General features: G+C 58.7%; 31 protein-coding genes and 1 tRNA gene. 28 read left to right on the forward strand and 4 right to left on the reverse strand.

The annotated features are described in order from the left end of the window. From AB5758_RS04340 to AB5758_RS04355, 4 genes are all read right to left on the reverse strand, one after another. Positions 1–1,009, reverse strand: a 1,009-nt coding sequence (locus tag AB5758_RS04340) for an NAD(P)/FAD-dependent oxidoreductase (protein ID WP_368155405.1), incomplete at its 3' end; no start/stop codon positions are given. Further along, positions 939–2,210, reverse strand: a complete 1,272-nt coding sequence (locus AB5758_RS04345; RefSeq protein WP_368141748.1) for an NAD(P)/FAD-dependent oxidoreductase — start codon at positions 2,208–2,210, stop codon at positions 939–941. The genes AB5758_RS04340 and AB5758_RS04345, both read right to left, overlap by 71 nt. Further along, a complete protein-coding gene (locus tag AB5758_RS04350; RefSeq protein ID WP_195622269.1) occupies positions 2,211–3,041 on the reverse strand; it encodes an Mrp/NBP35 family ATP-binding protein in 831 nt (276 codons plus the stop codon). 145 nt (positions 3,042–3,186) lie between these two features. Then, positions 3,187–5,340: an LTA synthase family protein gene (locus AB5758_RS04355; protein WP_055310501.1), complete on the reverse strand. Its 2,154-nt coding sequence runs from the start codon at positions 5,338–5,340 to the stop codon at positions 3,187–3,189. A gap of 193 nt (positions 5,341–5,533) precedes the next feature. On the opposite strand from AB5758_RS04355, the gene uvrA reads away from it, so the two are divergent. The 28 genes from uvrA to AB5758_RS04495 all read left to right on the forward strand — a co-directional run bounded on the left by uvrA (position 5,534) and on the right by AB5758_RS04495 (position 40,868). Continuing rightward, the gene (gene uvrA, locus AB5758_RS04360) at positions 5,534–8,413 is read left to right on the forward strand and encodes an excinuclease ABC subunit UvrA (protein WP_368152468.1); all 2,880 of its coding nucleotides are present in this window, start codon (positions 5,534–5,536) and stop codon (positions 8,411–8,413) included. 132 nt (positions 8,414–8,545) lie between these two features. Further along, a complete protein-coding gene (ybaK, locus tag AB5758_RS04365; RefSeq protein ID WP_195246823.1) occupies positions 8,546–9,046 on the forward strand; it encodes a Cys-tRNA(Pro) deacylase in 501 nt (166 codons plus the stop codon). Between the two features lie 105 nt (positions 9,047–9,151). Further along, a complete protein-coding gene (gene murJ / locus AB5758_RS04370) occupies positions 9,152–10,732 on the forward strand; it encodes a murein biosynthesis integral membrane protein MurJ (RefSeq protein WP_117794699.1) in 1,581 nt (526 codons plus the stop codon). 6 nt (positions 10,733–10,738) lie between these two features. Further along, complete coding sequence (uvrC, locus tag AB5758_RS04375; RefSeq protein WP_308196330.1) at positions 10,739–12,679, forward strand: excinuclease ABC subunit UvrC; 1,941 nt, start codon at positions 10,739–10,741, stop codon at positions 12,677–12,679. A gap of 365 nt (positions 12,680–13,044) precedes the next feature. Next, the gene (locus tag AB5758_RS04380; protein WP_161144836.1) at positions 13,045–14,658 is read left to right on the forward strand and encodes an ABC transporter substrate-binding protein; all 1,614 of its coding nucleotides are present in this window, start codon (positions 13,045–13,047) and stop codon (positions 14,656–14,658) included. A gap of 157 nt (positions 14,659–14,815) precedes the next feature. Next, the gene (locus AB5758_RS04385) at positions 14,816–15,772 is read left to right on the forward strand and encodes an ABC transporter permease (protein WP_035138896.1); all 957 of its coding nucleotides are present in this window, start codon (positions 14,816–14,818) and stop codon (positions 15,770–15,772) included. A 3-nt stretch (positions 15,773–15,775) separates the two neighbouring features. Beyond that, positions 15,776–17,791, forward strand: a complete 2,016-nt coding sequence (locus AB5758_RS04390; protein ID WP_035138893.1) for a dipeptide/oligopeptide/nickel ABC transporter permease/ATP-binding protein — start codon at positions 15,776–15,778, stop codon at positions 17,789–17,791. Continuing rightward, positions 17,792–18,619, forward strand: coding sequence for an ABC transporter ATP-binding protein (locus AB5758_RS04395; protein ID WP_138112022.1), 828 nt, complete (start codon positions 17,792–17,794; stop codon positions 18,617–18,619). A gap of 80 nt (positions 18,620–18,699) precedes the next feature. Then, entirely contained in the window at positions 18,700–19,677 is a 978-nt protein-coding gene (locus AB5758_RS04400) for an acetylxylan esterase (protein ID WP_368141460.1), read from the forward strand. After that, entirely contained in the window at positions 19,670–20,521 is an 852-nt protein-coding gene (locus AB5758_RS04405; RefSeq protein ID WP_195232148.1) for an acetylxylan esterase, read from the forward strand. The genes AB5758_RS04400 and AB5758_RS04405 overlap by 8 nt, the downstream gene beginning before the upstream one ends. A 68-nt stretch (positions 20,522–20,589) precedes the next feature. After that, on the forward strand, positions 20,590–21,510 hold the full coding sequence (locus tag AB5758_RS04410; protein WP_035138887.1) for a dihydrodipicolinate synthase family protein: 921 nt from the start codon (positions 20,590–20,592) through the stop codon (positions 21,508–21,510). Positions 21,511–21,680: 170 nt separating this feature from the next. Further along, entirely contained in the window at positions 21,681–22,646 is a 966-nt protein-coding gene (locus AB5758_RS04415) for an ROK family protein (protein WP_195246821.1), read from the forward strand. Between the two features lie 140 nt (positions 22,647–22,786). Then, positions 22,787–23,473: an N-acetylmannosamine-6-phosphate 2-epimerase gene (locus AB5758_RS04420; protein ID WP_022094877.1), complete on the forward strand. Its 687-nt coding sequence runs from the start codon at positions 22,787–22,789 to the stop codon at positions 23,471–23,473. 101 nt (positions 23,474–23,574) lie between these two features. Next, positions 23,575–24,495 (forward strand): RNase adapter RapZ, encoded by a 921-nt coding sequence (gene rapZ / locus AB5758_RS04425; RefSeq protein ID WP_022094878.1) that lies wholly within the window; start codon positions 23,575–23,577, stop codon positions 24,493–24,495. 6 nt (positions 24,496–24,501) lie between these two features. Beyond that, positions 24,502–25,431 (forward strand): DNA-binding protein WhiA, encoded by a 930-nt coding sequence (gene whiA, locus AB5758_RS04430; RefSeq protein WP_195246818.1) that lies wholly within the window; start codon positions 24,502–24,504, stop codon positions 25,429–25,431. A 193-nt stretch (positions 25,432–25,624) separates the two neighbouring features. After that, on the forward strand, positions 25,625–26,650 hold the full coding sequence (gene gap, locus AB5758_RS04435) for a type I glyceraldehyde-3-phosphate dehydrogenase (RefSeq protein WP_022094880.1): 1,026 nt from the start codon (positions 25,625–25,627) through the stop codon (positions 26,648–26,650). 140 nt (positions 26,651–26,790) lie between these two features. Continuing rightward, positions 26,791–27,981 (forward strand): phosphoglycerate kinase, encoded by a 1,191-nt coding sequence (locus AB5758_RS04440; protein ID WP_006236149.1) that lies wholly within the window; start codon positions 26,791–26,793, stop codon positions 27,979–27,981. Further along, positions 27,974–28,741: a triose-phosphate isomerase gene (gene tpiA, locus AB5758_RS04445; RefSeq protein WP_089572945.1), complete on the forward strand. Its 768-nt coding sequence runs from the start codon at positions 27,974–27,976 to the stop codon at positions 28,739–28,741. Before AB5758_RS04440 ends, tpiA begins: the two co-directional genes overlap by 8 nt. 5 nt (positions 28,742–28,746) lie before the next feature. Then, positions 28,747–30,300, forward strand: coding sequence for a 2,3-bisphosphoglycerate-independent phosphoglycerate mutase (gene gpmI / locus AB5758_RS04450; protein ID WP_368141461.1), 1,554 nt, complete (start codon positions 28,747–28,749; stop codon positions 30,298–30,300). Positions 30,301–30,464: 164 nt separating this feature from the next. Further along, positions 30,465–30,719, forward strand: a complete 255-nt coding sequence (gene secG / locus AB5758_RS04455) for a preprotein translocase subunit SecG (RefSeq protein WP_006236144.1) — start codon at positions 30,465–30,467, stop codon at positions 30,717–30,719. Between the two features lie 293 nt (positions 30,720–31,012). After that, positions 31,013–32,689 (forward strand): peptide ABC transporter substrate-binding protein, encoded by a 1,677-nt coding sequence (locus tag AB5758_RS04460; protein WP_368141462.1) that lies wholly within the window; start codon positions 31,013–31,015, stop codon positions 32,687–32,689. Positions 32,690–32,845: 156 nt separating this feature from the next. Beyond that, a complete protein-coding gene (locus AB5758_RS04465; protein WP_368141463.1) occupies positions 32,846–33,883 on the forward strand; it encodes an ABC transporter permease in 1,038 nt (345 codons plus the stop codon). A gap of 14 nt (positions 33,884–33,897) precedes the next feature. Continuing rightward, positions 33,898–34,833: an ABC transporter permease gene (locus AB5758_RS04470; RefSeq protein WP_368141464.1), complete on the forward strand. Its 936-nt coding sequence runs from the start codon at positions 33,898–33,900 to the stop codon at positions 34,831–34,833. A gap of 2 nt (positions 34,834–34,835) precedes the next feature. Further along, positions 34,836–35,927 carry an ABC transporter ATP-binding protein gene (locus AB5758_RS04475; protein ID WP_368141465.1) on the forward strand — a complete coding sequence of 364 codons (1,092 nt, stop codon included), beginning with the start codon at positions 34,836–34,838 and terminating at the stop codon, positions 35,925–35,927. After that, positions 35,927–36,955 carry an ABC transporter ATP-binding protein gene (locus AB5758_RS04480; RefSeq protein WP_022094888.1) on the forward strand — a complete coding sequence of 343 codons (1,029 nt, stop codon included), beginning with the start codon at positions 35,927–35,929 and terminating at the stop codon, positions 36,953–36,955. Before AB5758_RS04475 ends, AB5758_RS04480 begins: the two co-directional genes overlap by 1 nt. A 593-nt stretch (positions 36,956–37,548) precedes the next feature. Next, positions 37,549–37,638, forward strand: a tRNA-Leu gene (locus tag AB5758_RS04485). Between the two features lie 59 nt (positions 37,639–37,697). Further along, a complete protein-coding gene (locus tag AB5758_RS04490) occupies positions 37,698–40,043 on the forward strand; it encodes a SpoIIE family protein phosphatase (protein ID WP_368141466.1) in 2,346 nt (781 codons plus the stop codon). Positions 40,044–40,121: 78 nt separating this feature from the next. After that, positions 40,122–40,868 carry an anti-sigma factor antagonist gene (locus tag AB5758_RS04495; protein WP_368141467.1) on the forward strand — a complete coding sequence of 249 codons (747 nt, stop codon included), beginning with the start codon at positions 40,122–40,124 and terminating at the stop codon, positions 40,866–40,868. Positions 40,869–40,975 lie beyond the last annotated feature (107 nt).

Below are 40,975 nucleotides of genomic sequence, written 5' to 3' on the forward strand. Positions count from 1 at the left end.
GCTCGAATACGTCGCGGGCGGAATGGCCGCAGGCGAGAATGAGGTGCTTTGTGGCGATTGTCTCGCTTGTGGTTTCTTGGGGCGGTTGGACATCGACGCCGGTGATGGCGCCAGATCCATCGGTTCGAATATTGACGAGCTTTGTTCGATAGCGGACGGTTCCACCGAGCTGCTCGATGCGTTGAGAAATGTTGGTGACGACGGTGGGGAGGATGTCAGAGCCAATGTGCGGCTTGGCGTCCCACAGGATGTCGCGAGGTGAGCCAGCTTCGACGAAGGTCTCAAGAATCAGTCGATGGGCAGGATTCTTGGTTCCCGTGTTGAGCTTGCCGTCCGAGAAGGTCCCTGCGCCGCCCAGGCCAAATTGGATATTGCTTTCGGGGTCGAGGATACGCTCCTTAAGAAAGAGATCAATCGCTTCAGAGCGGCGAAGTGCGGGGTCGCCGCGCTCGATGAGCAGGGGTTTAAGGCCCGCTTCGGCAAGGGTCAGGGCGGCGAAGAGACCGGCGCAACCGGCGCCGACAACGACGGGACGCTCCTTGGGTGCATTCGGGACAGGGTTGGGGAATGAAGGCGCCTCGCCGTCTACCATGCGGATGCGCGAGCGGTCGCGCTCGGCGACGCGGTCGACCACCTCCTGCTCGAGTCGGGAGCTTGTCAGTTCAACTCGAAAGCTCAAAATAAAATGGACATCTCGCTTTTTACGGGCGTCGATTGACTTGCGATGGAGCTCAATGGCTTTAATCTGGGAATCCTCGCATCGCAGGGCTCGTTTGACGGCGCGTCTACCAATAACAAGACAGGCGGTTTCGTCGCCGGCCTCATCGAGTGACGCGTGGACTTGGGTGATTTCGATCATCGAGGTCTCCTTAGATGCAAGAAAGAGGCCGCCCGGTGTTCCAGACGGCCCGAATGCGTTTTGATTATAGACTGCGCGGCTATAGGCTGCTTGCAGCGCGAATACCCGAGATCCAAGCCCACGCAAGGTTGAAACCGCCGCAATCAGCATCGATGTCGAGTGCCTCGCCACAGATGTAAAGTGGGGCGCCTGCCGCGTTGCTCACGCAGAGGTCGGGAGCTGAGACGCTCTCGATGGGCACGCCACCACGCGTGATCTGCGCCGAGCGCTCCTCGGCTGTTCCCTCGACGAGCAACTTAAAGTGCTTGAGGATCGAGACCAGGTGGATGACATCGTTGGAGCCTGGATGGCACTGCTCGAACGCCGTGCAGACGACGCGGGAGAGTTGCGGGGCGAGCATGCCGTCGAGCCAACGAGGATCGCGGGGCGAAAAGCCACCGAGCAGCTCAACGCGCCGGTTGAGCATATCGAGCATCTCGTCTTTGGAGAGGTCGGGGAAAACGTCGAGCAGGATCGTATCGCCGTGCTGGATACGACGGGAGAGGTTGAAGACAGCGACGCCCGAGATACCGAAGGCTCGAAACAGGACTTCACCGTCTTCGTGCCAGAGCTCATTATGATTGCGGGCGAGCGTCAAGTGGGCGCGGACGCGCAGGCCATCCAACGTCTTGAGTGCCGCCCGATCGCCGACGACCGTTGCCGATACGGGGCAGAGGATGGGGCGCAGCGAAGTGAGGGGGAGGCGAAACGTATCGGCGATACCGGTGGGGTTGCCGCCCGTGGCGATAATTACGGCATGTGCCTGCAGGGCCTCGTTCTTGCGAGGGACATCGGCGAGCGCTTTCCGAAGCGAGCGGAGCTCCGATTTTCGGTCGTCGTGCTTTTTTGCCTTGAGCGCCCGCGCTGGACGGTCTATTTGGAGTGCCCAGCCTTCGGAAGCTTTGTGTGCCGAGGCAACGTTGGCTCCGCAGATTAAGGTGATACCCAGGCGGTTGCAAACATTGAGAAGTGCGTCGCGCACCGATTCGGCGCGAAGGGAGCGCGGGTACAGCCGGCCTTCCTCGGAGGTTGTCATGATGCCCAGCGAGGAGAAGAAACCCATAAGCTCTTGTTCGGGCTGGGGGCCCATGACGGATTCGACGAATGCGGGGTGGTTATACCGCTGAGGATCAATCGATTCGTTGGAGAGGTTGCAGCGGCCGTTGCCGGTCGCAAGGAGCTTAAGGCCGCAGGCGACATCGCGCTCAACGATGCAGACGCTTTTGCCAGCGCGTGCGGCCGTAATGGCGGCGGCGAGGCCTGAAGCCCCGCCGCCGATTACCAGGACGTCATAGAAGGCGCTCGTGTTCACTTAGGCCTCGTCGGTCTCGTGCGGGGTAATGGCCTCGACGGCAGAGACTGCCTTGGGCAACATGCCATCGGGCAGCGCGGTCTCGACCTCGCCCTTATCGCAGGCCTCGGCGAGTGCCGGATTAATGGGAAGCTGGCCCAAGATGTCGAGGTTATAGCGATCTGCGACCTCGGGGAGCTTGCTTTTGCCAAAGACCTCGATCTTCTTGCCGCAGTCGGGGCACTCGATATAGCTCATGTTCTCGACAATGCCCAGAATGGGGACGTTCATCTTCTCGGCCATGTTGACCGCCTTGGCGACGATCATCGAGACCAGATCCTGCGGGCTCGTGACGATGACGATGCCGTCGACGGGCAGCGACTGGAAGACGGTGAGCGCGACATCGCCTGTTCCCGGAGGCATGTCGACCAGCAGGTAGTCGATGGGGCCCCACGAGGTCTCGCTCCAGAACTGCCTAATGGCGCCCGCGATGACCGGACCGCGCCAAAGGACGGGGTCGGTCTCGTTTTGGAGCAGAAGGTTGGAGCTCATGACCTTGACGCCGTGCTCGGAGATTTCGGGCAGCATAAGGTTGCCAAGGGCATGGACGTGGCGTCCGCTCATACCGAACATCTTGGGGATAGAGGGACCGGTGATGTCGGCATCGAGGACGCCGACCTTGTGGCCGTGACGGGCAAGCTCGGTGGCGATGGCACCGGTGACAAACGACTTGCCGACACCGCCCTTGCCGGAAAGCACGGCGATGACGCGTTTGACCTCGGACAGCGTGTTCTCCTCAAATTGCGACGGCGACGTTTGTCCGCCGGCGGCCTGTGCGTGCTCGCAACCCATGTATGACTCCTTTGTATATGTTGGGGCCGGAGCCCCGTGATGTGACACGAGCGTCATTGTACCCTCGTTTGCGAGCGGGAGTCATTTGCGATGCATTTGGGCCGAGCGTGCTTGCAATACGATGGGTCCAAGCGAATGGGCGGGCTTACTGAACTTTGCTGGCGAACTCGAGGTATTGCATGCGCTGCAGCTTGTCGATCGTCGAGGCGTATGGGCTGTCTTCAGATTCCAAGTCGTAGCGCAGCCCGTCGGCACCAAGGTAGCCGGCGACATTGATGGTGGGCACATCTGACCTTGTTGCAAGCAGAGCCTTTTGATAGTCGGTGAGCGGGGCGCCGATCTTATTAAGGGTAATGGCTGCAATCTCGTTTGCCCCGACGGTGTCGTAGACGTTGAGCTCGGTATTGCCGGCGATTTCATAGTTAGCCCAGACAAAATATGTCGACTGATAGATACGGAAAGCGTGGCTTGCCGTATCTTCCTGGGGGTACAGCTCGTCGTTGAGAGTCGTTGCGGCGCTCGGCTGATGGTCGCCAAAAAAGACAAGGACAACCGGTCTGCCGATATTGCGGAGCTCGTTGATAAAGTACTCGAGGTCCCGGTCGGATGCGTTGATGCAGGTAAGATAGGTGTTGAGCGCGCTATTGGCACCCTCGCTGGCTCCCTCAACCCAATAGTTTGTCAGCTCCTCGGCGGGAACGGTGCCATAGTCGTAGCCGCCGTGATTTTGCATCGTGACGTCAAAGATGAACTGCGGGGCTTCGTCGGTTCTAAGCAGGTCGAGTATCTTGTCGTAGGTGACGTAGTCGCATACGCCGGCATGGTAATAGGACGCACCTTCGAAATCGCCGATTGAAAGAAAGTCTCCAAAGCCCAGCTGCTGATAGATTTTATCTCGATGGTAGTTGACGGGGTTTTGCGGGTGCATAGCCGTAGCGGTATACCCAAGCTCTTTAAGGTCCTTTGCCAGGCTGTTGACGCCATTCATCTGATACAGCTGATAGGGGATTTTGCCCAATCCAACAAAGGCCGTTGTCGCTCCGGTCAAAAATTCGAATTCGGAGTTCGCCGTTCCGCCACCGGCGACCGAAGCGAGCATGGTGCCGCGAACAAGTGTGTCGGGAAGCGAGTTGTAGAATGCGGGGCCGGTGTACCCGGCCGCCTGGAGCTGCTCAAAGCACGAAAGGTCGCTAAAACTCTCATTCATGACGGCAACAATCGTCGGCTTGATTTCATTGAACTGGGCAACGGCCGCCGCGCGCTGCTCGCTCGAGCCATACGTGCTGTCGTAGGTGGCGGCGAGCTCCTGCTCGATGCTCTGCGCCTCATCGGGCGTATAGTCTTCGGGCTTCTCAATGGGCAACTCGTTGACCATTTCGGTGAACGAAGTGATAAAACCCTGAGACGCATACGTGGTGATGGGCTGCCAACGGTCAAATCCAAAATTCAGCGCCTGCTCCAAGTCGATGCTGGAAAAGCCCGAGAGCCCCACAACGGTCACTAGCAGAAAAGCGCAGAGGTTAGCGGCGATTGCGGGGAAGACATGGGTGGGCGTACGGAGCTTTCTCGGTCGGATAAGCGAAAGAAGCCCCAGGGAAATCTCCAGCAGGGCTAGAGAGGTTACGATTCCGGCGGTAAAGGTAAACTCGTATCCCTCGCTCACTTCCATTGCGGTGCCAAGGGCCAAGATATCGCTTGGCAGGATGGCCTCGCCTTTAAACGTTATGACGAAGTGCTCGGCAATGCCAAGGATGCAACAGGCGACGGGCACGAGGGCCATGACGCCTCCATGACGCTGTCCCAGCAAATAAAGGGAGAGCAGAACCGTCGCGAGCAGCCCGACGGAAAACCCGAATGAGTTGGCGGGAATGCGATAGAACGTTTCGTTACAGGCAATTTCGAGTGAAACGAACGAGAGCGCTGAAACAGCGGCGATGACAAGGATGTCACGGCAAATACAGGCAACCGTTCCCGTCGCAAGATCGGTTTGGTCGATAAGTCCCGAAACCAAGGGCTCGACAAGAAGTATGACGGCGGTAGCACCGAGCGCCGAATAAGAAAGGACCCATAGGGAATTGTCCTCATTTACGAGCAATTGATTCGTAATCCATGCAGCTACCATGCCGAGCGGGATGAGGAGCGTCGCGCACCAAAAGACGCGGGCAATGGGCGGCTTTTCATTGTGTTTGATTGAAAAATACACGCGCACGACGACGGTGGCCACGATAAGGACGGCGATGAATATGGGCAGATTGGCCATGTCGCTCGAAGTGATTTCAAGGGGGATATCTTCGGTCATGGACGTTCCTCTGTTACAGCAAATTAAGTTCAGTAGTAGATTACTGTAACCTTTCCACGACATTTCGAGAAACAAAGCACCCGATACGCAAAGCTAAAGGTCTGCGAATCTTGTATTACGAACATCTGTGCGCGTCGAGTGCGCTAAACTCATCGACAGTATGATTCGATGCAATAGGAGGCAAGGAGCTTCCATGTCTGATTCTTCTATCGTTATTCGCGGCGCTCGTGAGCACAACCTCCGTGATATCGATGTTTCCATTCCGCGTGACCAACTCGTGGTCATTACCGGTCTTTCTGGCTCGGGCAAGAGTTCGCTGGCATTTGACACTATCTATGCCGAGGGCCAGCGTCGATACGTCGAGAGTCTTTCGAGCTATGCGCGCCAGTTCTTGGGCCAGATGGACAAACCCGACTTGGATTCAATCGACGGCCTTTCGCCGGCGGTGTCGATCGACCAAAAGACGACGTCTAAAAACCCTCGCTCGACGGTTGGCACCGTAACCGAGATTTATGACTATCTGCGCCTGCTGTTCGCCCGTGTGGGCACCCCGCACTGTCCCGAATGCGGCCGCGTCATTGAGCGCCAGACGACCGACCAGGTTGCCGACAAAGTCTTGGCGGCGGGGGAGGGTCGCCGCGCGTTTGTGCTGGCACCGGTGGTGCGCGGGCGAAAAGGCGAGTACACCAAACTGTTTGAGGACCTTCGCGCCGAGGGCTTTAGCCGCGTGCGTGTCGACGGCGAAGTGCGCTCGCTCGATGATCCGATCGATCTGGACAAGAAGTTCAAACACGATATCGAGGTCGTAGTCGACCGCATCGTGATCCGTGAGAATTCTCTGGGCCGTATCGCCGAGTCTGTTGAACAGGCGACTGCCTTGGCGCACGGTAATGTGAACGTATACATGCTGCCCGATCACGACGCTCCCGAGGGGACCGAGGGCGAGCTACTGGAGTATTCGTTGGCTCTGGCATGCCCGGAGCACGGGCACTCCATCGACGACCTACAACCCCGCGACTTTTCGTTCAACGCTCCCTATGGCGCATGTCCTGAGTGCGACGGCCTGGGCTTTAAGAAAACCGTTGATGCCGAGGCGCTGATTGAGGATCCCTCGAAGTCCATTGCCGACGGAGTCTTTGGTAGCCTGTTTGGCAATTCGAACTACTATCCGCAGATTTTTGCTGCGGTCTGCAAACACTTTAAGGTGAGCGCCGATACGCCGTGGGGGGACTTGCCCCCTCGCGTGCGTCGTGCGTTTTTGGATGGCATGGGCGACACGAAGATTTCGGTCGACTATCAAAAGCTCGATGGGCGTCGCAGCCAGTGGGATACCAAGTTTTCGGGCGTTCGCAACATCCTGTACGAACGCTATACCGAGACGACGAACGAGAACACCAAGGCGCGCCTGGAGAAGTACATTCGCGAGGAGCCGTGCTCGACCTGCCACGGCGCTCGTTTGCGCTCCGAGATGCTTGCCGTCACCGTGGGCGGCAAGTCCATTTACGAGGTTTGTTGCCTGTCGTGCCGTGAATCGCTCGAGTTTTTTGAGGGCCTGGAACTCACCGAGCGCCAACAGTTTATCGGCGGCCGTATCGTCAAGGAAATCCTGGAGCGCTTGCGTTTTCTGGTCGATGTTGGACTCGACTATCTGACGCTCGATCGTGCCTCGGCGACGCTTTCCGGTGGCGAGGCGCAGCGTATTCGACTGGCAACGCAGATCGGCGCGGGTCTCATGGGCGTGCTCTATATTCTGGACGAGCCCTCGATCGGTCTTCATCAGCGTGACAACGAGCGCCTGATTAAGACGCTCGAGCGCCTGCGCGATATCGGCAATACCGTTATCGTTGTCGAACACGACGAGGATACAATCCGTGCCGCCGACTACGTGATCGACATGGGGCCCGGCGCCGGTGTCAACGGCGGGCACGTAGTCGCGGCGGGAACGCCTGCTGATATCATGGCGTGTCCTGAGTCGATGACGGGCGCTTACCTGACCGGCAAACGAATGATTCGGGTGCCTGATGAACGGCGCAAGCCCGGTCGCGGCTGCCTTAAAATTACGGGCGCTCGAGCCAACAACCTCAAAAACGTTACTGCCAAAATCGAGTTTGGTACGCTTACGGTTGTTACCGGCGTGTCGGGATCGGGCAAGAGCTCCCTGGTTACCGATACCATTGCGCCTGCCCTTACGAATGCCATTCACCGTTCGACGCGCCCTGTGGGTCCATATAAGAAAATCGAGGGCATCGAGTGTATCGATAAGGTTATCGATATCGACCAGTCGCCGATTGGCCGCACGCCGCGTTCCAACCCTGCTACCTATATCGGCCTGTGGGATGATCTTCGCGCGCTGTTTGCGAGTACGCCGGAGTCGAAGGCGCGCGGCTACTCGCCGGGTCGTTTCTCCTTTAATGTGAGTGGCGGGCGCTGTGAGGCGTGCAAGGGCGACGGGCAGATCAAGATCGAGATGCACTTCCTTCCTGATATCTACGTTCCCTGCGAAGTTTGCGGCGGTAAACGCTACAACCGCGAGACACTCGAGGTCACCTACCGTGGCAAGACCATCTCGGACGTGCTCGACATGAGCGTCACCGAGGCGCTGGCCTTCTTTGGGAATATCCCGCAGATTAAGCGCAAGCTCCAGACGCTGTACGATGTAGGCTTGGGCTACGTGAGCCTGGGCCAGCCCGCCACGACGCTTTCGGGCGGCGAGGCGCAGCGTGTGAAACTCGCCAAGGAGCTTCATCGACGCCAGACGGGCAAGACGTTCTATATTTTGGACGAGCCGACGACCGGCCTTCATTTTGAGGACGTCCGCCAGCTGCTCGATGTGCTGCAGCGCTTGGTCGATGCGGGCAACACGGTGCTGGTGATTGAACACAACCTTGATGTCATCAAGGTTGCCGACCGCCTGATCGATATGGGTCCCGAGGGCGGTAACGGCGGCGGAACCGTCGTGGTTTCGGGCACACCGGAGCAGGTTGCGGACTGTCCGCAGAGTTATACGGGCAAGTTTTTGGCGCCGTTGCTCAGGCGTGACCGGGAGCGTCAGGCTCAACTTGATGCTCAATAAATAGGCGATTCAGTTTATGGGCGCCATCGACTCCTTGTGATTCGATGGCGCTTGCTGTGCCGAAGTGACGTATGCAGCCGAATTGGACATATACTTAATCCTTGCGTCCGAATGCGAGGGAAAGGATATGTCATGGCAAAGGCTGTAAAGACGCCAAAAACCAATGCGATGCGCGAGCTGGAAAGCGCCGGCATTTCCTATGTTCTACATACGTACGAAGACGATGGTGATGAGTCGGTGGGCCTGGGTGTCGCGATTTCGGAGCAGCTTGGCGAGGAGCCCGGTCAAGGATTTAAGACTTTGGTCTGCGTGACACCGTCCAACGACTATGTCGTGTGCTGTATCCCTGTTGCCGACGAGCTCGATCTAAAGTCCGCCGCGCGTGCCGCGGGGGAGAAGTCCTTGGCCTTGATGCATGTGAAGGATTTGCTTGCGGCGACTGGCTACGTTCGCGGCGGCTGCAGCCCGGTCGGTATGAAAAAACGCTACCGGACGCTCATTGATGAGACATGTGTCCTTTGGGATACCATTTTTATTTCGGGAGGCAAGCGTGGTTATCAGCTCGAGCTTGCACCCGATGATTTAATTGCATTTTGCGGGGCGACGGTTGCCGCGATTACGAGAGAGGACTGAGCGATGGCGCAGGAAGAATTGAAGCGCGGAGCTCATTTTGCAAAAGAATCTGCGCCTCAGACACCCTCATCCGAAGCTTCTTCGTCGCGAGATGACACTGACGACATGGGCTCGTCGGACTACTCCACGGTTGGTCGTTCCGCCGGGCTTATGACCATCCTGACCATTGTGTCTCGCGTCACCGGTTTTATCCGCACGTGGGCAATGGCGGCCGCTATCGGCATGTCGCTACTTTCGTCCTCCTATCAGGTCGCCAACAACCTGCCCAATATGCTCTACGAACTCGTGATGGGCGGCATGCTCGTGACGGCGTTTTTGCCCGTGTACATGGGCGTGAGGCGTGAGCAGGGTCGCGAGGCCTCGAACGAGTACGTGGGCAACCTGCTCGGCATTCTGCTTTTGGTGCTGGGTGGCATTTCGTTGCTGGGGACCGTGTTCGCCCCGGGCTTTATCTGGACGCAATCGTTCCTTTCGGGTGACGGCGGCAGCATGGATACCGCTGCGTTCATGTTCCGTTTCTTTGCCATCCAGATTCTGTTTTATGGTTTGGGCTCGGTGTTCTCGGGCGTTCTCAACGCACACCGCGACTACTTCTGGTCGACGTTTGCCCCGGTCCTCAACAATGTGATCGTCATTGCGAGCTTTATGGGTTTTGCGCCCGTGTCCGCACAGTTTGGCGAACGTGCCGGCATCATCTTGATTGCGGCCGGTACGACCCTCGGTGTCTTTGTTCAGATGGCATGTCAGATTCCCGCGCTTAGCAAGCACGGCGTGCATCCCCATATCCATATCGACTTTAAGGACCCCGCGCTGCGCCAGACGATTGCGCTCGGTATCCCGACGCTGCTCGCCACGGTGTGCATGTTTGTCTCGACTTCTATCACCAACGCTGCCGCGCTGGTGGTCCAGCCCGAGACTGGTCCTTCCGTCATCGCCTATGCGCGCCTGTGGTACACGCTGCCCTACGCGCTGATTGCCGCCTCGCTTTCGACGGCGCTCTATACCGAGCTCTCTCACGACGCACAGGAGAAGGATTACGACAGCGTACGCACGGGCATTTCGCGTGGCGTCGCCCAGATGCTGTTCTTCCTGATTCCGTTCGCACTGTACCTGATTGTCTTCGCACGTCCGCTCAACATGATCTACTGTGCTGGCAAGTTCGATGAATCCGGAGTGGCGCTGGTGTCCGAGTACCTTGTCTACCTAGCGCTCTCGCTGCCGCTCTACGGCGTGGTCGTGTTGATGCAGAAGAGCTTCTCTGCCTTGCTCGACATGAAGCCCTATAGCCGCTATTGCCTGTATTCTGCCATCGGCCAGGCCGGCTCGGTTCTGCTGTTTGGCGTTGTGCTGGGCTTCGGTATGCCGGCAATCGCGCTTTCGTATGTTGTCGACTACGTGATCTTGGTCGGCTGTTCGCTGTGGTGGCTGCGTCGTCGCCTGCGTGGCCTTCAGGTCAAATCTATCCTGCATGGCGGTTTCTTTGGCCTTTTGCTCGGTGGTCTAGGTGCTGCCGCAGGCGCCGGCGTCATGTGGGTGCTTGAACACTTTGTCGGGGCACTTGGCGGCTCGATTCTGATTACTCTTGGCTACGTTTGCGTTGCGGGTGTCGTCTCGCTTGCTGTTACCTTTGGCCTTGCCGTCGTCCTTAAGATGCCTGAGGTCTCGGCGCTGCTTCGTCGCAAGTAGGTGCGTGTGGCCGGTCACGACAACATTCCAACGCTTGCCGAGCAGGTTTCGCGCGTTCCCACACAGCCCGGATGCTACCTTTGGAAGGATGCCAAGGGCGATGTCATCTACGTGGGCAAGGCAAAAAACTTGCGTTCCCGTATGCGCCAGTACGTGACACTGCAGGATGAGCGTCAAAAGATCCCGCTGATGATGCAGCTGGTGGCGAGCTTTGACTATATCGTGGTGGAGACCGAGCACGAGGCGTTGGTGCTCGAGCGCAATTTGATTGGTCAGTACCATCCGTACTTTAACGTCGACCTCAAGGATGACAAGAGCTACCCCTTTATCGCCATTACAAAGGGCGACCTGTATCCCGCTATCAAATATACGCGCGAGCGTCATAAGCCGGGAACGCGTTATTTTGGTCCCTATACCGATAGCCGTGCGGCACGTGAGACGATAGATACGCTGCGCAAGGTTATCCCCATCTGCTCCGCATCCTGTGCGGAGTGGCGTCGTTGTCGTCGTATCGTCGAGTCCCACAGGGGCGAGGAAGACATCGTCAATATGATTTGCGCGCAAAACGGGCGTCCCTGCTTTGACTACCATGTCGGGCGCGGCCCGGGTGCGTGTGTCGGCGCGATTTCTCCTACGGACTATGCCAAGAACGTCAAACGTGTCGAACGTTTTTTGTCGGGCCATCGCAAGGATGTCGTCGATGAGCTGACCTCCGAGATGACGGATGCCGCCGAGGCGCTCGACTTTGAGCGCGCGGCACGCGTCAAACGTCGTTTGGAGGTCATCAGGGGTCTGGACGACCGTCAGCAAGTCGTTTTTCCCTCCAGTGTCGATATCGATGTCATCGGTTTCTATCGCGAGGAGACCATCTCCGCCGCTTGCGTCTTTGTCGTGCGTGAGGGTCGAACGGTTCGAACCTGCGAGTTCATTCTTGACAAGGGTCTTGATGTTGACGAGGAAGAGCTCCAGTCGGGCTTTCTTAAGCGCTATTACGACGAGACGGCCGATATTCCAGCTGAGATAAACCTCTCTGTCGAGCTTGAGGATGCGGAGGCGCTGGGGGAGTGGCTTGCAGGCAAGCGCGAGCGTTCCTGCCATCTCCATAGGCCGCAGCGTGGCGAAAAGCACCGTTTGCTCGATATGGCATCCAAAAATGCGCGCCATGCCCTCATGCGCTACATGATGCGAACGGGGTACGCTGACGACCGCACCAATCAAGCGCTCCTGGAGCTCGAAAGCGCGCTGGCGCTGCCGGCGCCGCCGATGCGTATCGAGTGCTTCGATATCTCGACGCTGCATGGAACCTTTACCGTCGCCTCGATGGTGGTGTTTACCAACGGACGCGCCGACAAGAGCCAGTACCGTCGTTTTAAAATTCAGGCCGAATTGGACGAGGCAAACGACTTCGTGTCGATGTCCGAGGTTTTGGGACGACGCTATGCTCCCGAGCGCATGGCCGACGAGCGCTTTGGCTCGCGCCCCGATTTGCTCGTTGTCGATGGCGGTAAGCCGCAATTGACCGCTGCGATCAAGCAACTTGAGGCTCTTGGGCTCGATATACCAGTTTGTGGCTTGGCAAAGGCCGATGAGGAAGTTTTTGTGCCTTGGGACGAGACTCCCGTCGTGCTGCCGACCGGGTCTGCTTCGCTCTATCTAATTAAACAGGTGCGCGATGAATCGCACCGTTTTGCAATCACATTCCATCGTGAGTTGCGCGATAAAGCCATGACAGTTTCGGTACTCGATGACGTTCCAGGCGTGGGACCCACCAGAAAACGTGCCCTTATGCGCCATTTTGGTTCGATGAAGCGTTTGCGCGCGGCGAGCGAGCAAGAGATCGCGGAAGTTCGCGGCATACCTGCCGATGTTGCCAAGGCGGTCCACGAGGCGCTCGTTGCGTGGAATGCCGAGCGCGCCGAGGCGGCGGCTGGCCATTCCGATAGCTAAACACGAGCCTAAACTACTGATATACATGATTGCGTGATTTTCAACCATTTATTTCGCCATGATTGCATGCTGGTTTCGGGTTTTATTAACGCTAAAACGTTTGACTAGTCATGGTGAACAACCCTGCTATCCTGCGGGTTGACGAAGACTGATATCTCACCTCGTCGATACATACTGTCTGGCGAATCATTTGTCAATGAATTCGGTGAACGGTAGTAAATACCGTTCAAGCGTATGTATGTATCGGTCGCCGAGCGCGGCACCTCAGTTGGGTTCGTCGGTAGGTAAGGTATATATCGTCCGCAAGTTGCGCGGGGGCAAGTCTAGGTGCTCCCGAGTAAGATTCTCTATTGATAGGAGAAGACATGGCCATCATCAACAAGGGTATGTCCAGGCGTTCGTTCCTCGGCCTCACCGGCAGCGTCGCTGCTGTCGCCGGCCTTGGTCTCACTGGCTGCGGTGGCAGCTCTAGCGACGAGGGTTCCGCTTCCGGCTCCACCGATTCCGCCAACCGTGGCGGCGGCGTGATCACCGCTGGTTCCGCTTACGCTCCGTCCAGCTTCGATCCCGCCAGCACCGGCTCCGCTGTGGGCCTGGGTGCTAACTGGCACGTCGTCGAGGGCCTCTACGGCATCGATTACCACGACTACAGCACCTTCAACGAGCTCGCCACCGACGATCCCAAGTCTGTGGACGACACCACTTTCGAGGTCACCATCCGCAAGGGCGCCAAGTTCTCCGATGGCACCGAGGTCACCGCTGACGATGTCGTTGCCTCCTACACCGCTTGCGCCGCTTCCGCTACCTATGCTCCGTTCTTCCAGCCCTTCGAGTCCATCGAGGCCAAGGACGCCAGCACCGTGACGGTCAAGACCAAGGTCCCCAACTTCTCCCTGCTCAAGGATCGTCTGGCCATCGTCCGCGTTACCCCGGCCACCCAGACCGAGGAGGATCGCGCCAAGCAGCCGATCGGCTCCGGCCCCTGGATGTACGACTCTATCTCCGATACCGAGATCACCCTGGTTCCCAACCCCGAGTACAACGGTGAGTATGCTGCCGAGGATAAGAAGATCCAGTACAGCATCCTGACCGACCCCACTGCTCGCGTTACCGCTCAGCAGGAGGGCTCCACGCTCGTTATGGAGCTCGTTACCGCTGACGCCGTCGACCAGCTCGAGAGCGCCGGCTGCAAGATTGACAACGTTCAGGGTTTCGGCACCCGCTTCATCATGTTCAACGTCGCCAAGGAGCCTTGGAACAACGTCAAGGTCCGTCAGGCTGTCATGTATGCGCTCGACACCGAGAAGATGGTCAGCAACACCTTCGCCGGCCTTGCCACCGCTGCCAGCTGCTACCTGCCCAAGAGCTTCACCAACTATCATGAGGCTTCCACGGTGTACAAGACCGACACCAAGAAGGCTAAGAAGCTCATCGAGGAGTCTGGCATCACCCCGGGTGCCATCACCCTGCGCACCACCGACAACGAGCAGATTAAGGGCATGGCCGCCCAGGTCAAGAACGACCTCGACGCTCTCGGCTTCGATGTGACCATCCAGACCGATACCTCGCCGGCCACCTACGCCGCCATCGACGGCGGCGAGGCCTACGATATCCTCCTTGCCCCTGGCGATCCTTCCTGCTTCGGCGCCGACCCCGACCTGCTGCTCAACTGGTGGTACGGCGACAACGTCTGGATGCAGACCCGTTGCCCGTGGAAGGAGTCCGCTGAGTGGCAGAAGCTCCACGGTCTCATGGACGAGGCTCTTGCCGCCGAGGGCGACGAGCAGCAGAAGAAGTGGAACGAGTGTTTCGACATCATTGCCGACAACGCCGTTCTGTACCCCGTTGTCCACGTCAAGACCGTCTCCGCTTCTTGGGACGATCCGTCCACTGCGCCCAATGGCGAGGCCCTCGATGGTTTCAAGGGCATCGGCACGACGAGCATGTCCTTCAGGGGCGTTGCGACCGTCAAGGCGTAAGACTCGCTTGAGTCTATATGCAGGATGTCGGTCGTTGGGACCGTATCCTCATAGTTGAAACAAAGACCCGGGCGGCAACGATGTCGCTCGGGTCTTGTAATGAGTATCCGTACTCATATACCAGTTGGTCCTACCGACAAAAGAAAGGGGAGAGAACGTGAACAACTTGCTACGTTTGATTGGAAGGCGTCTTGTGGCGCTGCCGATCATGGCATTGGGCGTCACCGTCCTGGTGTTCTTCCTTATGTCGTTCTCCAAGACCGACCCCGCCTACACGGCGTTGGGTGACGGTGCCTCGCCCGAGGCGGTTGCCGAGTACCATGAGAAGTATGGTCTGGACGACCCCTGGCCCGTGCGCTACGTGCGCTATATGGGCGATTTGATCCATGGCGACATGGGCACCTATGGTGCTGCCCGCAACTCCGTTGCCAAGCGCATCTCCACGGCCCTGCCCGTCACGATGCAGCTGACCTTCATCGGTCTTGCCATCGGTGCGGTCGTTTCGTTTTTGCTCGGCGTCATCGCGGCACTGTATCGCGACAAATGGCCGGACCAAGTAATCCGTGTCTTTTCCATCGCCGGCTTGGCAACCCCGTCGTTCTGGCTTGCCGTTCTGTTGATCCTGCTGTTCTCTTCCTACCTTAAGGTGCTCCCGGCATCGGGCGCTCTGCCTCACTTCACCACGAATCCGGTTGGCTATCTGGGGCGTATGATCATGCCCGCTATCGCCTTGGCATTTCCGCTGACGGGCCAGATGACTCGTATCGTGCGTACCGCCATGGTCGAGGAGCTCGACAAGGATTATGTCCGTATGGCTCGCGGCGCCGGCGTTCCCGAGAAGGTCGTCGTCGGCATCAACGTTCTTCGCAATGCGCTGATCACCCCGGTCACCACCCTCGGTCTTAAGATCGGTTACCTCATGGGCGGCGCCGTCGTCATCGAGGTTATCTTCAACCTCCCCGGCATGGGCACCGCGATTCTGCAGGGCGTTCAGGGCAACGAGGCGAACCTGGTTCAGGGCGTCGTCATCGTCGTTGCTCTTGCCTTCATCATCATCAACATCGTGGTTGACATGCTCTACCTGCTCATCAACCCGCGCATCAGGACGGTGTAGATTATGGTAAAGATTCGAGAGAAGCAAACCGAGCAGCTCGAGAAGGCTGCCTCCAAGGGGCTCAAGCTCGGTGGCTGGAAGAAGATGACGCTGTCTTCTAAGATTGCCGCCGTCGTGCTGGTGCTGGTCGCCCTGACTGCGATTCTGGCGCCCCTTCTTGCCCCCTATAGCCCGGTCGAGATCTTTACGGCTCGCCAGGCTCCCGGCAACGGATTTATCTTCGGTACCGACGATAAGGGTCGCGACATTCTGTCGCGTATGCTCTACGGTGGTCGTTACTCGCTGATTATCGGCTTTGGCGCCACCGCCATGGCTCTGGTCTGCGGCTCGGTCGTGGGCGCCCTTGCAGCGGTTTCGCGCAAGGCCGTCTCCGAGACGATCATGCGTATCTTGGACATCATCATGTCCATCCCGGGCATCGCCCTCGCGGCCGTCTTCGTCTCCATCCTGGGCAACTCCGTGCCGTCGATCATCTTCGCCATCGGCTTTATGTACACTCCGCAGATTGCCCGTATCGTACGCGCCAATATCGTGTCCGAGTACGGCGAGGACTATGTCCGCGCGGTCATCGTTTCCGGCGCCAAGGCTCCGTGGATTTTGATTAAGCATGTTCTGCGTAACTGCATCGCCCCGATCATGGTCTTCACCGTTACCCTGGTCGCCGACGCCATCATCTTCGAGGCCTCGCTGACCTTCATCGGCGCTGGTATCCAGGAGCCCACCGCTACCTGGGGCAACATCCTCGCCGACGCCCGCGGCGGCGTGCTCGCCGGTCGTTGGTGGCAGGCGCTGTTCCCGGGCCTAGCCATCATGATCACCTGCCTGGCGCTCAACATCCTCTCCGAGGGCATTACCGACGCCATGGCCGCTGCTCCCTCCGCTGCCCTGGATCCTACCGATTCCTCCAAGCGTCGCGAGGCCGACCTGCTGGTCTCCGACCCCGTTCGCGCCTACAAGGAGCAGGCCCAGTCCCTCTCCGCTCGCCTTGGCGCCCTGCGCGATGTCGAGCTCAAGCGTGACGATCGCCACGTGCCCGACGAGTCCGTTGAGCCGATTCTCTCGGTCCGTGACTTCTGCATCCAGTTTGAGCATCACGGTGATATCAACGTCGTCGACCATGTCAACTTTGACGTTCGTCCTGGTCAGACCATGGGCCTGGTGGGCGAGTCCGGTTGCGGTAAGTCCATCACCACGCTGGCCATCATGGGCCTGACCGACGATGACGAGCATCTTTCCGGCGAGGTTCTCTGGGAGGGTCGCGACCTGCTCAAGATGAGCAAGAAGGAGTGGTTCGGCCTGCGCGGTACCGATATCGCTATGGTCTATCAGGACGCCCTGTCCTCGCTTAATCCCTCCATGCTCATCTCTGCCCAGATGAAGCAGCTCACCAAGCGCGGCGGAACCCGCAGCGCCGAGGAGCTCCTGGAGCTCGTCGGCCTCGATCCCAAGCGCACGCTCGAGAGCTATCCGCACGAGCTTTCCGGCGGCCAGCGTCAGCGTGTCCTGATCGCTATGGCCCTTACCCGCGACCCCAAGCTGGTCATCTGCGACGAGCCCACGACCGCTCTGGACGTTACCGTCCAGAAGCAGGTCATCAAGCTGCTCAACGATCTTCAGGCCAAGCTCGGCTTTGCCATGATCTTTGTTTCGCATGACCTGGCTCTGGTCGCCGAGGTTGCCCATAACATCACGGTTATGTACGCTGGCCAGGTTATCGAGCAGGCACCCACCAAGGAGCTGCTCACCAACCCGATCCACGAGTACACCCGCGGTCTTCTGGGCTCCGTTCTGTCCATCGAGAGCGGCTCGGGCCGTCTGCACCAAGTCCCCGGCGCCGTTCCCAGCCCGCGCGATTTCCCCAAGGGCGATCGCTTCGCACCCCGCTCGAGCCATCCGCGTATTGGCCTGGATACCCGTCCGGTCTTCAAGCGCGTGCCCGGCACCGAGCACTTCTATTCCGAGCTCCCCGACGAGGTGCTCAAGGCAAATGGTTTGACCCCTCACGCGGAGGTGATGTAGATGAGCGATACCGCAGTCAACGGCGTCGAGCCGATCATCTTCCTTGATGACGTCCACGTCACCTTTAGGACCCGTACCGGCTCGATTCTGCACCCCAACCTGGTTCACGCCGTCCAGGGTGTAACGATTAAGCTCATGCCCGGTCAGACGATCGGCATCGTCGGCGAGTCCGGTTGCGGTAAGTCCACCACCGCTAACGTCATGTGCGGCCTGCAGGCCCCCACGAGCGGCAAGGTCTACTTTAAGGGCAAGGACGTTACCAAACGTACCGCCGAGGACCGTCGCCACATGGGTCGCGTCATCTCGGTCGTGTTCCAGAACCCGGCCACGGCGCTCAACCCCCGCATGGTCGTTCGCGAGCAGCTGCTCGACCCCATGCGCGTCCACAACCTGGGTACCGAGGCCGAGCAGGAGAAGCGCGTCAAGGAACTCTTGGAGCTCACCGGTCTGCCCAGCTCCGCTGCCGAGGTTCTTCCCGGCCAGCTTTCGGGCGGCCAGCGTCAGCGCGTCGCAATTGCCCGTGCCCTGTCGCTGAACCCCGATGCCATCATCGCCGACGAGCCCACCTCGGCTCTGGACGTTTCGGTCCGCGCGCAGATTCTGAACCTGCTGACTGACCTTAAGAAGGAGCTCGGCCTGGCCATGGTGTTCATCAGCCATGACATCCAGACGGTCCGCTATATCTCTGACGACATCATCGTTATGAATGGCGGCAAGATCGTCGAGCAGGGCGAGGCCAAGCAGGTCTTCCAGCACCCCCAGGACCCCTACACCAAGATGCTGCTCGGCGCTGCGCCGTCGCTGCTGCATCCCAAGCTCGGCGAGTAACCTCGCTTTCCCTCCCGTGCGCCCGGTTCCCTTGCCGGGCGCACCTCCGTTGCGATTTCGAAAGGTTGGGTTCACGAGCCATGCCAAGTGCTCAGGAGCTACAACATCAATTTGGTGAATATCGAGGCGCCATGCCCCGTCCATCAGATTTCGATCTCTTTTGGAAGGATCGCATGGCCGAGGCCGACGCCGTCGGGCTTGACTATGCGATCGAGACGGCATCGGTCACCGATGCCGCGACCTGCCAGCTTTTCGACCTCTGGTATACCGGCATGTGTGGCGCTCGCCTGCATGCCAAGTACCTTAAACCCGTCTCGGACGAGCCCGTGCCATTGGTGCTTCAGTTTCATGGGTATCCGGGTGCAAGCCGCAGCTGGTTTGAGCAGGCGTCGTTTGCGGGCATGGGCATGGCACTCATCGCCCTCGACTGCCCCGGCCAAGGAGGTCCCTCCGAGGACATTGGTGGATTTGAGGGCACAACGGTTGCCGGGCATATCGTCGCCGGCATCGACGGCGACCCGGCCAACCTCTACTATGTCCGCTTACACCAAGATATTCGAATCCTGTGCCGTATTGTTCGTGAGCACGAGGGCATCGATCTTGCCCGTGTGTTTGTGAACGGCGCGTCGCAGGGCGGCGGTTTGGGTATTGCGACCTGTGCGCTTAATAGCGAGCTTATCAATCGTGCCGCCATCCTCTATCCCTTCCTGTCGGATTTCCGCCTGGTCTGGGATTTGGATGCCGACGACATTGCCTACGAAGGCCTGCGCTATTGGTCTCGCTGGTTTGATGAGGACTCGACTCGTATTGACGAAGCCTATGCCAAGCTGGCGTACTTCGATTCCAAGAACTTTGCCCCTATGGTCAAATGCCCCGTGCTGTTTGGCACTGGCACAGCCGATATCGTCTGTCCGCCAGCGACGCAGTTTGCGGTCTATAACAACCTGACCTGCGAAAAGCGTCATGAGTTCTTTGAAGGCTTTGGCCACGAGGAGATTCAGGATTTTGACGATTTGATCATTCCGTTTTTCTGCAAGGGAGGGGAGGCTCATGTCTAAGTGCGAGAGCAATGTTGACGAGCTGATTGTCCCCGGGCTCGTGGGAATTCCTGGAACGGTTTCGTCAAGGCTCGCAGAATATCGGGACTGGCGCGGTGATGTCCAAGCAGATGTTTCTGATTTAGAGACATGCGCTTCGAATCTTGAGATTCAAGGCCTGGCCATTACGGCGATTGACTTTGTTAACCCCTGCGCCCGTTACTCGGAGGTCTCCTTTGAGCTCGGTGACGATGCGATTCACGCTCGTTTGATCGAGCCTGTCGGTCGTGCCCGAGTATCTGAGCGCGTGCCGCTGTGCCTGATGTTCCACGACATCGATCGGCCTGTGCGCGGCTGGCATCACATGACGAGATTTGCCGCCATGGGGTATGCCGTCCTCGCGCTGGATGACGATGTTGCTGGTGCGGACGACCTGCAGCGGGGGATTTCTTCGTCCGCTTTTGTCGAGCGCGTCCGTTGGGGTTGCGCGTTGGCGAAGGTGGCGCGCAATCTTGATGGCATGGACCCCGACCGCATCTTTGCATGGGGCGAGGGCCTTGGCGGCGGAGTCGCGCTGGCGGTTTCTGCTCTGGACGAGCGGGGCCTCGCCTGCACGGCGGTTGCCAATCCAATTCCCGGTGGCCTTGAGGCGCTGTCGTCTCGGGTGCGCGGATCGGTGCTCATGGGCACATCGCTCATGGATGCCGCGAGCGACCCCAAGGGCCAGTTTGCCGTATTCAACGGTCTTGAGTGTGACCGGAGGCATATCGTCTATGCCAAATACGCTCACGAGCGCATCAATGCGTTCGAAAACGAAGTCGTCGACTTCTTTAACCAAACGTTCTACCCGTGTTCTTTGGCCTAGGCGGCCTGGACACTGCCAACAAGAGTGGGCGGCATAGGGCTGCCCGCCAGACAACTAAGGAGATTCTTGTGGCAACTCAGAAATTCACCGGCGTTATCCCTCCCGTCGTTGTTCCCGATACCGAAGATCACCAGCTCGACGTTGCCTCCTTTGAGCGCAGCATCAACCGCATGATCGATGCCGGCGTCGATGGCTTGTTCTTCCTGGGCTCCTCGGGCGAGGTCGTCTTCTCCACCGACGAGCGTCGCCGTCAGATCATCGCCGAGGCCGTCCGTATCGTCGACCACCGCGTTCCCGTTCTGGTCGGCATCATCGACACCGAGACCGAGCGCATGATCGAGCACGGTAAGGTCGCTCAGGAGCTGGGCGCCGATGCTCTCGTCGCCACCTGCCCGTTCTATGCCCTGCAGGGCATGACCGAGGTCGAGGAGCACTTCCGCATCCTGCATGAGGAACTCGACCTGCCCATCTTCGCCTACGACATCCCCGTGTGTGTCCACACCAAGCTCCCCTGGAAGCTCCTTGCCAAGCTCGGTGCCGAGGGCGTTCTGGCCGGCGTCAAGGATTCCTCGGGTGATGACATCTCGTTCCGCTACCTCGTTCAGGAGAACGAGAAGAACGGCCATCCGATGAGCATCCTCACCGGTCACGAGGTTGTTGTCGACGGCGCTTACCTCGGTGGCGCCGACGGTTCCGTCCCGGGTCTCGCCAACGTTGAGCCCGAGGGCTACGTGCGTCAGTGGAAGGCCGCTCAGGCTGGTGACTGGGCTACCGTCAAGGCCGAGCAGGATCGCCTCAATGAGATTTCGCATATCTGGGATGTCACCTCGGGCGTCCAGGGCTATGCCGGTGGCGTCGGCGCCTTCAAGACCGCTATGAACCTCATGGGTATCTTCGACAGCCCGACCATGCCGCGCCCGGTGAAGGCCATGACCGGCGAGAACGTCGAGGCTATTAAGAAGGTCCTCCAGGACAACGGTCTCCTGTAAAGCTTCCCCGGGCACCCGATCTTGGGGCTCAAGCGGTCGAGCGTGACCCATTAGGTCAACGCCCGACCGCTTTCACCCCAACCTCGGACACCCGGGAAACCTTTACCAAGCTGCGGCGATAACGCAGCCTTCATTTCCTGTAGTTGTTTTTATCTCCTAAGGAGAGCGACATGGAGAACAAGTACGTCTGCTCTGTCGATATCGGCGGAACTAAGATCGCGACTGCCATCATGGAGTACCCGGCTGACGGTAGTGTGCCCCGTCCCGTCTTTGAGGCCGAGGTTCCCACCGAGGCCCAAGAGGGCGGCGAGGCCGTCTTCCAGCGTATCGAGGCGTCCATCAAGGCCGCTCTCGAGGCGAATCCCGATGTCGAGGTCCTTGGCGTCGGTATCGGCGCCGCCGGCGTCGTCGATCCCAAGACGGGCGCCATCGCGTATGCCAATGAGATCATGCCCGGCTGGTCCGGCGTTCAGTTGGGGCCGCGTCTGCGCGAGGACCTCGGTCTTCCCGTTGCCGTTGTGGGCGACGTGCAGGCTCATGCTCTGGGCGAGGCCCACTGGGGCGTCGGCAAGGGCAAGTTCTCCGTCTTGTGTCTTGGCATCGGCACGGGCATCGGCGGCGCATATGTCGAGAGCGGCCGCGTGATGCAGGGCTTCCATGGTGCTGCCGGTCATATGGGCCACATTGAGTGTTCGGCTGCCGCCGGCATTCCCTGCGCCTGCGGGCGTTCCGGCCATCTGGAGTCGGTTGCTTCGGGCACTTCCATTGGTCGAATGTACGATGAGCGTTTTGGCCGCGTCGACCCCAGCCGTCCTTCGGTCGGTCGCGATGTGAACGATCTGTGCCGTGCGGGCGACGCAAAGGCGACCGAGGTCATCCATGACGCCGGCTTTGCGCTGGGGGCCAGCTTGGGCTCGCTCGCTAACATCCTGGACCCTGAGGTCATCGTGCTTTCGGGCGGCGTGATTCACCAAGGTCCCGATTGGCGTTCGCAGACGTGGAAGGATTCGGTGCACAAGGGCTATGCCAGCCAGGCGCTCGATCCGCTTCAGGACACGCCGATCCTCATCGGTTCTCTGGAGGGCGATGCTCCGCTCATCGGTGCCGCCGAGCATCTTCTTGCTTCGTTGAAGTAAACATAACTACCAAGTGTGCCTTCTGAGGTGCCGCAGATTGACGTGAAAGAGGAGCGAAGCGTACTTCGGTACGCGAGCGACGGTTTGAACGTCAAGGTGCGGCGTCTCAGAAGGCTGTTTTGAGAAAGGTTGAGTCGAACATGACCGTTGATCCTTTGATCCAGTCCCTGAAGGGCAAGCTCGTCGTGAGCGTTCAGGCGTATATGGGCGAGCCGCTTCGTACGCCCGAGACCATGGCGCAAATGTCTCGCGCTTGCGAGCTCGGCGGCGCCGCCGCCATTCGCTGCCAGGGCCTTGCCGACATTGCCGCCATTAAGGGTCGCTGTGAGGTTCCCGTCATCGGCCTGTGGAAGGATGGGCACGAGGGCGTTTACATCACGCCGACGCTGCGTCACGCTCGCGCCTGCGTTGCTGCCGGTGCCGATATCGTGGCGATCGACGCCACCGATCGTCCGCGCCCCGATGGCAAGACGGTCGAGGATACCTTCCGCCCGCTGCACGAGGAGGGTGTGCTCCTGATGGCGGATTGTGCCACCATCGAGGATATTCGCCGTGCTGTTGATATGGGCTTTGACCTGGTATCCACCACGCTTTCTCACGGCGTCGCCGCCATCGACTGCACCATGGCCGATGGCCCCGACCTGCCGCTCCTGCGTCAGGCGACTGAGGAATTCCCCGGCCTTCCTATCATTTGCGAGGGTCGCGTGCATACGCCCGAGGAGGCTCGCGCCGCGATCGATGCTGGCGCCTGGGCCGTTGTCGTCGGCACCGCCATCACGCACCCCACGAGTATTACGAGTTGGTTCAAGGCTGCACTTGAGGCGTAAGACAGGCCTCGTATCCGCTCGGGGCGGTATACTCAATATAGGCAATTGACCGCGCGGGATCCGGGTTGCTGGGTCCCGCGCTTGTTTTCGGGAGGCAGCACATGCAAAAGGGAGATGCCATGGATGCGGCGGAGCGCTCGGAGCGCATCCCCGATATCGTCATCATCACCGGAATGTCCGGATCGGGCCGCACACAGGCCATGCACGTGTTCGAGGACATGGGCTATTTTTGCATCGATAACCTGCCTCCGCGTCTCATCGCCCAGCTTGCCGAGCTCGTCGGCATCAATACGGGCGTGGGCAGGCATCTCGCCGTCACCTGTGACCTGCGCAGCCAGGGCTTGTTCGATGAGCTGCTCGATGCCGTTGCCGCACTCGAGGAGCGCGAGATGAGCTGTGACATCGTGTTTCTCGAGGCCTCTGACGAGGTGCTGATCCGTCGTTATAGCGAAAACCGCCGCCGCCATCCCATTGCCAAGCCGGGGGAGACTACGGCCGATGCGATTCAGCGCGAGCGCCTGCAGCTGCAGGGTGTGCGCGACCGAGCCGATATGATCATCGACACGAGCCGCCTGCGTACCTCTGCCCTGCGCAACAAATTGCGCATGGCGTTCTCCGAGTTGTCCGACCAGCAGCTCATGGACGTTCACGTGTTCTCGTTTGGCTTTAAGCACGGTATGCCCGTTGAGGCGGACATTATGATCGACGTTCGCTTCCTGCCCAATCCGTTCTACGATCCCGAGATGCGCACCATGACCGGTCTCGATAAGAAGGTCTCCGACTTTGTTCTGGACCATCCCAAGACCCAGGAGTTCTGGAAAGCTTGGACGCAGCTGCTCGATACGGTGATGCCGGGCTATATCGCGGAGGGCAAGCCACAGCTTTCTATTGCCATCGGCTGCACGGGCGGTCAACACCGCAGCGTTGCCATCGCCGAGGCCACGGCACGTTATTTGGAAGGCGCTCAATATCACGTGAGCATTTCCCACCGCGACCTGTCGCGCGCCAACACGAAAGCATAGGCCTGCATGTCGTTTACCGCCGAGGTGCGTGACGAACTCGCGCGCTGCGAACCCGAATGTGAATACTGCGATTTGTCGACGCTTGCCGCCCTGACGCGTGTGAGCGGTACACTTTCGCTGGCCGGCTCCGGGCGGTATCGTTTGACGGTCGCGACCGAGACGGGCGCCGTCGCGCGCACGATGATCACACTGACGCATCGCATCCTTAAGCTCAAAACGGAATTCACCGTTCGTAAATCTGTATTGCATAAGGTTCGAAACTACCTCATCACCTTGCCTGATCAGCCAGACCTGGATAAGGCTCTGGTGCTGCTGGGCATCCTCGACCGCAGGGGAGGACTTGTCGCCGGCGTGCCCCGACATATCGTTGCCCGTCCCTGCTGCAGGCTTGCCTATATCCGCGGCGCGCTCATCGCGGGCGGCTTCGTGGCCGATCCACGCGGCGATTTTCATTTGGAGATCGCGGTGCAGGGCGAGCAATATGCCAAGGGGCTTTGCGATCTGTTGGAGCAGATTGGGGTCCATGCTCGTGTTAATGCGCGGCGGGGGTCATATGCCGTGTACATTAAGAGCGCCGAGGAGATCGAGCAGCTCCTAAAGCTGGTCGGCGCCAAGCGCAGCGTTGCCGAGATCGAGGAAGCGCGCGCGGTCAAATTGGTTAAGAACGACGTAAACCGTCGCGTGAACGCCGAGCTCGCCAACCAGACCAGAAGCGCCGGTGCCGCCCAGCATCAGCTTGCGTTGATCGATGAGCTCGAGCAGCGTGGCCTTCGCGATGCGCTTCCGGATGCCTTGGCGGTCTTTTGCGACCTGCGCGAGCGCTACCCCGATCTGTCACTGCGTGATTTGGGGGAGATGGCTGACCCTCCCTTGTCGAAGTCGGCCCTCTACCATCGTGTTTTACGGCTTGAAAAGCTCATTGAAGCAAACAGGTAGTTTGAAGTATCGACTTATATATGGATTTAACTGCTATTTTAGTCTTTAAAACGTTTTAACGTAAATTTGATTTTCAATTTCGAGCATTCTCGTGAAATTCAAGTCAAAAAAAAGGTATATTAGGCGAGTGGTTAGTTTGTGGGCCTCAACGGCGGGCGCTGTAGCTCGCGGGGGCCTTACGAAAGGAGACACAATGGCAGTAAAGGTTGCTATTAACGGCTTCGGTCGCATCGGTCGTCTGGCTTTCCGTCAGATGTTCGGTCATGAGGGCTCCGAGATCGTCGCTATCAACGACCTCACCTCTCCCGATATGCTCGCTTACCTGCTGAAGTACGACTCCACGCAGGGCAACTACGCTCGCGATCACGAGGTCGTTGCTGGCGAGGATTCCATCACCGTTGACGGCAAGGAGATCAAGATCTACAAGGAGGCCGACGCCAACAACCTGCCTTGGGGCGACCTCGACGTTGACGTCGTTCTCGAGTGCACCGGCTTCTACACCAGCAAGGCTAAGGCTCAGGCCCACATCAACGCTGGCGCCAAGAAGGTCGTCATCTCCGCTCCGGCTGGCAGCGATCTGCCCACCATCGTGTACAACGTCAACCATGAGACGCTGACCGCTGAGGACAACATCATCTCCGCTGCTTCCTGCACCACCAACTGCCTCGCCCCGATGGCCAAGGGTCTGAACGACTTCGCTCCCATCGTGTCCGGCATCATGACCACCATTCACGCCTGGACTGGCGACCAGATGCCGCTCGACGGCCCGCAGCGCAAGGGCAACAAGCGTCGTAGCCGCGCCTGCGCCGTTAACATCGTCCCCAACACCACCGGTGCTGCCAAGGCTATCGGCCTGGTTCTCCCCGAGCTCAACGGTAAGCTCATCGGTGCCGCCCAGCGCGTCCCGACGCCGACCGGCTCCATCACCAACCTCTACGCTGTCGTTGACAAGAAGGTCACCGTCGACGAGGTCAACGCCGCTATGAAGGCCTACGCTGCCACCATCTCCGAGACCTTCGGCTACAACGAGGACGACATCGTCTCCACCGACATCATCGGCGAGACCCACGGCTCCATCTTCGACGCCACTCAGACCATGTGCTCTGACCTCGGCAACGGTCAGACCCTCGTTCAGGTCACCTCTTGGTACGACAACGAGAACTCCTACACCTCTCAGATGGTCCGCACCATCAAGTACTTCGAGAAGTTCGTTGCTTAATTTAGCTTTTAGCGAATAGCTCGTTGAGCGTCTAAAGAAGGGCGCGGCCTTATAGGGCTTACACCCTAGGGTCGCGCCCTTTTTATAAGAAATCGTCTGCCGTAATGGGAGGCAGACACGTACGAAAGGTAGAAGCAAACATGGCCTTTACCAAGAAGACCGTTCGCGACATCGATGTCGACGGCAAGCGCGTTCTCGTCCGCGTTGACTTCAACGTGCCTATCAAGGATGGCGTCGTTGGCGACACCACCCGTATCAAGGCTGCCCTGCCCACCATCAACTATCTCGTTGAGCACAACGCTCGCGTCATCCTCATGAGCCACCTCGGCCGTCCCGAGGGCACCGGCTTCCAGCCCGAGCTCTCCCTTGAGCCTGTCGCCAAGAAGCTCGCCGAGCTCTCTGGTCTCGACGTTGCCTTTGTCGCCGACACCTACGGCGAGAAGGCTGCTGAGGCTGTTGCCGCCGTCGAGCCGGGCAAGGTCCTCGTTCTCGAGAACGTCCGCTTCGATAAGCGTGAGAAGAAGAACGATCCCGAGATCGCCAAGAAGCTCGCTTCCTATGGTGACGTCTTCGTTCTCGATGCCTTCGGCACCGCTCACCGCGCCCAGGGTTCCGTCGTGGGCCCCGCCGCTTACCTGCCTGCCGTCGCCGGCTTCCTGCTCGAGAAGGAGGTCGACACGCTGACCGGCATCTTCGCCGAGCCCGAGCGCCCCTTCGTCGCCATCGTCGGCGGTTCCAAGGTTTCCTCCAAGATCGGCGTTCTCGATCACCTCATCGACTCCGCTGACACCCTGATCATAGGTGGCGGCATGGCCTACACCTTCTTCCTGGCTCAGGGCCTGTCCGTTGGTCAGTCCCTCAAGGAAGAGGACTGGGTCGAGCGCGCCGGCGAGATGCTCAAGAAGGCTGAGGAGAAGGGTGTCAAGATCCTGCTCCCCATCGACAACCGCGTTGCCGATCACTTTGGCGAGGACGCTGTTCCCGAGGTTGTCGCTTCCGACGCTATCCCCGACGATCGTGAGGGTATGGACATCGGTCCTAAGACCGAGGAGCTCTACGCCGAGGCCGTCAAGGGCGCCAAGACTGTGTTCTGGAATGGCCCCATGGGCGTCTTCGAGTTCGACAACTTCGCTCACGGCACCCAGGCTATCGCCGAGGCTGTCGCCGAGGCCGACTGCACCTCGATCATCGGCGGTGGCGACTCTGTCGCGGCTGTCAACAAGTTCAACCTGGCCGACAAGATGAGCTGGATCTCCACCGGTGGTGGCGCTTCCATGGAGCTCGTCGAGGGTAAGGCCCTGCCCGGAGTGGAGGCGCTTCTCGATGCCTAATCGCACCCTTCTCATCGCTGGTAACTGGAAGATGAACAACGACGTCGCCGAGGCCGCCAAACTCGCCGACGAGCTGGCTCAGGCTCTGCCCGAGGTTCCGGCTGGCGTCGAGGTGCTCGTCTGCCCTCCGACCATCGACATCACCACGGTTCATGACCGCATTCAGGCTGCCCCCATCGCCCTCGGTGCACAGAACGTGTACTGGGAGGCCAAGGGTGCCTTCACCGGCGAGTCCTCTTGCGACATGCTCAAGTCCGCTGGCTGCACCTACTGCATCATCGGTCACTCCGAGCGTCGCGACTACTTCCACGAGACCGACGAGGATCAGAACAAGAAGGCCAAGGCTCTCGTTGCCGCCGGTCTTGTTCCCGTCTTCTGCTGCGGCGAGTCCCTCGAGGTCCGCGAGGCTGGCACCTATGTCGAGCACGTCGTGAACCAGGTCAAGGCTGGCCTTGCTGGCCTTGAGATCACCTGCCCCAAGCAGGTCGTCGTCGCCTACGAGCCCATCTGGGCCATCGGCACCGGCAAGACCGCTACCGCCGAGGACGCTCAGGAGGTCTGCGGCGCTATCCGTGAGACCCTCAAGGAGATGTTCGGCGAGGAGCTCGCCGACGGCATCCGCGTTCTCTACGGCGGTTCCGCCAAGCCCGGCAACATTGCCGAGCTCGTCGCCAAGCCCGACGTTGACGGCGCCCTCGTGGGCGGCGCTTCGCTCAAGGCTGCCGACTTCGCCTCTATGGTCGTCAAGGCAGGCGAGTAGGACATATGGCACAGCGTCATCTTCCTGCACTCCTGATCATCATGGATGGTTGCGGCCTTGCTCCGGCCGATGGCGAGAACGCCGTCGCCGCTGCCAAGACGCCCTTCCTTGATAGCCTGTACGAGAAGTACCCCCACACCACGCTCGGCGCTTCGGGCGAGGACGTGGGTCTTCCCGATGGCCAGATGGGTAACTCCGAGGTGGGTCACCTCAACATCGGTGCCGGACGCATCGTGTTCCAGGAGCTTTCGCGCATCAACAACGCCATCAAGGACGGCTCCATCGCCAAGAACGAGGTTTTTGTCAAGGCTATGGACGACGTCAAGGCTGACGGCAAGACTCTCCACCTCATGGGCCTTATGAGCCCTGGCGGTGTTCATTCTCACATGAACCACGTCGAGGCTCTGGTCAAGATGGCTGCCGAGCACGGTGTCAAGACCGTTCGCGTCCACGCCTTCATGGATGGCCGCGACGTCGACCCGCAGTCCGGTGCTGGCTACATGAGCGAGTTCTGCGCCTTCCTGGCCAAGATTTCCGAGGAGACCGGTTGCGACGCTCGCGTTGCCACCGTCTCGGGTCGTTATTGGGCGATGGACCGCGACAACCGTTGGGAGCGCATCCAGCGCGCCTACGACGTCATGGTCAACGCGTCCGATGCTGATACCGACCCCGTTGCCGGTATCAAGGCCTACTACGAGAAGGACCCGCGCGGCGATGAGTTCGTCGAGCCCTTCGCTGCCCACAACGAGGGCATTCACGAGGGCGACGCGGCCATCTTCTTCAACTTCCGTCCCGACCGCGCTCGTCAGATGACCCGCGTGTTCACGGACAAGGAGTTCGACGGCTTTGAGCGCGAGCAGATCAAGCTTTCGCACTTTGTGACGATGACCGAGTACGATCCGACGTTTGACGTCGAGGTCGCCTTCCCCAAGACGTTCCCCGAGAACGTCCTGGCCGACGTTATCGCCGCCAATGGCCTGAAGCAGCTGCACACTGCCGAGACCGAGAAGTACGCCCACGTGACGTTCTTCCTCAACGGTGGCATCGAGGAGCCCAAGGAGGGCGAGGAGCGCGTGCTCGTCGCTTCCCCCAAGGTCGCTACCTACGATCTGCAGCCCGAGATGAGCGCTCCCAAGGTTACCGAGAAGCTCGTCGCCGCCATCAACGAGGATCGCGCTGATTTCTACATCGTGAACTTCGCGAACTGCGACATGGTTGGTCACACCGGTGTCTTCGACGCTGCCGTTAAGGCTGTCGAGGCTGTTGACGATGCCCTGTCCAAGGTTGTCCCGGCGATTCTCGCCAAGGGCGGCTTTGCACTGATTACCGCCGACCACGGCAACGCCGATCACATGTTTGACGTTGCTTCCGACGGTTCCAAGCATCCGTTTACGGCTCACACCACCAACCGCGTGCCGTTCATCATCGTTGATGAGAAGGCACAGCTCACCGGTATCGAGGACGGCCGTCTTTCCGATATCGCTCCGACCATGCTCACCATGGCTGGTATTGAGCCTTCCGCCGAGATGACGGGCCGCGTGCTCGCCACCGAGGCCTAATAGAAAACAAATACCGTTTTCTAGTAAGGGGGTTGTCCACAACCGGACAACCCCCTTTTTGGTATTTCTGCCATTTCTACCCCGTCCCCGAGTGGCAGGTAGGGGAGAGCGGGGGATTGTGGTACAGTACTGGAGTTAGAACTGTTCTATTAAGGAGCTTATCTATGGGTCCGTTCCAGATTCTTCTGTTTGTCGTTTGGGCTGTCTCTGCCGTGGCGCTGACGATTCTCGTCCTGATGCATTCCGGTAAGGGCACCGGCGTTTCGGATATGATCGCTAGCTCGCTGTATAACTCCAGCTCTGCCACGGGCGTCATGGAGCAGAACCTCGATCGCCTGACGGTAATTATGGCCGTTGTTTTTGCCGTGTGCGTCGTCCTGTGCATGTTCTTCTTCCCGCAGGGCATCGTCGGCTACTAAGCATCGGCGTATATACGTTTGTAATGGGTCTTGCAGGTGCGGGACCCTTTTTGTTTACATATTTGTAACAGAGTCAAAATATCCCCACATACTTCGCCCAACTAAAGAAATTCTTGACCGTTGACCGGAATTAGCCCCAAATCGTGCATAAAATGCGCTACAGTATTGCGAAACGTTGGTCCGTTGTGCATAACCAGCCATAGCAACGGGCGGCGTTTTAATGGTTCGGATCGGATTGTCTCGACATGTGTCCGACTGAACATTTCTTTGTCCTATCTCATAAGGAGGATGGCATGGCTGATTCTATGTTCCACCAGCCCGTTATGGGTCGTCGCGCCTTCGTTGGCGGTACCCTTGCTGCGAGCTCCATGGCTTTTCTTGCCGCATGCGGCAAGAAGGGCGGCGACGCTTCCGGTTCTGAGTCCGGTTCGACGCTGAACTTCTACATCAACAACCCGGTCTGCATCGACCCCTACAACGTCCAGGAGGACCAGGGCACTCAGGTCGAGTATCAGCTCTTTGACGCTCTGACCTCTTACGACGCCGAGAAGGGCGAGATCGTTCCGCTGGCTTGCGAGTCCTTTGAGTCCAACGACGACGCCACCGAGTTTACCTTCAAGATCAAGAAGGCCAAGTTCCACAACGGTGACGACGTTACCTCCAAGTCCTTCAAGCTCGGTTGGGAGCGTCTGGTCAACACCAAGTCGGCCATCGCTACCGAGTACGGCCCTTCCGAGGTCTCCTATCACCTTTCCATGGTCGAGGGATATGACGACCTGCTTGCCGGTAACGCTACCGAGCTCAGCGGCGTTACGTGCCCCGACGATGAGACCCTCGTCGTCAAGCTGTCTTCCGCTTACGCTGACTTCCCCTTCGTCGCCTCTCATCCGGCTCTGGCCCCGGTTCCCGAGTGCGCCGAGTCCGATGTCAAGAGCTTCTATCTTGCCCCGGTCGGTAACGGCCCGTTCATGATGGACGGCAAGTGGGAGGATGGCCAGGAGATTAACGTCAAGAAGTTCGACGATTACTATGGCGACAAGGCCAAGATCGATGGCATCCACTTCCAGGTCATCAAGGACATGGAGACCGCTTACAAGGAGTTCCAGGCCGGTAACCTCGATGTCTGCGACGTTCCCGTCGCTCAGATCGATGCCGCCAAGAAGGATCGCGGCGTGTCCAAGGACGGCTACACCATGGGTGACGGCGAGCGCATGCTGCTCGGCGCCGAGCCTTCCACGTACTATCTGACCTGCAACACCACGGCCGAGCCGTTCAACAACGCCGACCTGCGTAGGGGCATCTCCCTGGCCATCAACCGTGAGGCCATCTGCAAGACCATCTTCAAGGGTACCCGTACCCCTGCCGACGGCATTGTTCCTCCGGGCATCGATGGCTACAAGGAGGGCGCATGGGAGTTCTGCGCCTACGATGTCGACAAGGCTAACGAGTACCTCGACAAGGTTGCTCCCGCTGGCGCTAACGGGGATCGTGGCATTAGCGTGACCCTGTCCTACAACCAGGACGGCGGTCACAAGGAGATCATGGAGTCCATCATCGGCGACCTCGCCAAGGTTGGCGTTACCGCTGTCTCCGATACCCCTGAGTGGTCTGCCCTGCTCGAGCAGTATCAGAACTTTAACTATCAGTTCGGTCGTCTGGGTTGGATTGCCGACTACCCGATCATGGACAACTTCCTGTATCCGCTGTTCCACTCCGACTCAATCGGTGGCGACAACCGCTCCGGTTACAACAATCCCGAGTTCGACGCCAAGGTCGACGAGGCTCGTACTATTGTTGACGACGAGGAGCGCGTCGCTAAGATGCAGGAGGCCGACGCAATGGTCGCTGCCGACTGCCCGGTCATCCCGATTATGTTCTACACGCACACCATCGCCGGCTCCGATCGCATCAAGCACCTCTATGTCGATCCGCAGAAGCACGCCGATCTGGGTACCGCTGAGCTCGCCTAAGAGTTTGCAGCTTCCGTGAGGGTCAAGTATTTACGTAGACCTCATGGGAAACATACAGTTCTCCCTAACCTGGGGTAAACTGGCTGATGGTAATTTTGGGATGCCGGTCTGGCGATCGGCATCCCATTTAGGTTAATCCCTAGATAGGGGAGTGGTATGGGTAAGTACATCGTTAAACGTGTGCTTCAGTTCATCCCGGTGTTTTTGGGCGTTACGCTGATTTTGTTCGCCCTCCAGAATATCGTGCCGGGAGATCCGATCAAGCTGATCGGTGGAGACAAGGCTCTGTCCCCCGAGGTGGAGCTTCAGCTTCGCGTCCGCTATCACCTGGTCCAGACGGACGAGGACGGCAACGCGATCCTTGACGAGAACGGCGACCCCGTTCAAACGTCGCTCGTGGACCGTTACTTGTATTACATGAACGGCCTGCTTCATGGCGATCTGGGCAATTCGTATCAGCGCAAGCTGCCGGTTACGGAAATCTTTGCCCAGAAGTATCCGTATACGGTCAAACTTGCCGCGTGCGCCATCGTGCTCGAGGCAATTATGGGTATCGGTGCGGGTATCATTTCGGCGGTAAAGCGTTATTCCTTCTGGGATATTTTGGTAACGCTCACCACGTCGATCCTCGTTGCGGTCCCGGCCTTCTGGCTCGGTATGTTGCTGCAGCTGTTCTTTGGCGTCATCCTCAAGGACGCCACGGGCGGTGCAATCTCCATGCCGATCTCGGGTGCCGGCGGTTCCAGCTCTCAGTATCAGGATTGGATGCACTATGTGCTTCCGACCATTACGCTGGCTTCGGTTTCGACCGCTTATGCTGCGCGCATTATGCGCTCGCAGCTGCTTGACGTCATGAACCAGGATTACATTCGTACGGCAAAGGCCAAGGGTCTCTCCAATCGTGCGATCATCGTCAAGCATGCGCTTAAGAATGCACTCATCCCCGTCGTTACCTATATTGGTGTCGACTTTGGCGGCATGCTTTCGGGCGCCATCCTGACCGAGACGGTCTTTAACTGGCCCGGTATCGGCTATGAGGTCTATCGCGCCATTAGCATGCGTGACTGGCCCATCGTTATGGGCGGCGTTACGCTCATCATTGTCGTCGTCATGGTGATCAACCTGCTCGTCGACATTAGCTATGCATTCCTCGACCCGCGCATCCGCCTTGGCGGTCCGTCGGATAAGGCCTAAGGGAGGTACGTCTCATGCAGGAAACTGATTCTCAGTCTCAGGAGCAGGCTACCGCCACCAAGGTCGCGTCTGCTCCCGCCAAGTCCCGCACGCTGTGGGGCGACGCTTTTAAGCGTCTTCGTAAGAACAAGCTTGCCGTTATCGGTGTCTGCTGGATCATCATCGTCGTTGTGGTTGCCCTGACCGCAGATCTGTGGGCTAAGCCCTGGCTCGGTTCCCCGACGGCTTCCGACTCGACCACTATGGCCGAGACGTCGCTGTTGGCTCCGTGTGCCGAGCACCCGTTTGGCACCGACGCCCTAGGTCGTGACATTCTCGTCCGCGTTATCTACGGTGCACGTGTTTCGCTTTCCGTCGGTATTATGGCCACTGCGATCTCCACGGTGATTGGTCTGGTCATGGGTGCCCTAGCCGGTTTCTACGGCGGCATTTGGGATACGATCATCATGCGCTGCGCGGATATCTTCCTGGCATTCCCGTACGTGCTGTTCGTTGTCGCCATGATCGCCGTTATCGGCCGTGGTCTTCAGAACGTCTTTTTTGCCATCGGCATTCTCGGCTGGCCTTCGATTGCGCGCGTCTTCCGCTCTGCAATCTTGACGGTCAAGGAAAACGATTATGTTGACGCTGCGCGCGCGATGGGTGCATCTGATGCTCGTATCGTCGTGCGTCACATCTTCCCGAACTCCGTCGCCTCCATTGTGGTCTACGCGACCATGAACATTGGTGGCGCCATTCTGACCGAGTCCGCTCTGTCCTTCCTCGGCATGGGCGTTATTCCGCCTACGCCTTCGTGGGGCTCCATGATTCAGGACGGTCAGCAGTATCTTCTGACTGCTCCCTGGATGATGATCATGCCCGGTCTGGCAATTCTCTCGACGGTGCTCGCCTTCACCCTGCTGGGTGACGGTCTGCGCGACGCCCTCGACGTCAAGATGAAGGACGCATAAGGATGAAGAAGAACAAGAACTATGTGGACCTGAAGGACCAGCCGGTTCCCGAGGGCCAGCATCTGCTCGAGGTCGATGACCTTAAGATGTATTTCCACACCGAGGATGGCGTTGTTCGCGCTGTCGACGGTGTCTCCTACACGCTCGATCGCGGCGAGACCCTGGGCGTCGTCGGTGAGTCCGGCTCCGGTAAGTCCGTGACCGCCATGACCATCATGGGTCTTATCTCGATGCCTCCGGGAAAGATCGAGGGCGGCGACGTTCGCTATCGCGGTCGTTCTATCCTCGAGATGACCGAGGAAGAGATGCAGCACATTCGCGGTAACGACATCGCGATGATCTTCCAGGATCCTATGACCTCCTTGAACCCGGTCTATAAGATCGGCAAGCAGGTGGGCGAGGGTCTTCGTCTGCACCGCGGCTACTCCAAGCAGGAGGCGCTCAAGCGTGCCACCGAGCTTTTGGACCTCGTTGGTATTCCCGAGCCCGAGAAGCGCGTCAATGAGTATCCGCACCAGTTCTCTGGCGGTATGCGTCAGCGCGTCATGATTGCTATGGCTCTTGCCTGCGATCCCGATATCCTGATTGCCGACGAGCCCACGACGGCTCTGGACGTTACCATTCAGGCTCAGATTATCGAGCTCATGCAGGAGATGCAGGAGAAGAACGGCAACGCCATCATCATGATCACCCATGACCTGGGTGTCGTCGCTGATATGGCCGACAAGATCATGGTTATGTACGCCGGCCGTCCCGTCGAGTTCGGTACTGCTGAGGAAATCTTCTACGAGAGCCGCCACCCCTACACCTGGGGCCTTATCCGCTCCATCCCGGAGCAGGCCATCGATGAGAAGAAGCCGCTTACGCCGATTCATGGCAACCCGCCTTCGCTCATGAACCTGCCCGAGGGCTGCGTGTTCTCTCCTCGCTGCCCCTATGCGACGGATAAGTGCCGCAAGCAGCGCCCCGAGCGTTTTGTTACCGAGTCTTGTCACTATTCTGCGTGCCACTACGCTGGCGACCCCGAGTTCCTCAAGAACGCTCCTGTGACGTCCCGTACGCGCAAGGATTCCAAGAAGGGAGGCGAGGCGTAATGGCAGATACCAACGAGCGTACTCCGCTGCTGAAGGTCGAGCACCTCTCTAAGGAGTTCCCCGCTGAGTCCGGCATGTTCGCCAAGCGCTTCTCCAAGCGTGTCGTCTCTGCTGTAAATGACATCTCTTTTGAGATTTATCCTGGAGAGACCTTCGGTCTGGTTGGCGAGTCTGGTTGCGGTAAGTCCACCACGGGCCGTACCATCATGCGCCTGACCAAGCCGACCGCCGGTAAGGTGTTCTTCCAGGGCAAAGATGTTGCCGAGATGAGCAAGCATGAGATCAAGGACATGCGTCGCGAGATGCAGTTTATCTTCCAAGATCCTTATGCTTCGCTCAACCCTCGTATGACCATCGGTGAGATCGTCTCCGAGCCCATGACCATTCACGGCGTGGGCACCAAGGAGGAGCGCATTGAGCGCGTCCGCGAGCTTCTCGACGTTGTCGGACTGAACCCCGAGCACATCAACCGTTATCCGCATGAGTTCTCGGGCGGCCAGCGTCAGCGTGTCGGTATCGCCCGCGCTTTTGCGCTGAAGCCCAAGCTGATCATCTGCGACGAGCCGGTCTCCGCTCTGGATGTTTCCATTCAGGCCCAGGTTCTGAACCTGCTCAAGGAACTTCAGGACAAGTTCGGTACCGCGTATCTGTTTATCGCTCACGACCTGTCCGTCGTGCAGCACATTTCCGATCGCGTTGCCGTTATGTATCTGGGTAAGATGGTTGAGGTTTCGGACTGGAAGACGCTCTATAGCGAGCCTCACCATCCGTACACGCAGTCGCTGCTGTCTGCCGTACCGGTTCCCGACCCTGATATCCAGAAGACTCGCAAGCGTATCATCCTTGCCGGCGATCCGCCGTCACCGCTGGATCCGCCGACCGGCTGCCGTTTCCACACTCGCTGCCCGATCGCTCAGGGTATCTGCTCTGAGAAGCTTCCCGAGTTTAAGGAAGTCGCACCGGGCCACTGCTGTGCGTGCCACTTCGCGGAGCCGTTCCCGATCAAGGAATCGCACATCGACCTGTAGTCGGTTGTTATTGTCCGGGCCCGCCCTGAAGTTATTTTTCAGAACGTCCTCGGACATGCAAGAAACCCCCGCTGCGCACTTCGTGCGGCGGGGGTTTCTTGCGTCCTGCGGAGTGTTCTGAAAAATAACTTCAGGGCGGGCCCTGCGGTAACTCGGCAGGGGGAGTGCGATTCCTTGATCGCTCACTTAATCTGATGAGAAATTGAGTGAGGCCGGAGCTTTGGCTCCGGCCTCCTTATATAAGGGCTCGGCTTTGCCGAGCCACCAAATTTACATCAGCCCCCAGAACATGTTTGAGAACTGTGCCTGAAGTATGTATTTGCAGGCCCCGAATCGGTGTTGCCTCCCGGCGCATTCCGCAGGGGGAGCGATATTTTGCAGCACGAAGTGCGCAACAAAATATCGCTCATGCCCGAGGACACGCCGGGAGGCAACACCGATTCGGGGCCGAACATATAGATCTACCAGCGCATTTACAAATTCGTAAACTTTTTTGAAAAAAGTGCTTGCACAGTTCTCGAATCATAGGTTATTATCTACCTCGTTGAACGCGCGGGTCCAACAAAACGAACTGCGAATCAACAACATAGCATGTCGGAGTGGCGGAATTGGCAGACGCGCTAGCTTGAGGTGCTAGTGACCGCTTTTTGGTCATGCGGGTTCAAGTCCCGCCTCCGACACCATCGCATTTGAGAAGCCTCTTCGGAGGCTTTTTTGTTACCGATAGACGGTGAGGTCCACGATGGAAACGCTTGAGCGCAACGAGTGGGCAGACGTTGCCCAACTGGTCGAGATCACGAGCGATGCTGTCATCATCTGTGAGCTCGACGGAACCATTCTGCATGTGAATAATCGTTTGCTCGACCTGATGTGCGAGGAACGCGCTGACGTCATCGGTGGAGATGTTAAAGACGTTCTGTACTCGTCTGCCTTTGAGCGCGCGACCGAACATCGTCTGCCGTTTGAGACCGATGGCTCCGAGAGCGAGCTGATGCTCAAGTTGAGCGACGGGTCTTTTATTCCCGTCTTGGTTTGCGCAGGTTCCGTTACGCCTCCACGTATCTTTGGACGTCGTGCACCGCGTGTCCTGGTGGCGCTTCACAGCATCGAAGAGCAGTATTCCCACGATCGTCAGCTCAAACGTGCGCTATCGGAGCTTAGGGTGGCGAATAAACGCCTTTCGGGTACCCTTTCGGTCATTATGAGTACCGTGGGCTCCGATGAGCTCCCCAGCTTGCTCGATACCGTTTTGAATCAGCTCGTTGGAACGCTCGATGCCTCCGGTGCGGCTATCTATTTTTCCGAGAGCGGCGGCTTTAAGCTCCGCGGTGTTTCTAAGGAGCTTGAGGACAGCTATCTGCCCGAATTTTTGCCGTACGGCGCGGGTATTCCGACCTACGTGCTTCGCGAGTCGCGTGCCTGTCGCCTGTCGATTCAGCAGGACCTTGAGGGCGACCGGGTTGCTTCGGGTATGTTCATGGATTTGGACAATCGCTCCAAGCACTTGCTGCGCGTGCAGGATATGCCCCCGTATCGCAGCGAGATCTGTCTTCCCGTGTTTTACGGCACGCAGGTCCTTGGCGTGTTGGAAGTTGGCTGGAAACGCCCCCAGGCGCCACTTGCCTATGACGTTAACGTGCTCGAGGTCATTTGCGATTACCTGTCTATTCAGCTGGTCGGCATGGCGTCGAGCTTACGTTCGCGCCGCACGGCGGAGCTCGGCCGCTCACTCAATTTGCTGCGCGACGAACTGTTTACCTATCTCGAGGATCCCGTTGCCGCTTCGCGAGCGGTGTCGACGGAAATCTGCACGGTGCTCAATTGTCATTTCTGCCCCGTGGAATATGATGCGGGCCTCGAAACCTATGTCATCGATTTTGAGGGCGGCAGTCGTGTGGCGCTGCCGGACGATCCGGAGTCACTCTTCTTTTCTGTCACGGCGCCAGCTGCGCGCCTTGGGGCAGCCCCCGACGGGTTTGAGACATCGGTGTTGGGCGGGACGAGCGCTGACGATCTCAAGCACGTGCGCCTTACACGTGTGGACGAATCCACATCTATGGGTGCATGGTTGAGGGCCCACGGCCTACCGTGTCAGGGACTTTATGTCGACTCCGGCATCGAAGCGGGGCACTACCACTCGGAAGCGGATGGCAAACGAAGCAACGATGCGATCGTTCCCGCTGATATCGCCAAGGGGCCGACGAGGCGCGCTTTGCTGCTCCGGGATGGCAGCCAAGAACCAATTGACGACCTTGAATACGACTACCTGGTGCATCTGGCGCATGACTTTGAGCTGATCTATGAAGGCGAGTCTCAAAAGCGCGAAGAGCGTCATATCGCTCAGACGCTTCAGATTGGCATGAGAAATTCGCTTGGTGACGTTCCGGGCATTGCAACCGATTCGGTATATCTATCGGCAACGAATTCTGCGTTGGTCGGCGGCGACTTCTATACGCTTGTCCGTCTTCCCGACGATTGTGCCGTAATGATTTTGGGCGATGTATCCGGCAAGGGGATTGAGGCGGCGTCGATGTCGGCGCTCGTCAAGACAGCGCTGACGGCCTATGCCTGGGAGGGCGCGGGGCCTGCCCGTATGGCACGCTCACTCAATAGCATGCTCATGGGCTTTTCGAGGGTCGAGACGTTTGTGACGGCGTTTATCGCCAAGATCGATCTTAAAGCGGGTCGCGCAACCTATTGCTCTGCGGGGCATCCTCCCACTATGGTCATTAGGCCGTCGTCGACGCCGCTTGGTGGCGGTGAAGCCCGAGGCGGAGAAGTGGAGCTCCTTGGGTGCCAATCGGGCGTGATCGGTGCCTTTGAGAGCATGGTGTACGAGACGGGCGTGTTTACGTTCGCTCCTGGTGACATGCTATTTATGTATACCGACGGAACAATCGAAGCACGTGATCGCTCGGGTGCTTTCTTTGGCGAGCAGCGCCTTCGTGACCTTCTGCTCTCTGTCTCGGGTGAGGGCGTATCGGGAATCTGCAGCAAGGTCTTGGGCGAGCTTGACCGATTTACCGAATCGGCGCTGGACGATGACATTGCATTGGTGTCCCTTGAGTTTTTACAGGGTCGTTCATAGACGACGCTGGGCGGGCTGAATCCGCACGGTTGGGGAAACGAATGCATCGAGTGGGCTTTTTTGGGGAACCATGGTCGTATGAATGAGTGGAATGACATAGCGGTTTTGACGCCACCAGGCGATATCGACATCGCCACGGTGCCTGCGCTGCGTCGGCGGTTGGATGCTTTGATTGGCCGCGGCGTGCGTCGTGTTGTCATCAACTGTCAGGCTGTTAGCTTTATCGATTCGACGGGCTTGGCATTCCTGCTTACGCGCGCTCGTGAGCTCATGAGGCGAGAAGGCCTGCTTTCGCTCGTCAATGCATCAGGTGAAGTTGTTCGCTTTTTGGAGATTGCTCGTCTTGTCGATATCCTTCATGTCGCGGGGCCGGCACGGGAGTCTATTCCCGCCATTCCGGTGGGGGAGCTGCCTCGCTGGAGTAAGAGCGTCGAGGTCCGTCAGGGTATCGAGAATCTTCCATACTACCGACATCGCATCGCCGAACTCCTTGAATCGCTTCCGTTGCGCCGTGACGAGCGCTACGATGTCGCATTGGCGTCGGGGGAGGCGCTGGGTAATGCCTATGACCATGCGGGCGGTATCGGGTGCGTCCTGACGGTTCAGGCCTATGGCGATCGCGTTGTGGTTGAGGTGCTTGATCGGGGTGCCGGCTATTCTATCGATGAAACGAGCGAACCGGTCGCATCTGAGGAGCGCGGCCGTGGCATCAAGCTTATGCGTATGCTCGTCGATAACGTGGAGGTTGCTCGTCGTACGGACGGCGCCGGCACGCGCGTGCAGATGGTGAAGCTGTTTAGCGGAGCGCTGGAAACGTGTGCCTAGCCAATCGCTTTAGCGCGTTTAGCTACTAAGAACATGCGGCAGACAAGTTTTTTGAAAAAAGTACTTGCGTCTTTTGGACAACTCGCGTAAATTAATAACCCGCAAGC

Source organism: Collinsella aerofaciens, assembly GCF_040926405.1.
Classification (GTDB): domain Bacteria; phylum Actinomycetota; class Coriobacteriia; order Coriobacteriales; family Coriobacteriaceae; genus Collinsella.

Excerpts from the sequence above, each read along its gene's own strand:
- AB5758_RS04350 (WP_195622269.1), bottom strand. The coding sequence starts at position 3,041 with ATGGGTTGCGAGCACGCACAGGCCGCCGGCGGACAAACGTCGCCGTCG.
- AB5758_RS04355 (WP_055310501.1), bottom strand. The coding sequence starts at position 5,340 with ATGACCGAAGATATCCCCCTTGAAATCACTTCGAGCGACATGGCCAAT.
- uvrA (WP_368152468.1), top strand. The coding sequence starts at position 5,534 with ATGTCTGATTCTTCTATCGTTATTCGCGGCGCTCGTGAGCACAACCTC.
- ybaK (WP_195246823.1), top strand. The coding sequence starts at position 8,546 with ATGGCAAAGGCTGTAAAGACGCCAAAAACCAATGCGATGCGCGAGCTG.
- murJ (WP_117794699.1), top strand. The coding sequence starts at position 9,152 with ATGGGCTCGTCGGACTACTCCACGGTTGGTCGTTCCGCCGGGCTTATG.
- AB5758_RS04380 (WP_161144836.1), top strand. The coding sequence starts at position 13,045 with ATGGCCATCATCAACAAGGGTATGTCCAGGCGTTCGTTCCTCGGCCTC.
- AB5758_RS04390 (WP_035138893.1), top strand. The coding sequence starts at position 15,776 with ATGGTAAAGATTCGAGAGAAGCAAACCGAGCAGCTCGAGAAGGCTGCC.
- AB5758_RS04395 (WP_138112022.1), top strand. The coding sequence starts at position 17,792 with ATGAGCGATACCGCAGTCAACGGCGTCGAGCCGATCATCTTCCTTGAT.
- AB5758_RS04400 (WP_368141460.1), top strand. The coding sequence starts at position 18,700 with ATGCCAAGTGCTCAGGAGCTACAACATCAATTTGGTGAATATCGAGGC.
- AB5758_RS04405 (WP_195232148.1), top strand. The coding sequence starts at position 19,670 with ATGTCTAAGTGCGAGAGCAATGTTGACGAGCTGATTGTCCCCGGGCTC.
- AB5758_RS04415 (WP_195246821.1), top strand. The coding sequence starts at position 21,681 with ATGGAGAACAAGTACGTCTGCTCTGTCGATATCGGCGGAACTAAGATC.
- AB5758_RS04420 (WP_022094877.1), top strand. The coding sequence starts at position 22,787 with ATGACCGTTGATCCTTTGATCCAGTCCCTGAAGGGCAAGCTCGTCGTG.
- rapZ (WP_022094878.1), top strand. The coding sequence starts at position 23,575 with ATGCAAAAGGGAGATGCCATGGATGCGGCGGAGCGCTCGGAGCGCATC.
- whiA (WP_195246818.1), top strand. The coding sequence starts at position 24,502 with ATGTCGTTTACCGCCGAGGTGCGTGACGAACTCGCGCGCTGCGAACCC.
- gap (WP_022094880.1), top strand. The coding sequence starts at position 25,625 with ATGGCAGTAAAGGTTGCTATTAACGGCTTCGGTCGCATCGGTCGTCTG.
- AB5758_RS04440 (WP_006236149.1), top strand. The coding sequence starts at position 26,791 with ATGGCCTTTACCAAGAAGACCGTTCGCGACATCGATGTCGACGGCAAG.
- tpiA (WP_089572945.1), top strand. The coding sequence starts at position 27,974 with ATGCCTAATCGCACCCTTCTCATCGCTGGTAACTGGAAGATGAACAAC.
- gpmI (WP_368141461.1), top strand. The coding sequence starts at position 28,747 with ATGGCACAGCGTCATCTTCCTGCACTCCTGATCATCATGGATGGTTGC.
- secG (WP_006236144.1), top strand. The coding sequence starts at position 30,465 with ATGGGTCCGTTCCAGATTCTTCTGTTTGTCGTTTGGGCTGTCTCTGCC.
- AB5758_RS04460 (WP_368141462.1), top strand. The coding sequence starts at position 31,013 with ATGGCTGATTCTATGTTCCACCAGCCCGTTATGGGTCGTCGCGCCTTC.
- AB5758_RS04465 (WP_368141463.1), top strand. The coding sequence starts at position 32,846 with ATGGGTAAGTACATCGTTAAACGTGTGCTTCAGTTCATCCCGGTGTTT.
- AB5758_RS04470 (WP_368141464.1), top strand. The coding sequence starts at position 33,898 with ATGCAGGAAACTGATTCTCAGTCTCAGGAGCAGGCTACCGCCACCAAG.
- AB5758_RS04475 (WP_368141465.1), top strand. The coding sequence starts at position 34,836 with ATGAAGAAGAACAAGAACTATGTGGACCTGAAGGACCAGCCGGTTCCC.
- AB5758_RS04480 (WP_022094888.1), top strand. The coding sequence starts at position 35,927 with ATGGCAGATACCAACGAGCGTACTCCGCTGCTGAAGGTCGAGCACCTC.
- AB5758_RS04490 (WP_368141466.1), top strand. The coding sequence starts at position 37,698 with ATGGAAACGCTTGAGCGCAACGAGTGGGCAGACGTTGCCCAACTGGTC.
- AB5758_RS04495 (WP_368141467.1), top strand. The coding sequence starts at position 40,122 with ATGAATGAGTGGAATGACATAGCGGTTTTGACGCCACCAGGCGATATC.